50 protein-coding genes (2 of these 50 only partly in view) are annotated in these 56,938 nt (G+C 71.8%); 26 read left to right on the top strand and 24 right to left on the bottom strand.

Annotation, left to right across the window (positions count from 1 at the left end; all coding sequences use genetic code 11):
- The 4 genes in view from metH to ACLLJJ_RS15480 are tightly spaced (at most 9 nt apart) and all read left to right on the top strand, a layout consistent with a single transcriptional unit that may run on beyond the window.
- A protein-coding gene (gene metH / locus ACLLJJ_RS15495; protein WP_434591296.1) for a methionine synthase crosses the window boundary here: on the top strand, positions 1-2,516 show its 3' portion. The gene continues 976 nt to the left of window position 1, outside the view; the window shows 2,516 of its 3,492 coding nt (coding positions 977-3,492); its start codon lies beyond the left edge, outside the window; the stop codon is at positions 2,514-2,516.
- Positions 2,513-3,385, top strand: coding sequence for a methylenetetrahydrofolate reductase [NAD(P)H] (gene metF, locus ACLLJJ_RS15490; protein WP_434591293.1), 873 nt, complete (start codon positions 2,513-2,515; stop codon positions 3,383-3,385). The genes metH and metF overlap by 4 nt, the downstream gene beginning before the upstream one ends.
- Positions 3,375-4,793, top strand: a complete 1,419-nt coding sequence (gene ahcY, locus ACLLJJ_RS15485) for an adenosylhomocysteinase (protein WP_434591291.1) — start codon at positions 3,375-3,377, stop codon at positions 4,791-4,793. Before metF ends, ahcY begins: the two co-directional genes overlap by 11 nt.
- Positions 4,794-4,802: 9 nt before the next feature.
- Positions 4,803-5,459, top strand: a complete 657-nt coding sequence (locus tag ACLLJJ_RS15480) for a maleylpyruvate isomerase family mycothiol-dependent enzyme (protein ID WP_434591288.1) — start codon at positions 4,803-4,805, stop codon at positions 5,457-5,459.
- Between the two features lie 174 nt (positions 5,460-5,633).
- Here the strand turns inward: ACLLJJ_RS15480 and ACLLJJ_RS15475 are convergent, their stop codons facing one another.
- Complete coding sequence (locus tag ACLLJJ_RS15475; protein ID WP_434591286.1) at positions 5,634-6,398, bottom strand: PIG-L deacetylase family protein; 765 nt, start codon at positions 6,396-6,398, stop codon at positions 5,634-5,636.
- 146 nt (positions 6,399-6,544) lie between these two features.
- On the opposite strand from ACLLJJ_RS15475, the gene asnB reads away from it, so the two are divergent.
- The 6 genes from asnB to ACLLJJ_RS15445 all read left to right on the top strand — a co-directional run bounded on the left by asnB (position 6,545) and on the right by ACLLJJ_RS15445 (position 13,891).
- Complete coding sequence (asnB, locus tag ACLLJJ_RS15470) at positions 6,545-8,347, top strand: asparagine synthase (glutamine-hydrolyzing) (protein WP_434591284.1); 1,803 nt, start codon at positions 6,545-6,547, stop codon at positions 8,345-8,347.
- Positions 8,344-9,420: a PrpF domain-containing protein gene (locus tag ACLLJJ_RS15465; protein WP_434591282.1), complete on the top strand. Its 1,077-nt coding sequence runs from the start codon at positions 8,344-8,346 to the stop codon at positions 9,418-9,420. The genes asnB and ACLLJJ_RS15465 overlap by 4 nt, the downstream gene beginning before the upstream one ends.
- 130 nt (positions 9,421-9,550) lie before the next feature.
- Complete coding sequence (locus ACLLJJ_RS15460) at positions 9,551-10,297, top strand: SDR family oxidoreductase (RefSeq protein WP_434591279.1); 747 nt, start codon at positions 9,551-9,553, stop codon at positions 10,295-10,297.
- A gap of 36 nt (positions 10,298-10,333) precedes the next feature.
- Positions 10,334-11,923, top strand: a complete 1,590-nt coding sequence (locus ACLLJJ_RS15455; RefSeq protein ID WP_434591276.1) for a class I tRNA ligase family protein — start codon at positions 10,334-10,336, stop codon at positions 11,921-11,923.
- 148 nt (positions 11,924-12,071) lie between these two features.
- Positions 12,072-13,481 (top strand): D-inositol-3-phosphate glycosyltransferase, encoded by a 1,410-nt coding sequence (gene mshA, locus ACLLJJ_RS15450; protein WP_434591274.1) that lies wholly within the window; start codon positions 12,072-12,074, stop codon positions 13,479-13,481.
- Positions 13,482-13,693: 212 nt separating this feature from the next.
- A complete protein-coding gene (locus ACLLJJ_RS15445; protein ID WP_434591271.1) occupies positions 13,694-13,891 on the top strand; it encodes a hypothetical protein in 198 nt (65 codons plus the stop codon).
- A gap of 87 nt (positions 13,892-13,978) precedes the next feature.
- Here ACLLJJ_RS15445 and ACLLJJ_RS15440 read toward each other — a convergent pair whose 3' ends face one another.
- The 6 genes from ACLLJJ_RS15440 to ACLLJJ_RS15415 form a co-directional block, all read right to left on the bottom strand.
- Complete coding sequence (locus ACLLJJ_RS15440) at positions 13,979-14,449, bottom strand: Fur family transcriptional regulator (RefSeq protein WP_434591268.1); 471 nt, start codon at positions 14,447-14,449, stop codon at positions 13,979-13,981.
- Positions 14,450-14,553: 104 nt separating this feature from the next.
- Positions 14,554-15,609: a LuxR C-terminal-related transcriptional regulator gene (locus ACLLJJ_RS15435; protein WP_434591265.1), complete on the bottom strand. Its 1,056-nt coding sequence runs from the start codon at positions 15,607-15,609 to the stop codon at positions 14,554-14,556.
- Positions 15,610-15,758: 149 nt separating this feature from the next.
- Entirely contained in the window at positions 15,759-16,601 is an 843-nt protein-coding gene (locus ACLLJJ_RS15430; protein ID WP_434591263.1) for a methyltransferase domain-containing protein, read from the bottom strand.
- A 304-nt stretch (positions 16,602-16,905) separates the two neighbouring features.
- Positions 16,906-17,400, bottom strand: coding sequence for a GNAT family N-acetyltransferase (locus ACLLJJ_RS15425; RefSeq protein ID WP_434591260.1), 495 nt, complete (start codon positions 17,398-17,400; stop codon positions 16,906-16,908).
- Positions 17,401-17,544: 144 nt separating this feature from the next.
- The gene (locus ACLLJJ_RS15420; RefSeq protein ID WP_434591257.1) at positions 17,545-18,480 is read right to left on the bottom strand and encodes a M56 family metallopeptidase; all 936 of its coding nucleotides are present in this window, start codon (positions 18,478-18,480) and stop codon (positions 17,545-17,547) included.
- Complete coding sequence (locus ACLLJJ_RS15415) at positions 18,477-18,854, bottom strand: BlaI/MecI/CopY family transcriptional regulator (RefSeq protein ID WP_283520717.1); 378 nt, start codon at positions 18,852-18,854, stop codon at positions 18,477-18,479. The genes ACLLJJ_RS15420 and ACLLJJ_RS15415 overlap by 4 nt, the downstream gene beginning before the upstream one ends.
- 97 nt (positions 18,855-18,951) lie before the next feature.
- On the opposite strand from ACLLJJ_RS15415, the gene ACLLJJ_RS15410 reads away from it, so the two are divergent.
- On the top strand, positions 18,952-19,131 hold the full coding sequence (locus ACLLJJ_RS15410; RefSeq protein ID WP_283520716.1) for a hypothetical protein: 180 nt from the start codon (positions 18,952-18,954) through the stop codon (positions 19,129-19,131).
- A gap of 31 nt (positions 19,132-19,162) precedes the next feature.
- On the opposite strand, the gene ACLLJJ_RS15405 is transcribed toward ACLLJJ_RS15410, so the two are convergent.
- Entirely contained in the window at positions 19,163-19,444 is a 282-nt protein-coding gene (locus ACLLJJ_RS15405) for a metal-sensitive transcriptional regulator (RefSeq protein WP_434591253.1), read from the bottom strand.
- A gap of 59 nt (positions 19,445-19,503) precedes the next feature.
- Positions 19,504-21,774 carry a heavy metal translocating P-type ATPase gene (locus ACLLJJ_RS15400; protein WP_434591250.1) on the bottom strand — a complete coding sequence of 757 codons (2,271 nt, stop codon included), beginning with the start codon at positions 21,772-21,774 and terminating at the stop codon, positions 19,504-19,506.
- Between the two features lie 261 nt (positions 21,775-22,035).
- On the opposite strand from ACLLJJ_RS15400, the gene ACLLJJ_RS15395 reads away from it, so the two are divergent.
- Together ACLLJJ_RS15395 and ACLLJJ_RS15390 are read left to right on the top strand one after the other, a co-directional pair.
- Positions 22,036-23,034 carry a hypothetical protein gene (locus ACLLJJ_RS15395; RefSeq protein ID WP_434591247.1) on the top strand — a complete coding sequence of 333 codons (999 nt, stop codon included), beginning with the start codon at positions 22,036-22,038 and terminating at the stop codon, positions 23,032-23,034.
- A 105-nt stretch (positions 23,035-23,139) separates the two neighbouring features.
- A complete protein-coding gene (locus ACLLJJ_RS15390; protein ID WP_434591244.1) occupies positions 23,140-23,835 on the top strand; it encodes a copper homeostasis protein CutC in 696 nt (231 codons plus the stop codon).
- A 344-nt stretch (positions 23,836-24,179) separates the two neighbouring features.
- On the opposite strand, the gene ACLLJJ_RS15385 is transcribed toward ACLLJJ_RS15390, so the two are convergent.
- Together ACLLJJ_RS15385 and ACLLJJ_RS15380 are read right to left on the bottom strand one after the other, a co-directional pair.
- Positions 24,180-24,797 (bottom strand): hypothetical protein, encoded by a 618-nt coding sequence (locus ACLLJJ_RS15385; protein ID WP_434591241.1) that lies wholly within the window; start codon positions 24,795-24,797, stop codon positions 24,180-24,182.
- A gap of 164 nt (positions 24,798-24,961) precedes the next feature.
- Positions 24,962-27,046 carry a HelD family protein gene (locus tag ACLLJJ_RS15380; RefSeq protein ID WP_434591238.1) on the bottom strand — a complete coding sequence of 695 codons (2,085 nt, stop codon included), beginning with the start codon at positions 27,044-27,046 and terminating at the stop codon, positions 24,962-24,964.
- 312 nt (positions 27,047-27,358) lie between these two features.
- On the opposite strand from ACLLJJ_RS15380, the gene ACLLJJ_RS15375 reads away from it, so the two are divergent.
- Both ACLLJJ_RS15375 and ACLLJJ_RS15370 read left to right on the top strand, forming a co-directional pair.
- On the top strand, positions 27,359-27,559 hold the full coding sequence (locus ACLLJJ_RS15375; RefSeq protein ID WP_434591235.1) for a hypothetical protein: 201 nt from the start codon (positions 27,359-27,361) through the stop codon (positions 27,557-27,559).
- A gap of 371 nt (positions 27,560-27,930) precedes the next feature.
- Positions 27,931-29,139: a glycosyltransferase 87 family protein gene (locus ACLLJJ_RS15370; RefSeq protein ID WP_434600431.1), complete on the top strand. Its 1,209-nt coding sequence runs from the start codon at positions 27,931-27,933 to the stop codon at positions 29,137-29,139.
- Between the two features lie 40 nt (positions 29,140-29,179).
- Here ACLLJJ_RS15370 and ACLLJJ_RS15365 read toward each other — a convergent pair whose 3' ends face one another.
- Complete coding sequence (locus ACLLJJ_RS15365) at positions 29,180-30,832, bottom strand: DNA repair helicase XPB (RefSeq protein ID WP_434591232.1); 1,653 nt, start codon at positions 30,830-30,832, stop codon at positions 29,180-29,182.
- Between the two features lie 148 nt (positions 30,833-30,980).
- On the opposite strand from ACLLJJ_RS15365, the gene ACLLJJ_RS15360 reads away from it, so the two are divergent.
- Entirely contained in the window at positions 30,981-31,658 is a 678-nt protein-coding gene (locus tag ACLLJJ_RS15360; protein WP_434591229.1) for a VanZ family protein, read from the top strand.
- A gap of 55 nt (positions 31,659-31,713) precedes the next feature.
- Here ACLLJJ_RS15360 and ACLLJJ_RS15355 read toward each other — a convergent pair whose 3' ends face one another.
- Positions 31,714-34,392 (bottom strand): helicase-associated domain-containing protein, encoded by a 2,679-nt coding sequence (locus tag ACLLJJ_RS15355; RefSeq protein WP_434591226.1) that lies wholly within the window; start codon positions 34,390-34,392, stop codon positions 31,714-31,716.
- A gap of 203 nt (positions 34,393-34,595) precedes the next feature.
- Between ACLLJJ_RS15355 and ACLLJJ_RS15350 the strand changes: the two genes are divergently transcribed.
- Positions 34,596-35,612 carry a hypothetical protein gene (locus ACLLJJ_RS15350; RefSeq protein ID WP_434591224.1) on the top strand — a complete coding sequence of 339 codons (1,017 nt, stop codon included), beginning with the start codon at positions 34,596-34,598 and terminating at the stop codon, positions 35,610-35,612.
- 311 nt (positions 35,613-35,923) lie between these two features.
- Positions 35,924-36,550 (top strand): HAD family hydrolase, encoded by a 627-nt coding sequence (locus ACLLJJ_RS15345; protein ID WP_434591221.1) that lies wholly within the window; start codon positions 35,924-35,926, stop codon positions 36,548-36,550.
- Positions 36,551-36,570: 20 nt separating this feature from the next.
- Here the strand turns inward: ACLLJJ_RS15345 and ACLLJJ_RS15340 are convergent, their stop codons facing one another.
- Positions 36,571-36,819 (bottom strand): hypothetical protein, encoded by a 249-nt coding sequence (locus ACLLJJ_RS15340; protein ID WP_434591218.1) that lies wholly within the window; start codon positions 36,817-36,819, stop codon positions 36,571-36,573.
- Between the two features lie 174 nt (positions 36,820-36,993).
- Between ACLLJJ_RS15340 and ACLLJJ_RS15335 the strand changes: the two genes are divergently transcribed.
- Positions 36,994-37,377 (top strand): cold-shock protein, encoded by a 384-nt coding sequence (locus ACLLJJ_RS15335; RefSeq protein WP_434591216.1) that lies wholly within the window; start codon positions 36,994-36,996, stop codon positions 37,375-37,377.
- A 40-nt stretch (positions 37,378-37,417) separates the two neighbouring features.
- Here the strand turns inward: ACLLJJ_RS15335 and ACLLJJ_RS15330 are convergent, their stop codons facing one another.
- From ACLLJJ_RS15330 to ACLLJJ_RS15320, 3 genes are all read right to left on the bottom strand, one after another.
- A complete protein-coding gene (locus ACLLJJ_RS15330) occupies positions 37,418-38,536 on the bottom strand; it encodes a methyltransferase domain-containing protein (RefSeq protein ID WP_434591213.1) in 1,119 nt (372 codons plus the stop codon).
- Positions 38,537-38,688: 152 nt separating this feature from the next.
- Positions 38,689-39,135 (bottom strand): ATP-binding protein, encoded by a 447-nt coding sequence (locus tag ACLLJJ_RS15325; protein WP_434591210.1) that lies wholly within the window; start codon positions 39,133-39,135, stop codon positions 38,689-38,691.
- A gap of 141 nt (positions 39,136-39,276) precedes the next feature.
- Entirely contained in the window at positions 39,277-40,008 is a 732-nt protein-coding gene (locus tag ACLLJJ_RS15320; RefSeq protein ID WP_434591207.1) for a GntR family transcriptional regulator, read from the bottom strand.
- A gap of 99 nt (positions 40,009-40,107) precedes the next feature.
- Between ACLLJJ_RS15320 and ACLLJJ_RS15315 the strand changes: the two genes are divergently transcribed.
- Entirely contained in the window at positions 40,108-40,617 is a 510-nt protein-coding gene (locus ACLLJJ_RS15315; RefSeq protein WP_434600430.1) for a GNAT family N-acetyltransferase, read from the top strand.
- Positions 40,618-40,656: 39 nt separating this feature from the next.
- On the opposite strand, the gene ACLLJJ_RS15310 is transcribed toward ACLLJJ_RS15315, so the two are convergent.
- The 4 genes from ACLLJJ_RS15310 to ACLLJJ_RS15295 form a co-directional block, all read right to left on the bottom strand.
- Positions 40,657-41,502: a 1,4-dihydroxy-6-naphthoate synthase gene (locus ACLLJJ_RS15310; RefSeq protein ID WP_434591205.1), complete on the bottom strand. Its 846-nt coding sequence runs from the start codon at positions 41,500-41,502 to the stop codon at positions 40,657-40,659.
- A complete protein-coding gene (locus ACLLJJ_RS15305; RefSeq protein ID WP_434591202.1) occupies positions 41,495-42,208 on the bottom strand; it encodes a futalosine hydrolase in 714 nt (237 codons plus the stop codon). The genes ACLLJJ_RS15310 and ACLLJJ_RS15305 overlap by 8 nt, the downstream gene beginning before the upstream one ends.
- A gap of 16 nt (positions 42,209-42,224) precedes the next feature.
- Positions 42,225-42,728 (bottom strand): DUF2771 domain-containing protein, encoded by a 504-nt coding sequence (locus tag ACLLJJ_RS15300; RefSeq protein WP_434591200.1) that lies wholly within the window; start codon positions 42,726-42,728, stop codon positions 42,225-42,227.
- A 110-nt stretch (positions 42,729-42,838) separates the two neighbouring features.
- Positions 42,839-44,221 carry an MFS transporter gene (locus ACLLJJ_RS15295; RefSeq protein ID WP_434591198.1) on the bottom strand — a complete coding sequence of 461 codons (1,383 nt, stop codon included), beginning with the start codon at positions 44,219-44,221 and terminating at the stop codon, positions 42,839-42,841.
- A gap of 497 nt (positions 44,222-44,718) precedes the next feature.
- Here ACLLJJ_RS15295 and ACLLJJ_RS15290 point away from each other — a divergent pair, with 497 nt between their 5' ends.
- From ACLLJJ_RS15290 to ACLLJJ_RS15280, 3 genes are all read left to right on the top strand, one after another.
- On the top strand, positions 44,719-45,642 hold the full coding sequence (locus tag ACLLJJ_RS15290) for a DUF3027 domain-containing protein (protein ID WP_434591195.1): 924 nt from the start codon (positions 44,719-44,721) through the stop codon (positions 45,640-45,642).
- 269 nt (positions 45,643-45,911) lie between these two features.
- A complete protein-coding gene (locus ACLLJJ_RS15285; protein ID WP_434591192.1) occupies positions 45,912-49,058 on the top strand; it encodes a sacsin N-terminal ATP-binding-like domain-containing protein in 3,147 nt (1,048 codons plus the stop codon).
- 144 nt (positions 49,059-49,202) lie between these two features.
- Entirely contained in the window at positions 49,203-50,012 is an 810-nt protein-coding gene (locus ACLLJJ_RS15280; RefSeq protein WP_434591189.1) for a calcium-binding protein, read from the top strand.
- 28 nt (positions 50,013-50,040) lie between these two features.
- On the opposite strand, the gene ACLLJJ_RS15275 is transcribed toward ACLLJJ_RS15280, so the two are convergent.
- Complete coding sequence (locus ACLLJJ_RS15275; protein ID WP_434591186.1) at positions 50,041-52,515, bottom strand: HAD-IC family P-type ATPase; 2,475 nt, start codon at positions 52,513-52,515, stop codon at positions 50,041-50,043.
- Positions 52,516-52,709: 194 nt separating this feature from the next.
- Entirely contained in the window at positions 52,710-52,988 is a 279-nt protein-coding gene (locus tag ACLLJJ_RS15270) for a DUF2530 domain-containing protein (protein ID WP_434591185.1), read from the bottom strand.
- Between the two features lie 215 nt (positions 52,989-53,203).
- Between ACLLJJ_RS15270 and ACLLJJ_RS15265 the strand changes: the two genes are divergently transcribed.
- Positions 53,204-54,655, top strand: a complete 1,452-nt coding sequence (locus tag ACLLJJ_RS15265; RefSeq protein WP_434591183.1) for an NCS2 family permease — start codon at positions 53,204-53,206, stop codon at positions 54,653-54,655.
- A gap of 92 nt (positions 54,656-54,747) precedes the next feature.
- Here the strand turns inward: ACLLJJ_RS15265 and ACLLJJ_RS15260 are convergent, their stop codons facing one another.
- Positions 54,748-54,930, bottom strand: a complete 183-nt coding sequence (locus tag ACLLJJ_RS15260) for a ribbon-helix-helix protein, CopG family (protein ID WP_283521775.1) — start codon at positions 54,928-54,930, stop codon at positions 54,748-54,750.
- 132 nt (positions 54,931-55,062) lie between these two features.
- On the opposite strand from ACLLJJ_RS15260, the gene ACLLJJ_RS15255 reads away from it, so the two are divergent.
- Together ACLLJJ_RS15255 and ACLLJJ_RS15250 are read left to right on the top strand one after the other, a co-directional pair.
- Complete coding sequence (locus ACLLJJ_RS15255) at positions 55,063-55,500, top strand: MarR family winged helix-turn-helix transcriptional regulator (RefSeq protein WP_434591180.1); 438 nt, start codon at positions 55,063-55,065, stop codon at positions 55,498-55,500.
- 55 nt (positions 55,501-55,555) lie between these two features.
- Positions 55,556-56,938, top strand: the 5' portion of a protein-coding gene (locus tag ACLLJJ_RS15250; RefSeq protein ID WP_434591178.1) for an MFS transporter. The gene runs 15 nt beyond the window's last position; 1,383 of the gene's 1,398 nt are visible here — the first part of the coding sequence; its start codon is at positions 55,556-55,558; its stop codon lies off the right edge, out of view.

The raw sequence follows: 56,938 nt of genomic DNA, 5'->3' as shown, positions 1-56,938 counted from the left end.
CTTCGCTGTACCAGGCCGTTCCCTTCCGGCAGGACACTTCGTTCCTGGCGATCGGGGAGCGTACGAACGCCAATGGGTCGAAGAAGTTCCGTGAGGCGATGCTGGAGGCCCGCTGGGACGACTGTGTGGAGATGGTCCGTGACCAGATCCGTGAGGGCGCGCACATGCTCGACCTGTGTGTGGACTACGTCGGCCGTGACGGGGTCGCGGACATGCGGGAGCTGGCCGGCCGGTTCGCCACCGCCTCCACCCTGCCCATCGTGCTCGACTCCACCGAAGTCGACGTACTGCGGGCCGGGTTGGAGAAGCTCGGTGGGCGGGCCGTCATCAACTCGGTCAACTACGAGGACGGCGACGGCCCCGAATCGCGCTTCGCGAAGGTCACCGCACTCGCGACGGAACACGGCGCCGCGCTGATCGCACTGACCATCGACGAGGCCGGGCAGGCCCGTACCGTCGAAACGAAAGTGGGGATCGCCGAACGGCTGATCACGGACCTGACGGACAACTGGGGGGTCCATGAATCGGACATCCTCATCGACGCCCTCACCTTCACCATCTGCACCGGGCAGGAGGAGTCCCGCAAGGACGGCATCGCGACGATCGAGGCGATTCGGGAGCTGAAGCGCCGCCGCCCCGATGTGCAGACCACACTGGGCCTGTCCAACATCTCCTTCGGCCTGAACCCGGCGGCGCGCGTTGTCCTCAACTCGGTGTTCCTGGACGAGTGTGTGAAGGCGGGACTGGACTCGGCGATCGTGCACGCGTCGAAGATCCTGCCGCTCGCCCGGCTGGGCGAGGAGCAGGTCTCCGTCGCCCTGGATCTGATTTACGACCGCCGCAGCGAGGGGTACGACCCGCTGTCCCGTTTCCTCGAACTCTTCGACGGTGTCGACACGAAGTCGATGAAGGAGGGCAAGGCCGAGGAGCTGCTCGCGCTGCCGTTGGGTGAGCGTCTGCAGCGGCGGATCATCGACGGGGAGAAGAAGGGCCTGGAGGCGGATCTCGACGAGGCGCTGGAGAGCCGTCCGGCGTTGGAGATCGTCAACGAGACGCTGCTTGAGGGCATGAAGACGGTCGGTGAGCTGTTCGGCTCCGGTCAGATGCAGCTGCCGTTCGTGCTCCAGTCCGCCGAGGTGATGAAGACCGCGGTGGCGCATCTGGAGCCGCACATGGAGAAGACCGACGACGACGGCAAGGGCACCATCGTGCTGGCCACCGTGCGCGGTGACGTCCATGACATCGGCAAGAACCTGGTCGACATCATTTTGTCGAACAACGGCTACAACGTCGTCAACCTCGGGATCAAGCAGCCCGTCTCCGCGATCCTGGAGGCCGCCGAGGAACACCGCGCCGATGTCATCGGCATGTCGGGGCTGCTGGTCAAGTCCACAGTGATCATGAAGGAGAACCTCCAGGAGCTCAACCAGCGCAAGATGGCAGCCGATTTCCCGGTGATCCTCGGCGGCGCCGCACTCACCCGGGCCTATGTCGAGCAGGACCTGCACGAGATCTACGAGGGCGAAGTCCGCTACGCACGCGACGCCTTCGAAGGCCTGCGCCTGATGGACGCGCTCATCGCGGTCAAACGCGGCGTCCCCGGCGCGACCCTTCCCCCACTCAAGCAGCGCAGAGTCGTTGCCCGCCCCGCCGCCGCGACCCCTGCCCCGGCCGAGGGGCCCGCACGTTCCGACGTCGCCACCGACACCGCCGTCCCGACACCGCCGTTCTGGGGCACCCGGGTCGTCAAGGGCATCCAGCTCGCCGACTACGCGACCTGGCTCGACGAACGGGCCACCTTCATGGGGCAGTGGGGCCTCAAGTCGGGCCGCGGGAGCGGCCCTTCGTACGAAGAGCTGGTCGAGACCGAGGGCCGGCCCCGGCTGCGGCAGTGGATGGACCGCCTCCAGACCGACGGGCTCCTCGAAGCGGCGGTCGTGCACGGCTACTTCCCCTGCGTGTCCAAGGGCGACGACCTGATCATCCTGGACGAGCGGGGCAGCGAGCGCACCCGCTTCACCTTCCCGCGCCAGCAGCGCGACCGGCACCTGTGCCTGGCCGACTTCTTCCGGCCGGAGGAGTCGGGGGAGACGGACGTGGTGGGGCTGCAGATCGTCACCGTGGGAAACAGGATCGGGGAGGCGACCGCCGAACTGTTCGCCGCCGACTCCTACCGCGACTACCTCGAACTGCACGGCCTGTCCGTGCAGTTGGCCGAGGCCCTCGCCGAGTACTGGCACGGGCGCGTACGGGCCGAACTCGGCATCGCGGGCCGCGAGCCCGACTCCCTCGACGGGATGCTGCGCACCGAGTACCAGGGCTGCCGCTACTCCCTCGGCTACCCGGCCTGCCCCGACCTGGAGGACCGCGCCAAGATCGCCGACCTGCTGAAGCCCGAGCGGATCGGCGTACACCTCTCCGAGGAGTTCCAGCTGCACCCCGAGCAGTCCACCGACGCGATCGTCGTGCACCACCCGGAAGCGAGCTACTTCAAGGCCGGCGGGGGGCCAGGATGAGCTTCTCCTTCGAGTTCTTCCCACCGAAGACGCGGGCGGGCGAGCGCGCCCTGTGGGAGGCGATCCGCCGTGTCGAGCCCCTCGCGCCCGACTTCGTCTCCGTGACGTACGGCGCGGGCGGCTCGTCCAGGGACCGCACGGTCGCCGTCACCCGGCGGATCGCCGCCGAGACGACACTGCGGCCCGTCGCCCACCTCACCGCCGTCGGCCACTCGGTGGCCGAGCTGCGCGCGATCATCGGGCAGTACGCGGACGCCGGGATCCGGGACGTCCTCGTCCTGCGCGGGGACCCGCCGGGCGACCCGCGCGGGCCCTGGACCCCGCATCCGCGGGGCTTCACGTACGCCTTCGAGCTCGTCGAACTCGTCCGCAGCCTGGGCGACTTCAGCGTCGGCGTCGCCGCCTTCCCGGAAGGGCACACACGCTCGCTCTCCCCGGAGAGCGACCTCGCGCACTTCATCGCCAAGTGCCGGGCCGGTGCGGACTACGCCATCACCCAGATGTTCTTCGACGCGGACGACTACCTCCGCCTCCGGGACCGGCTGGTGGCGGCCGGCTGCGACACCCCCGTCGTCCCGGAGATCATGCCGGCCACCGACGTACGCCAGATCCGCCGCTTCGCGGAGCTCAGCGACGCGGCGTTCCCCGAGGACCTGGCGCACCGGCTGGAGGCGGCCCGGGACGACCCCTCGGCCTCGTACCGCATCGGCGTCGAGCACGCGACCGCGATGGGCCGCCGCCTCCTCGACGAAGGGGCGCCAGGACTGCACTACATCACCCTCAACCGGTCCACGGCCGCCCTCGAAATCCACCGCGACATCCAGCACACCCACCCCTCCAGAGACGCTAGGAGCGCTCATGCCGTCTGAGTTCACGGACTTCAAGGTCGCGGACCTCTCCCTCGCCGCCTTCGGGCGCAAGGAGATCACCCTCGCCGAGCACGAGATGCCCGGCCTGATGTCGATCCGCCGCGAATACGCCGCCGCCAGGCCGCTCGCCGGGGCCCGCGTCACCGGCTCGCTGCACATGACGGTGCAGACGGCCGTGCTGATCGAGACGCTGGTGGCGCTCGGCGCGGAGGTCCGCTGGGCCTCCTGCAACATCTTCTCCACCCAGGACCACGCGGCGGCGGCGATCGCGGTCGCGGGCATCCCGGTCTTCGCCTGGAAGGGCGAGACGTACGACGAGTACTGGTGGTGCACGGAACAGGCACTGACCTGGGAGAACCACCCGGGCCCCAACATGATCCTGGACGACGGCGGCGACGCCACCCTGCTCATCCACCGGGGTGTGGAGTACGAGAAGACGGGGGCGGTGCCCGACCCGTCCACGGCCGAGTCCACCGAGTTCCGCGTGGTGCTCGAACTGCTGGGCCGCACGCTGCGGGAGACGCCGCGCCGCTGGACCGAAATGGCCGCCGAGGTGCGGGGCGTGACCGAGGAGACCACGACGGGCGTGCACCGGCTGGTCGCCATGCACCGTGACGGCGCGCTGCTGTTCCCGGCGATCAATGTGAACGACGCGGTGACGAAGTCGAAGTTCGACAACAAGTACGGCTGCCGGCACTCGTTGATCGACGGCATCAACCGGGCCACCGATGTTCTGATCGGTGGCAAGGTCGCGGTCGTCTGTGGTTACGGCGATGTGGGCAAGGGGTGCGCGGAGTCGCTGCGCGGCCAGGGCGCCCGCGTGATCATCACCGAGATCGACCCGATCTGCGCACTCCAGGCCGCGATGGACGGCTACCAGGTGACCACCCTCGACGAGGTCGTCACCACGGCGGACATCTTCATCACCACCACCGGCAACAAGGACATCATCCTCGCCGCCGACATCGCCAGGATGAAGCACCAGGCGATCGTCGGGAACATCGGTCACTTCGACAACGAGATCGACATGGCCGGTCTCGCGGCCATCCCCGGCGTCGTCAAGGACGAGGTCAAGCCCCAGGTCCACACCTGGACCTTCCCGGACGGCCGGACGGTCATCGTCCTGTCCGAGGGCCGACTGCTGAACCTGGGCAACGCGACCGGCCACCCGTCGTTCGTGATGTCCAACTCCTTCGCGAACCAGACCATCGCGCAGATCGAGCTGTACACGAAGCCGCAGGACTACCCGACGGATGTCTACGTGCTGCCCAAGCACCTCGACGAGAAGGTCGCCCGGCTCCATCTCGGGGCGCTGGGGGTGCGGTTGACGAAGCTGCGTCCCGAGCAGGCCGCGTACATCGGTGTCCCCGAGGAGGGCCCGTACAAGCCCGAGCACTACCGGTACTGAGGGCGAGCCATGTCCGACATCCGTGACCCGGAGCTGCCCGGCCGGCTCCTGCGCACCGAGCGCGACGCCCTGCTGCCCCTGTTGCGGGCGCTGCCGCCCGAGTGCTTCGAACTCCGCACGGCCTGCCCCGGCTGGACCGTGCGCCAGGTCCTCGCCCACTGCGGGGCGGCGCTGGTCCGTATCGTCGATGGCCGCCTCGAAGAGGGCGTCTTTCTGCCGGAGGCCAATGCCGCCGATGTCGCGCAACGCGAACACTGGCCGCTGTCGCGGATCCTGGACGAGCTGGAGCGCGGCTTCACCGAGGCGGGCCCGGTGATCGCGGCGGGCGACGGCGAGCTGGACACGGTCGCGCTCGGGGAGTGGGTACACGCGGGCGATGTGCGCGAGGCGTGCGGCCGGCCCGGTGCGTACGCCGGTGACGGCACGACGTACGCCCTGCCGCTCCTCGCCAGGGCAAGCCGCAGACGCGATACGCCGCTGCTGCACGCCACGCTCACGGGCCGCCCGGAGCCGCTGATCCTGGGCAACGCCGCCGACGGCCGCCCGGCCGCCCGCTTCCACGGCGACGCGGCGACCTTGATCCGCATCTATGCCGGCCGCCCGCTCGTCGCCACCCGTTACCGGTTGAGCGGGGCGACGGAGCAGGAGCTGCTCATCTATCGGTGAGCAGGGGCGAGCCCCCGGACTCCGGGACACCCTTCGGGGGACCGGGGTTCGGGGGCGGATCCCCGGTGCGGGAAGGGGCAGGCAGCGGAACAGCGCCGCAGCAACCCACGCCCATGCGACCACCACCCGCGCGGCCACCACCCATGCGGCCACCACCCACGTGACCCGCCGCCCCTACCCGCCGTCCACGATCTGGAACGCCTCTGCCAACCGCCCGGCGGGCAACCCCGCCGCCCTCCCGTGCTCCGCCAGCCACTTCCGCAACAGGCCTGCCAGGTCGTCGAAGTGGGCCGTCTGGGACGTGTGCAGGCGCAGTGCTTCGACCTTGCGGGCGAAGACCGCCGTGACGTCCACGTACTGGTTCGGCGTCGGGCCAGTCATCAGCCACAGCTCCGGCACGATCCACGGCTCCAGGCCCTCCTGCTTGAGGAGTTCGGGGTGCGCGAAGGGGTTGCGGGCCTCCGGGTAGACCGCCCGGAGCGCCGCGTCGCCGACCGCGCGGTGGTCCGGGTGGAGGTCCGCGAGGCGCCCCCAGTTGATCTCCGGGCTGGGGATGATCGCCCGCTGCGGTCGTACCTGCCGGATCACCCGGCACAGGTCGCGCCGCAGCTCCACGCTCGGCTCGACGAAGCTGTCGGGGTGGCCGAGGAAGCGCACGTCCCGCACCCCGCTGAGCTTCGCGGAGTGCGTCTGCTCGGCGCGGCGCAGATCCGCCATGGCCTGCCGGGGCAGTTTCTCGTCGTATCCGCCCGCACCGCCGTCCGTGACGATGCAGTACGTCACTGACGTGCCGCGCGCGATCCAGTTCATCACCGTGCCGCTGACGCAGAACTCGATGTCGTCCGGGTGCGCGGCCACCACCAGCAGGCTTTCCGGCGCGCTGCGGTCTGCTCGGCCGGTCCCTGGGGCGGTCGCCGGTGCGGTCGCGAAGTCGGTCATGGGGACAGCCTGTTGGGCTCGGGAGCCCGTCGGCAAGACGGTGGCGGTGGCGTGATCTGGACATGGCACTTACGCGCCAGCAAAATAATTGGTAGCTTCAAATTATTGGGCCCGTCCAGTAATGGTAGGAATCGGAGGCTTCCGTCATGTGCAGAATCTTCGGCTCCTTCGCCACCCGGGTGACCCGCCCCGAACTGGCGGAGGTCTCGGCGCGACAGCGGCACGGCGGGCCCGACGAGCACGGCACGCTGGTCGGCCCCGGCTGGTCGCTGGGGTGCGACCGGCTCGCCGTCACCGACCCGGCGCACGGCCGCCAGCCCTACCGGCTCGCCTCGGTGCCCGGAGTCCTCGTCGTACTCAACGGCGAGATCTACAACCACCACGAGCTGCGCCGCCGCATGGCCGCGCGCGGGCACCGCATACCGGGCGCCTGCGACGGCCAGGTGCTGCCCGCGCTGTACGCCGAGTACGGCGCCGACTTCGCCGCGCAGCTGGACGGCATGTTCGCCGTCGCCGTCGTCGATGTGCGCCCCGGAGGGCCGCCCCAACTGGTCCTGGCCGTCGACGACATGGGGATGAAGGGCATCTACTACCACTCCGGAAGCGGCGGAAGTGGAAGCGGTGGCGGAGTGCGGTTCGCCTCCGAGCTGCCCGCGCTGCTCGCCTTCCGTGACGTGCCCGCCGACCCGCGCGAAGAGGCCCTCGACAGCGTCCTGGCGACCAGGACCCCGCTCGGCGAGGCCACCGCCCTGCGCGGCGTGCGGACGCTGCCGCCCGGTGTCACGGCGGTGGCCACCGGGGCGTACGGGCTGAGGGTCCACCGGCGTACGCCCAGGGCGCCCGCCCCGCGCGGTGACGCCCGCACCGTCCTACGGCGCGAAGTGCGGCGGCTCGCCCGCGCCGATGTGCCGCTGTGCGCCATCACCAGCGGAGGCCTGGACTCCGGGCTGGTCACCGCGCTGGCCGCCGAGCACGCACGGGCCGTCGGCGCGCCCCCGCCGCACAGCTTCCACCTCACCTACCGGGGGCGCTGGCCGGGAGCCGAGCACGGGTACGCCCGCGCCGTGGCCCGGCGGGCCGGCACCGTCCATCACCAGGTCGAGCTGGATCCGGCCGAGTTCGCGGAGCTGCTACCGCGCGCCGTCCAGCACCTCGGCCAGCCCAACGCCGACCCGATCACCCTCTCTACGTACGCCCTCTTCCGCGCCGTCCGCGAGGCCGGCTTCACGGTGGCGCTGACGGGGGACGGCGCGGACGAGCTGTTCGGCGGATACGACCGGGTGCGCGCCGCGCTGGCCGCACCGCCCGGCGCGGACTGGGTGAGCCCGTACGTCGAGGCACTCGCCGCCGTGCCGCGCCCGCTGCGGGAGTGGCTCTACACCCCGGCGTACCGGGCGCTCATCGCCGACCGCGGCTCCGACAGCGAGCGGATCGCGGCGGACCTCCGGGCCGCGCCGACCGCCCGGATCGACACGGTCACCGGCTTCGAGACCCGCCACCGGTTGCCCGCGTACCACCTGCGGCGCGTCGACCACCTGAGCATGGCGTGGGCGGTCGAGGCCCGGATGCCGTTCTGCCAGCCCGCGATGGCCGCACTCGCCGGGCGGCTGCCGGCCGCGGCGAGGACCGGCAAGCGCGCGCTGTACGCGGCGGGCCGCGGCCTGGTACCCGAAGCGGTACTGCGCCGCCCCAAGCAGCCGTTCACCCTGCCGCTCGGCGCGATGCTCACCGCGGGCAGCCCGCTGATGGAGCTGGCCCGCGACACCCTGTCCCCGGGCCGCGTCCACCACGACGGCCGGTTGCGGGCGGACCGCGTCCAGGCGCTGCTGGCGCGACAGGCCGCCCGGCCCACGGACACCACTGCGCTCGCCGTGTGGGCGCTGCTGGTCCATGAGCTGTGGAGAGGGCAGCCGGCCGCCGGATCCGTGCCGGTGCGCGTCGCCGCGTGATCGCCGATGCGGCGCGGGCGGACGCGGTGCGGGCCGGTGCGGTGCGGGCCCGTGTGGGACGGCAGGGCCCTGTGCGGGCCGGTGTCGCACGGGCGGGTCTCGTGCGGGCCGACGTCGTACGGGCCGAGGGTGCGCCCGGACCCACCCTCGTCATCAACCGCGACCACCTCCCCGCCGGGGCACTCGCCCTGCGCGCCGAGCTGACCGCCGTGCGCCAGTGGCTGGAGAGCAGCGGACGCGGCGCGATCCGGAAGATCGCCCTGTACGGGACTTCCGCCGACCCCGCCCACGACCTCGACTACCGCTTCGTGCAGTGCCTGCCCGACGGCGGCTTCGACTTCCGCAGCGGCTGCGGGCACTCGGTGCTCGCCTGCGTCGTCGGCGCGCGGCGCGGCGTCGGGGCGACCCGGGTGCGGGTGGCGAACACGGGCAACGGCGGGGACACCGTCGTGTGCGAACCCGCCGCAGACGGTTCGTACACCGTCCACTTCGACCGGTCGCCCGCGCTGCCGCTCGCCGGCCTGCTGCCGACCGGCACCCCGGTCCAGCGGATCGGCGCGGACCCGGCGTCGGTGTCAGTGGTGAGCCTGGGCAACCCCTATGTCTTCGTCGACGCGGCGGAGTTGGGACTGCGGAGCCGCGACGAGCTGTTCGACGCCGGGACCGAGGACTTCGTGCGGCTGCTGCGGCTGCGCGCCGCCGCCGCCCGGCTGCTCGGGCATCCGCCGCGCGGCGCCCTGCCGAAGATCGCGGCCGTCGGGGCGTACCGGGACGGACGGCTGGCGGTGCGCGCGCCGACCGTCCCCGGCTGGCACCCCGCACTGGCCCTCACCGGCGCCGTATGTCTCGCGGCGGCGACCACCGTGCCCGGGACCCTACCCAACAGGCTCGCGCGGACAGCTGGTTGTGCGACCGGAGCGCTGCACATCGAAACGCCCGGCGGCGCCGTCGTCGCCGCAGCCACGCCCACCGCCGACGGCGCCGCGCTGCGCCGCGTCAGTGTGTACGGCAAGCGCGCCCACGTCGTCGAACGGGCCGTCGCGCTGCCGTGGCGTATCCACGTCACGGCGTGAATGCGCACCTCGATTCCGGGGCTCCGCCGTTCTTCCTCTGCCACTCTGGTGGGGAGCCTTCCGCCGGTAATTCCCTTGGGCGCGGCTGGAATTCACTCGCTTTCGGATCCTGACCGGGGAGTAGAAGAGGATGAAATTCGAGAACCTACGGGTCGTGATGACCGGGGCGTCCCGTGATTTCGGCCGGGCACTCGCCATCGGATTCGCCCACCTGGGGGCCGAGGTATATGTCTCGGCCCGTACCGTGGAAGCGGCGGAACGGACCCGCACCGAAGTGCTGGGGGCCGCCCGGGACCGTATCCACGCCTTCGGCTGCGACCTGAGCGACCCGGCCGAGATACGGGCCTTCGCCCGGCAGGTCGGCGAGCACACCGACCGGGTGGACCTGCTGGTCAACAATGGTGCGCGCTGGCTGGACGGGATGGAGCTGGAGGAGGCGTCGGACGCCCAGATCGTCGAGACGATCGAGTCGACGGCCGGCGGGACCGTGCTGATGGTCAAGCACTTCCTGCCTCTGCTGCGGCTCTCCTCGCGGCCCGACATCGTCAATATGGTCGCGGTCCAGGGAATGGGCGGCGGTGGCGCGCCCGCCGTGCACGAGGCCTTCTACGCGGCCAAGAGCGCCCAGGCCGGATTCGCCGACATTCTCTCCCGCCGGCTGCGCCCCTCCGGCGTCCGGGTCTTCTCGCTCTTCCCGCCGGACTTCGCCACGTCCGATCCGCGCTCCGCGGAATGGGAGGGCATAGGCAGGGACACCGGGGAAATACCGTGCCCCGACGAGAAACTCACGACCCAGGCGCTCTTCGAATGCATCGCCTACGCCGTCGAACAGCCGCGTGACTGCTACATCCGCTCCTTCCACTTCGAGCCCCGCTGATTGAGCCCCGCACAACAGCGTCAAGGAGGTCCGTCCATGAGTACACCTCTCTGGATCACCGCGACCCCGCCCGCCACCCACGGTGAGCTCCACGTCGGTCATCTGGCAGGCCCCTACGTCGCCGCCGACGTGCTCAGCCGTTTCCTGCGCGCCGACGGGCAGCCCGTCCTGTTCACCGCGGGCACCGCCGACCACGCCACCTCGGTCGAACTCCGGGCCCTGCGCGCCGGGCGCAAGCCCGAAGAGGTCGCCGAGGGCTACTACGCGGCGATCGCCGCCGACTGGCTGCGCTCCGGCGTGGAGTTCGACCACATCGTGAGGCCCCGGCGCGACCGCGGGTACAGCCGCTGGATGCAGGACCTCTTCGGCCGCCTGTACGCCGACGGGGTCATCGCCGCCCGGACCCGTCTGCTGCCCCACTGCGAGCCCTGCGACCGCTGGCTGCACGGCGCGCACGTCACCGGCGGCTGCCCGCACTGCGGCGCCGTCAGCGACGGCGGGATGTGCCGCGAGTGCGCCCGGCCCAACGACTGTGGCGACCTCATCGCGCCCACCTGCGCGCTGTGCGGGACCGTGCCGAGGCTGCGCCGCTGCCGGCGGCTCTACCTGCCTCTTGAGCCCTTCAGGGAGCGGCTGGCCGACCACTGGGCGGCGGCCGAACTGCCGCCGAGACTCGCCGCGTTGTGCGAGAGCCTCGTCGAGGACGGGCTGCCCGACGTGGCGGTGGGCCACCCGGGCGACTGGGGCGTCCCGGTGCCCGACGTGTCCGGCAACGGATTCCCCGGCCACCGCATCGACGCCTGCTTCGAGGCCGCCGCCATGCACCTCTTCGGGTACGGCTTCGACAAGAAGCCGCTGCCCGAGCAGACCATGCACTTCTGCGGCTTCGGACACGCCTTCTGTCACGCGGTGCTGCTGCCCGCGATCCTCCTCGCGCGGGGCGTGAAGCTGCCGCAGGACTTCTGTGTCAACGAGTCCTACCGGATCGGCGGTGAGAGCGTCACCAACGGCAAGCGGCACGCCGTGTGGGCGCTGGACCTGCTCACCGAGTACGGCTCCGACACCGTGCGCCGGCACGTCATCGGGGCGCGCCCGCAGGGCCGCAGCACCGACTTCGACCGCGACCGGCTCGCCGTCGCCCGCCATGTCCTGGACGACACCTGGAACAGCTGGCTGTCGGGGCTGTTCGCCGCCGTGCGCGAGGAGTGCGCCGGTCTGGTCCCGGCGGCCCTGCCCGGGGGCGCCGGCTGGGAGGTGCAGCGGCGCAGGCTGGCGCGGGCCGTGCAGGAACTGCGCGAGGCGTACGGGCCCGAGTCCTTCGACCCGCGCCGGGCCGTGGCGGTACTCGACGAAGTCGTGCGCTCAACGGCAGACTTCGGCCACGTCAACAGTCACGAGGGGCGCCGTCCGGGCGGCAGCGGGCGCCATCTGCCGCCGCTGGTCGCGCAGTTGACCGTAGCTTGCGCCCTGGCTGCCTGGGCCGGTCCGGTGATGCCCGAGGGCGCGGACCGGCTGGCGGACGCGCTGGGCGTCGCGCGAGGCCGGGCGGTCGACCTGGACGCGCTCGGGGCGCCCGCACCCGGCACCCGGCTGGCGCCCCCCACCGGCCCGGTCTTCGGCTTCTGACCCGCCCACCCGGGGGGTCCACCCGCTCCCTCGCCCGAACCGCACTCCCCATATACCCGCACCACCCCATCGGCCCGCACCACCCGTCCGACCCGCACCACCCATCCGTACGAACCCGCCGCGTGGTCGGGCGTCGGTACCCGCGGCAGTGGATACCCGCGCGGCGGGGCACGTGGCCCACCCACCCGGGAGAGCCCACGTGCCTTCGCCCCTGCGCGTCGCCCTGCTCAGCGTCCACACCTCGCCGCTCCATCAGCCCGGTACGGGCGATGCGGGCGGCATGAACGTCTACTTGGTCCAACTCTCCCGCGCCCTGGCCGAACTGGGCGCCGAGGTCGACCTGTTCACCCGCTGCCGGGGCGAGGGACACCCGCCCCAGGTACCGCTCGCCCCCGGAGTCCGGGTACGGCACCTGCGGGCGGGCCCGCGCCGGGCGTTGCCCAAGGAGGAAATGCCGGGCCGGCTGGTGGAGTTCGCCCTCGCCCTGCTGCGCGCCGAGTCCGGCCGCGCGGGCCGCCCGTACGACCTGCTGCACTCGCACTACTGGCTCTCCGGGCAGGTCGGCCTGCTGGCCGCCGCGCACTGGCGGATCCCGCTCGTCCACACCATGCACACCCTCGCGCGGGTGAAGAACGCGGCGCTCGCCGCCGGGGACGTCCCCGAGCCGGAGCTGCGGATACGCGGTGAGGAACAAGTGGTGGGCGGAGCCGACCGGTTGATCGCCAACACCGCCGACGAGGCGAACGCGCTCCGTGGCCTGTACGGCGCGACCCCGGTCCGTACCGACGTGGTGCGTCCCGGCGTGGACACCCTGACCTTCTGCCCCGCCGACGGCAGGCAGGCGGCGCGGGCCCGCCTGGGCCTTCCCCGGGACGCCTTCGTGCCGCTCTTCGTCGGCCGGATCCAGCCACTGAAGGCCCCCGACGTGCTGGTGCGGGCGGTCGCCGAGCTGCTGCGGATGGCACCCGGGCTGCGCCGCCGGCTGGTGGTGCCGGTGGTCGGTGGTCTCAGCGGGCCCGGGGCCGACCGGCCGGGGAGCCTGCCGGCGCTCTGCTCCGAGCTGGGCGTGCTGGACGCCGTACGCTTCGAACCCGCCAAGCCTCAGACGGAGTTGGCGGACTGGTACCGGGCGGCCGATGTGCTGGTGGTGCCCTCCCGCAGCGAGTCGTTCGGCCTGGTCGCCCTGGAGGCGCAGGCCTGCGGCACACCCGTGCTCGCGGCCGCGGTCGGCGGCCTGCCGACGGCGGTGCGGGACGGGGTCACGGGCCTGCTGGTCGACGGCCACGACCCTGCGGCGTACGCGCGCCGGCTGCTGTGGTTCGCCCAGCGGCCCGCTGCCGGTGCGCAGCTGGGTCTGGCGGGTGTACGTCATGCGCGCGGCCTGAGTTGGCAGTCCGCGGCGGCCGAGACGCTCGCCGTCTACGAGCGCGCGGCTCGGGCCCCTCGGGCGGGAAGGAAGGGTGGGGCAGGCACGGCGGCACGTCCCTGCCCCGTCGGCCGCCCCGTCCTGGAGGAGCAGGAGAGCCGAGGCGCCAGCCTAGCACGTCTTTTGGTTTGACCAAAAGAGCGGGGTTCCCCAATACGTAGTGGCGGGAATGTAATTCCGTTTCTCCCGGGCGCAGATGACGCACTTACGTCATGGCAAGTCCACGCCTCGCGTAACGCTGGTGTCCGTCACCCGGGCGGGGGAGTATTCAACTGTCTTCACCGCAGCACCCGGCGGCACGGGTCAGGGGAAGACGGAATATCCATTCTCTTCCTGGAGGAATCATGTCTGCTTTCACACCCACCACCGGCATACGCACCGTCGTTCGTCAGCTGGCGGTCGCGGCGACCCTCTGTGCGGCCGTCGCGGCTCCCGCGGCCTTCGCGGCGGACAGCTCATCGGTCGCATCCGCGACGGTGTCCTCCGCCGAGGACAACGTCTGGCCGGCCCCGTCGCCGAAGCCGGTCCTCCCGCTCAACTGACCTGATCAGACGGGCAATCACACGCCGAAGGGCCCCGGGCCCCACCCGGACAGGGGTGGGGCCCGGGGCCCTTCGGCGCGGTAGGTGTCAGGCGGTGCGGCACTCGGGGCAGCGGCCCCTGAACACGATGTCCGCACTCGTCATCCGCCAGTCCGTCAGGCCTTTCTTCGGCGGACTCGGGGCCTTGGCCTCGACATTCTCGACCCGCCCGCAGTCGACACACAGGGCGTGCTGATGCGGCTCGCCCATGACTTCGAATACGGCGGGCCATCCGGGTCGCTCGAATTTCGTGACCAGGCCCGTTTCCAGGAAATGCCGGAGCATTTCGTAGACGGCCTGGCTGGTGAGTGTGCCCAGCCTTTCGCGGGCCGCGGCGGTAATCGCCTCGACATCCAGGTGTCCGCCTGCGGCGAGCACCTGGAGCACCTCCATGCGGGGGCCCGTGACGCGCAGTCCTACGTCACGGAGTCGCTGGATCACCGCTTCGCGGTCGGTCAGCAATTCGTCGAGTGCCATGACTCCCGCCACCATCTGGTCAGCCCAAAACTTTGCGGGCATCGTACCTCTTGTCGGACCAGAAGGGACTTGGCGCAGCAGAAGGGACTCGGCGGAAGGCTTCGGCCGGGGCGAAGGAGAGGGCCGACGGGCCGGGCGGAACGGGCTCAGTCCAGCCAGCCGAGCCGGGTCGCCCTGACGCCCGCCTCGAAGCGGCTGGAGGCGCCGAGCTCCTGCATGACCTCGGAAAGCAGCCGGCTCACGGTGCGCAGGGAGACGCCGAGACTGCGGGCGATCTTCTCGTCCTTCATCCCGGTGGCGAGCATGCGCAGGGCGGCCTGCTGTTGTTCGGTCAGGCCGTCACCGCCCTGCTCGGTGGACGCGGAATCCCCATAGGGGGTGGCGGTGTGCCAGCAGTATTCATACAGCGCGATATAGGAACGCACGAGAGCGGGACCGCGGGCGACAATGGCACCGACCGAGGGATTCTCCGGATCCAGCGGGATCAGCGCGATGTCCTGGTCCGCGATAATCATGTTCATCGGGACCACGGGGGAGAGGCGCAACTCGACGCCGGACTCCGCCTTCAGGCGAAAGAACTCGGCCATTTCGGGGACCGCCGTGAACCGCTGATTGTGGATGCACCGCACCCGTACGCCCTTGTTCACCTGGCTGCGGTCGCGATCCAGGGCGCGCTCCGGAATCTCCCGCTGCAGCGAGCCCGGGACCATGGAGAGCGAATCGTGGCGCATGGTGTCCGACATGTCTGCCAGCACCTGCTGGATGCGGCGGTAGTCGGTGACCACTTCGACCTCGACCTCGGACTGGGTCAGGGCGCCGCCGTGCAGAAAGCGGTCGGCCAGGGTGTCGAGCACACCGTAGGTGCGGTCGGCCTCCGCCAAGTGGTCCTTCAGGCGGCGCTGTTCGCGGCGCAGCAGCCGCAGCAGAGCGGTTTCGGGGGCGACGACGGTGACCGTGTCGGATTCCGACTCGGGGCGTTCGCCGCTCTTGAGCGCCAGGCTGCTGTCGTGGTTCGAACCGGTGGCGACCATGAGCCCCAGCGACGTCAGTTCGTCACGACATCGCTCACGCTCGGCCGGGGCCAGATCCAGTTCACCGGCCACCTCGTCGAAGCTGGAGGCGCCACGGAGGCGCAGTTCCTGATAGAGGAAGAGGGTGGGATCGTCCGCGCGTGAATGTGTCCTGGCATCGTTTCTGCCCACAGCGCAGCAACCCCCCTCATCAACAGTCGCACCCCCGCCTGACCCTGCCACAGCTTCGTCCGGCCTTCGCCTGGCTTGATCCGCGTGTGACGCGCATCACGTACGACGTGTGCGCGGCCCACCGACGACTCTCGCACGCCGCACCCGCCTCACGCGCGGCAGATCAGCAGCACGCTCTGGGTCCGCTCGTCGATCCGCTGCTGGTGGCGGTCGCTGATGTGCAGGCCCGCCGCGCCCAACTCCGAGGCCAGCGCCGCCGGGTCGACGATCCACTTGTCGGTGTGCAGCACCACCCGGTGTGTCGAGGACTTGCCGGTCCTCGACGAGTGGTACGTGATGCGCTCGCTCATGGCGCACAGGTCAAAGCTCTGCCGGGCGATCACCCACTCCTCCACCCCGTCGAACCGGGGCACCTGGAACGCCCAGCTCCGCTGCGGGTGTTCGGCCAGGGCGGCGGGCTCGTGCGCGGTGTAGTCGAGGGCCAGCGCGCCGCCCGCGCCCAGATGCGCGGCGATCTCCCGCAGCATCGCGGGGCGGCTGTGCGGCGGTACGGCCGCGACCATGGCCCCGGCCAGCAGCGCGAGTTGATACTCGTCCCGCAGTCGCAGTCGCAGCAGGTCGGCGCGGGTCGTCCGGATCAACCCGTGTACCCGGGGCCCGATGCGCCCCGCCCAGGCGCGCAGCGCGGTCAGCGACGGCTGGTCGCGGTCCACGGCCTCCACCGCGAAGCCGTGCCGGGCGAAGGGCACCGAGAGCCGCCCGGAGCCGGACCCCAGGTCGAGCACCGGGCCGCCGGTGGCCCTGGCCAGGCTCAGATACGGGACGATGTCGGCGCTGTGCGGGCCGAGGAGGCAGTCGTGCAGCCAGCCGGAGCCGGCGTCGTGCGGGGCCACGGACTCCAGTCCGGGCAGGTGGGGCGCGGTGCCCGGGACGGGGAGGCCCCGGGACGGCAGGGTGGACGTGAGCCCGGCGGGCACGGTTGGCGCGGACATGCTGGCCTGTGTGTGCATCGCTCCTCCAGGTGGCTCGGTCTTCCCTGCCGTCCGGGCGGGCACCCGTGCCGCCGGGGCCGCGCCGCTGGACAAAGCGTGTCCTGCCGGACGGCCGCCGGGCCAGCTCCGGGCGCTGCGTGTCCACGCGTTGGCGTGGATCTGCCAGGGGAGGGCGGGCAGCGGGGCGGCGCACGGGCGGCGTCGTGGCGGAGCGCGTCGTAGGAGGGCGTACGGATCGGGGCGTACGGATCAGGGCGCGCGGATCGGGGCGGCGGGGGAGGGCGCGCGGATCAGGGGGTGCGGATCAGGGGGTGCGGGGCGGTCGCAGCGTGCGGGCCAGCCTGGTCCCGTCGCCGGTGAAGCCGTGCCGCTCGTAGAACGGCAGCGCGGGGTCCTTCGTGGTGGGCAGTGAGATCGACTGCCGCTCGGCCTGGTGGGCGCGCATCCGGTCGGTCGCCGCGGCCAGCAGCGTGGATCCGATGCCCTCGTGGCGACGGGACGGCAGCATGCACAGTGCGTACAACTCGCCGTGCCCTGCCAGGGGTACGCCGCCCGCCGCCGTGCCGAGCACCGTGCCGTCCGCGTCGACGGCGACCAGCCAGCCGAGCCAGCCGGGCGCACCGCCGCGAATTCCGATTTCCGCATTGATGCGGGTGAGCGGGCAATGGCGGCTCACCAGTCGCTCCACATCCGTACTTCCGAGAAGTCCGGTATAGCTGTCGCGTATCGCGGTGGCGAGCAGCCGGGAAATTGCGGACGCCTCGGCCGAAACCGCGGGCCGCACCTCCACGGAGTGCATAGATTCCGTACCTTCCCGGCGGGCAGGATCGCCCCAACCGCCCCAACACTAGCGGTCAATTCGAGGCACCGAGGCCCCGAATGCAATCTGCCGCAATCTACGAATTTACTTAGTAATTCAGTAGTGGGGGGTGAGTGGTGGGGATTATCCGGGAATGGAGCAGCAGGCCATGACCAGGGGGGCGATCGCGCCCACCGCGCCGGACACGGTGAGCAGTCCGCGCAGCACGGGATGGCCCGCGCGGTTCGGTAACAGGATGCGCCGCATGCGGACCACCGCGGAGGGGCCGCCCGCCGCGAACGCCGCGCGCGGCACCTGTCCGGCCGCCATCGCGTACAGCGCCGTCGCCAGTGCGTCGCGTGAACAGCGGCGCAGCGCGCGGTCGTCGGCGGCCATCTCCAGGAGCAGGGGCAGCTCGCTGCCCACCCGCCGGGCCAGCGGCAGCCCGCGGAACACGGTGGAGAACGCCTCGGCCGCGGCCACCAAGAGGTGGTGCCGGCCCGTGATGTGCGCGCGCTCGTGTGCCAGCGCCGCCGCCAACTGCGCGTCGGTCAGGGTGTGCAGGGCGCCCGAGCTGACCACGACCTGCGAGCAGCGGCCCGGCAGGCAGTAGACGACGGGCGTCTCGTGCGCCAGGACCGTGGCCCGCAGCCGGGGTTCCGGGCTGCCGACCAGCCGCAGCAGCTCGGCGTGGCGTGAGCGCGACCTGTGTGAGCGCAGCAACTCCCGGGCGAGCGCGGAGACGGGCAGCAGCGGGACGGCCGCGGCGGCCAGCGCGGCGGCGGTCTCCACCGTACTGAGGTTCAACAGGCCCGCACGGGTGCGGAGATGGAAAGCGACCCCGTTCCAGGGGACGGCCGACTCCACCAGGTCGAGCAGCTGGTGGCTGGACTCCTTGGGCAGGATCAGCTGGGCCATCAGCAGGGCCACCCCGCCGGTGAACGTCACCGCGAGCGCGCCCCACACCCCGACCGCGAGCCGCGGCGCCTGATGCGTCCAGTGGGCGCGCCCCAGCAGGTGGGGCAGCAGGATCCCGGCGAGCAGGACGACGCCGAGCGGCGGGAGGACGTGGTGGTTCATGAGGGGCCGCCGGTGCCCGGACGGGCCACGGAGCGCAGTGCCGCGTCGAGTGCGGCCACGTCCTCGTGGGACATGTGCTCGACGAAGCGCAGCAGGGCGGCCTGCCGGTCCTGGCTGTTGCCCAGGGCGTCCTGCATCATGCCCGCGGTGTACTCCTCGCGGCTGCGCACCGGTTCGTACACCCAGGCCCTGGAGACCTTCTCGCGGTTCAGCCAGCCCTTGCGGTGCAGGATGTCCGCGACCGTCATCACCGTGGTGTAGGCGACGGGCCTGCTGAGATTGATGTCGTCGACGACCTCGCGGACCGTGGCGGGCCGCCGCCATCGCCACAGCCGGTCCATTATTTCGGCTTCGAGTTCGCCCAGCCGTCGCACGGTCTCTCCCTCGTCGGGCCTTGCCGGTTCGGAACGGCCACATCGTACGGCCGGTCAGGCCCGAGTGACAGGTACCCCCGGAGGGTATCTTGGTGTGATGTTCTCTTTCACGAAGGAAATCGCGGCCCACGGAGCCGGGTACGGACAGGGCCGCCCCTGCGCGAAGGTCTGCGGAGTGGGAGCGGCCGAGGTGGTGCTGCTCCGCCAGGTGCTCGGGCTGTGTCTGCGCCTGAGCGTCCGGCTGTCCGGTGACTGTCCTTCGTACAAGGGCGGCTGATCCTGCCCGTCCGCGTCCGCTGTCGTGCGGGCTATGTCCGCAGCAGCCGGGCGATGGCCTTGGAGGCCTCGCCGACCTTGGTCCTCGCCTGGTCCCCGCCCTGCACGATGGCCTCCGACACACAGCAGTTGAGGTGCTCGTCGAGCAGGACCACGGCGCAGGACTGGAGTGCTGCATTGGTCGCGGACACCTGGGTGAGTACGTCGATGCAGTACGTGTCCTGCTCGACCATCCGCTGAAGCCCCCGCACCTGGCCCTCGATGCGGCGCAGGCGTCTGACGATGTCGTCCTTCTTCGGTTCGTAGCCGGCCACTGTGGGTCTCCGTCTCCTCCGTCGTCCACCCGGTCCGTCGTCCGCCCGGTCGGGGCGGTTCAGCTCTTGGCGGCCTTGAAGCCGCGCAGCCGCAGGGAGTTGCCGACGACGAAGACCGAGGAGAAGGCCATGGCCGCTCCGGCGATCATCGGGTTGAGCAGGCCGGCCGCCGCGAGCGGCAGAGCGCCCACGTTGTAGGCGAAGGCCCAGAAGAGGTTCGACCTGATGGTGCCGAGCGTCTTGCGGGACAGCCGGATGGCGTCCGCGGCGGCGAGCAGATCACCTCGTACGAGCGTGAGGTCGCCCGCCTCGATCGCGGCGTCCGTGCCGGTGCCCATGGCCAGCCCCAGGTCGGCCTGGGCGAGCGCGGCGGCGTCGTTGACGCCGTCCCCGACCATCGCCACGCTGCGGCCCTGCGCCTGGAGCTTCTTGACCACGTCGACCTTGTCCTCCGGCATGACCTCCGCGAAGACCTGGTCGATGCCGACCTCCTTGGCGACCGACTCCGCGACGGCCTTGTTGTCGCCGGTCAGCAGGATCGGGGTCAGGCCCAGGGCGCGCAGCCTGCGGATCGCCTCGGCGCTGGTCTCCTTGACCGCGTCCGCGACCTCCAGGACCGCCCTGGCCTCGCCGTCCCAGGCCACCGCGATCGCGGTACGCCCCTGGGCCTCGGCCGCCGCCTTGGCCCGCTCCAGCTCCACGGGCAGGCTCATCGCCCACTCCGTGAGCAGCCGGTCCCGGCCGACCAGGACGGCGTGGCCCTCCACGATGCCCTGGACGCCCAGGCCGGGGATGTTCGCGAAGTCCTCGGGGGTGGGCAGTGTGCCGAGCCGGTCGGCGGCGCCCGCCGCGACGGCCTGTGCGATCGGGTGCTCGGACGCGTGCTCCAACGCCCCTGCCAGGCGCAGCACTTCGGACTCGTCGGTGGTGTCGGCGGTGTGCACGGCGAGCAGCGTCATCCGACCGGTGGTGACGGTGCCGGTCTTGTCGAGGACGATCGTGTCGACCTTGCGGGTGGTCTCCAGGACTTCCGGGCCCTTGATGAGGATGCCGAGCTGGGCGCCGCGGCCCGTACCGACCATGAGTGCGGTCGGCGTGGCCAGGCCCAGCGCGCAGGGGCAGGCGATGATCAGGACGGCGACGGCCGCGGTGAACGCGGCGGTCAGGCCCGAGCCGTTGCCGAGCCAGAAGCCGAGGGTGCCGAGCGCGAGCGCGATGACGACGGGTACGAAGACGGCGGAGATCTTGTCGGCGAGCCGCTGGGCCGCGGCCTTGCCGTTCTGCGCGTCCTCGACGAGCTTGGCCATCCTGGCGAGCTGGGTGTCCGCGCCGACCCGGGTGGCCTCGACGACGAGCCGGCCGCCGGCGTTCAGGGTCGCGCCGGTGACGGAGTCGCCGGGCCCGACCTCGACCGGGACGGACTCGCCGGTGAGCATGGCGGCGTCGACGGCGGAGGTGCCCTCGACGACCGAGCCGTCGGTGGCGATCTTCTCGCCGGGGCGTACGACGAAGTGGTCGCCGACGGCCAGGTCGGCCGTGGGCACGGTCTCCTCGCGGCCGTCGCGCAGCACGGTGACGCTCTTGGCGCCGAGTTCCAGCAGGGCCTTGAGCGCGGCGCCCGCCTTCCTCTTGGAGCGGGCCTCGAAGTAGCGCCCGGCGAGGATGAACGCGGTGACGCCCGCGGCCGCCTCCAGGTAGATGTTCCCGGCGCCGTCGCTGCGCGAGATCGTCAGCTCGAAGGGGTGCGTCATGCCGGGCGTGCCGGCGGTGCCGAAGAACAGCGCCCACAGCGACCACAGGAACGCCGCCGAGGTGCCGACCGAGATCAGGGTGTCCATCGTCGCCGCGCCGTGCTTGGCGTTGGTCCAGGCGGCGCGGTGGAAGGGCCAGGCGGCGTACGTGACGACCGGGGCGGTCAGTGTCAGGGACAGCCACTGCCAGAAGTTGATCTGGAGGGCCGGGACCATCGCCATCGCGATGACGGGGACGGCGAGGACGGTGGCGGTGATCAGCCGCTGCCGCAGCGGGCGCAGCTCGTCGGCCTCCGCGGCGTCACCCTCGGCCTCCGTCGGGGTGCTGCCCGCCGTACGCGGCGGGGCGGGCTCCTTCGCGCTGTACCCGGTGGCCTCGACGGTGGCGATCAGGTCCGCCACGGAGATGTCCTCGCCCCGGTAGCTGACCTTGGCCTTCTCGGTGGAGTAGTTGACGGTGGCCTCGACGCCGTCCATGCGGTTGAGCTTCTTCTCGATCCTGGCGGCGCAGGAGGCGCAGGTCATGCCGCCGATGGCGAGTTCGACCTCGGCTCCTGCGCCGGTCGTCGTGGTGGTCACGTCTGCTCCTCGTGGTGGGCGGGGCGGTGGCTGGGGCGTCGGGCCTGTCATGCCATTTTATACCCCCTGGGGGTATCGTGTTCGCTGGGTCCATGTATACCCCCCGCCCCTATCCGACGCAAGTGTCGGAACGGACTTGACGGGATACCCCTGGGGGGTATTGTCGAAGTGCACGGACAGCCTGTCGCACCGCACACCGCTTCACCCCGTCCCGCTTCACCGTCACCGCCGATGAGGCGTCGCCCACCCGAGGAGACCGTCATGAACACCGGAGTGAAGATCGCTGCCTTCGCCACCGCGCTCGCCGCCACGTTCGGCACCGCGTACGGGGTGGGGCAGGGGGTCGGCCCCGTGGTCGCGGAGGAGCGGCCCGCGGCGGAGCACGGCGAGCACGAGGGCGCGAAGCCGGAGAAGGGGGAGAAGCGGTCGGCGGAGAAGGCGGACGCCGCCGCACCCGAGACCCCGGGCGGCCTCCAGGTCTCCACGGGCGGTTACGCCCTCGCGCTCGAAACCCCGCGCGTCAAGGCCGGTGACCGCACCGAACTGCGCTTCTCCGTCAAGGACGACGCCGGGCGCAACGTCACGGCGTACCGGCGCGAGCACGGCAAGGAGCTCCACTTCATCGTCGCCTCCCGCGATCTGACCGTCTACCGCCACCTGCACCCGACACGCGCCGCCGACGGCACCTGGAGCACGCCCGCCGAGCTGCCCGCCGCCGGCGGCTACCGCGTCTTCGCCGACTTCAAGCCCTCGAAGCAGGGCGCCGATGGGGTGACTCTCGGCGCCGACCTGGCCGTGGGGGGCGACTTCGAGCCCGCCGCGCTGCCGCCGGTGAAGGCCACCGCCGAGGTGGACGGGTACGAGGTCACTCTCGCGGGCGGGCTGCGGTCCGGCGCCGCGCGGGAGCTCAAGCTGTCCGTGGCCAAGGACGGCAAGGCCGTCACCGACCTCCAGCCCTACCTGGGTGCGTACGGCCACCTGGTCGCCCTGCGCTCCGGTGACCTCGCGTACCTGCACGTCCACCCGAACGGCGAGCCGGGCGACGGTGTCACCGAGCCGGGCCCGGAGGTGTCCTTCACCGCGACGGCGCCGAGCTCTGGTGCGTACCGGCTCTTCCTCGACTTCCGGCACGAGGGCAAGGTGCGGAACGTGGCCTTCACGGTGCACGCGAGTGGCGCGGACGGCGCGGCCGAGCCGGACAAGGCTCCGGACAAGGCGGAGAAGGGTGGGAAGGGTGAGAGTGGCGACCACGCTCACTGAGACGCCGCCCCGCCTGTGCTCTGATGCGCAGGTGGGGGCCTGCCCCGTAGGCTGCCTATTGGACTAGACCTGTAGTGGTCTTCTTGGCGAATGGAATGGGGTCACATGAGCAACCGTGCAGTCCTGGAGGTTATCGCTCTCGACGCGGAGGACGCGGTCGCGGCCCAGTCCGGAGGGGCTGATCGCCTGGAGCTGATCACCGACATGGCGGCGGACGGCCTGACCCCGTCCCGCGAGACCTTCGGGCGGATCCGGGCGGCCGTGGACATCCGGCTGCGGGTGATGCTGCGCCTCGCCGACGGATTCGCCGCGGGGGACATCGACGCACTGGTCGAGGCCGCGCGCGGGATGCGGGCCGAGGGGGCGGACGAGTTCGTCCTCGGCTTCCTGGACCCGGACGGCAGCCCCGACCTGGTCGCCGTCGAGCGGGTTGTCGCGGAGATCGAGGGATGCCCGTGGACGTTCCACCGGGCGATCGACCGGGCGGCCGACCGCGACGCGGCCCGCAAGCAACTCGCGGAGCTGCCCGGCCTCGACACCTACCTGACCGCGGGCTCCGCGGACGGCGTCGACGCGGGCCTGCCGACGCTGCTGGCCGAGGCGGCGGCATCGGAGCGGAGCGAGCCGGGCTACGGAGCGCGGCTCCTGGTCGGCGGCGGGCTGCGGCTCGAACATGTGCCGGAGCTGCGGGCGGCGGGGATCACCGGCTTCCACATCGGCGGCGCGGCCCGGCCGGGCGGCTGGTCGAAGCCGGTGGAGGCGGCGGCGGTACGGGAGTGGCGGGGGTTGCTGGACGCGTAACGCCTCCGGCGGGGGTACGGGTGAGGTCCTGGCCCCGGGTGCGGGCGGCGGGAGCGCCGGGTCGCGGTGCGTGCAGCCGGAGGCGGGGGCGGGTGTGCGCGGCCCCGGAGGCGGGTGTGTGCGGCGGGGTGCTGGTGCGGGTTGCCTGCGCCGCCGCCCCCTGCCCGCCCCTTACCGGAGGCGGGGCCGGGCCCCCAGGGGCCCGGGGCGCCTTGCGGGCGGGTCCTCAACCGCCGGGCGGGCTGAAAGTCGGCCGTTCGCTCACGGCACCCAGACACCCAGACACCCAGCGCACGCACGAGTGCGTCCACTTCCTCCGCCGCGCGCAGGACGTGCTCGATGTCCTAGGACGCGGTCCAGACAACGACGTCCGCCCCGCGCTCCTCGTCCCGCCACGCGTACCGGACGCAGGCCAGCGTGTGGGGCGAGTCCTCCTGAGGGATGTAGCGAAAGGTGGACATGCCCGTGCCCAGGGTTTGCGACTGGACGGACTTGACGACGGGGGGGCTCGACTGCGTTCGGGTCCTCCGCCTCGGTGAGGGCGCGGAGGGTCGCCTCGTGCTCACCCGTGGCGGGGCCGACCGCCACCAGGACCGGAAGCGGAGTTTCAGCGGGGTGGTCGACGCGGCGTCGGCCACGTGCTCGCGGCGCACGGCCAGGGCGCCGTCGATCTCGCCCGAGCTCAGGTCCGCCCCCTCCACCCCGTCCCTGGACAACAGTTGGACCGCCACACCGGTCGGTTCTACGGCGCCCTGCGGCCGGCCGGGGCGCCGGGGCACGACGGACTCGGAGACGAGGATCGAGGCCCCGACGCTGACGCCGTCCATGGGCTTCACCGGCAGGTAGAGGTCCAACGCCTTGCTCTGCCGGGCCTCGGCGACGGCCGCGCGGAAGCGGCGCTCCAGCTCGCGTTTGTACGGACCGACACTGTTCGGCGGCACGTTGGCGGGTATACGGGCCATTGCGGATCGACCTTCAGGTCCGAGTTGGACATGCTCCCCCGTTCCGTTGCTGCTCTCCCGCAGTCCGGCCGCGCGTGAATGCGGGAGAGCAGCACGATACCTGGAGAGAGAAAAGGGAGTGCGTGCCGGTGGCGAAGGTGAGCGGCGTTCGCGGACCCTCGGGGCTACACCCCCAGCGCCCCCGGCAGCGGCTCCGCGTGCAGGATCGTCAGGCCTGATACCGCTCGGGTCAGTGATACGTACAGCCGGCGCAGGCCCGTGCGCTCGTCCGGCTCTGCCGAGACCACTGCCGCCGGCTCGTCCAGGACCACGTAGTCGTACTCCAGGCCCTTGGCCAGCGATGCCGGGACCAGGGTCAGGCGGGCGTCCGCCGTGGTTTCCTCCCCGGGGGCGAGGTATGCGTGGCCCGCCGCCGTCAGGGCCGCGGCCAGCGTCGGGATGCGGGCGTCGGCCGCGATCAGGCCGGTTGAGCCCTCGTGGCGCAGCGAGTCCTCGCAGGCCGCCACCACCGCCGACGGCAGTTTCTCCGCGGCCTCGACCGGGACGACCGCCAGTGAGCCGGGGCTCTCCCGCACCGACGAGACCGGGGCCAGGCCCGGCGAGATCACGGGGAGGAGCAGCGACGCGTACGCGATGACGTCGCGCGGCACGCGGAAGCCGGCCGTCAGCTCCTCGATCACGGCGTCCGCCTTGCCCAGGTGCCGCAGCGCCTCGGGCCAATTCGCCGTGGCCCACGGCGTCGTGCCCTGCGCCAGGTCGCCGAGGACCGTCGCCGAGCCCGTCGTGCAGCGCCGCCCCACCGCCCGGTACTGCATGGGCGAGAGGTCCTGCGCCTCGTCGAGCACCACATGGCCCAGCGAGTGTGTACGGGAGACCAGGTCCGACGCCTCGTCGATGAGCACCGTGTCCGCCGCCGACCACTTCGCCGACTTCACGCTCCGGGCCGGCTTCGCCCAGCGGATCGTCTCCTGCTCCCGCGCCGAGAGGATGTCCCGCGCCTGCTCGGCCAGGAAGTCCGCGTCGGAGAGCAGCCGCAGGACGAGCTTCGCCGGGTCCACGGCCGGCCAGATCGCCTTGACGGCCGCCTTCACCGCCGGATTGCGGGCCACCGCGTCCTGCACCCGGTCGTCCGGCGCCTCGCCCGACTCCTCCATGCGTACCAGCACCGCGTGCGCGATGCGCTGCGGCAGCGCGTCGTGCGCCGCGCCGTAGCGGATGTCCCGGGCCAGCAACTCCCGTACGGTCTCTTCGAGTTCGTACGCCGGAATCCGCCAGCGGCGTGACCCGCGCATCACCATGACCGGCTCGGTGGGCATCGTGACGTGCGAACGGATCGCCCGCCGCAGTACCTCCGCCATCCGTGCGTCGCCCTTGATGATCGCCGCGTCGGCCTCGTCGGTGCCGCGCACCTCCACCTGCGCGACGCGCGCCACCAGGTCGTCGACGGTCGCCTGCTTGACCTCCAACTCGCCGAGCGCGGGCAGCACCTGCTCGATGTAGTGGAGGAAGGACTTGTTCGGCCCGATGACGAGCGTGCCGGTCCTGGCGAGCCGCTCGCGGTGCGCGTAGAGGAGGTACGCGACCCGGTGCAGGCCCACCGCCGTCTTGCCGGTGCCGGGGCCGCCCTGTACACAGACCGTGCCGCCGAGCCCGGACCGTACGATCTCGTCCTGCTCCGGCTGGATCGTCGCGACGATGTCCCGCATCGGGCCGACGCGCGGCCGTTCGATCTCCGCCTGGAGCAGCTTGCTGGTGCGCGCGGCCTCGGTGGGGTCGGACAGGTGCTCGTCCTCGTACGCGGTGAGTTCGCCGCCGGTGTAACCGAAGCGGCGGCGCAGCCCGACGTCGAGCGGGTCCTTCTTCGACGCCCGGTAGAAGGGCTGCGAGACGGGCGCGCGCCAGTCGACGACCATCGGATCGCCTTCGGTGTCGTGGACGTGCCGGCGGCCGATGTAGAAGCGCTCGCCCTCCGCGCCCTCGGCCCGGTCCGAGCCGACCCTGTGCAGATAGTCGAGGCGGCCGAAGAACAGCGGGGTGTGCGCGAGGTCGGCGAGGGCCCGGATGCGTTCCTCGATCTGGGCGCCGAGAACGGCGGCGTTCACCCAGTTCGCGGTGACGTCACGGATGTCGAGGGACTTGACGTCCTCCCGCATGGCCCGCAGCGCGGTGCGCGAGGATGCGAGGTGGGCGCCCTCCCGGGCCAGGGGGTCGTCGAGGGCGGAGCTGGGGTCGGATGCGTGCGCGGGCACGGTGTTGCCTCCGGTGGTACGCAGGCCTGCGGGCCGCGACCCGAGTGGTGCGTGGGGCGCGGTGGTCCGGTCGGCGGTGGGTCACGGCATGGCTGCCGTCCGGTTTCCGTCCGGGCGGCGGCGCTCCACGGAGGGAGGCGGCAGACCGAGGAGTGTAGCCGCGGGGTTCGGCGCGGGCGAACGATTAACGCCGGGGGAGCGCCCCTGAGACGGGTCTCAGGGGCGGCGTACGACCCCAGGGGGAGCAGGGGGGCGTGGGAGTTCCGTCTGCGGAGCGATGTGCCGGGCGGGCCCGAAAACCATGATGGAGACATGAGTACAGCGACGTTCACCCCAGGTCCCTCGGTCCGCCGCAGCCGGCCCCTCGCGGGCGCGACCGCACTCGGCGTCACCGGCCACCGCCCGCACCCGGTCGGCGCCGCCCTGCGCGCCGTCAAGGTCTTCGCGAGCGCCGCGTTCAGCGTGGCCGTGCTCGGGGAGTACGCGGAGGAGGCGGGCGTGAAGCGCCGCTGAGCCCGTGTGCGGCAGGTGCGTGAGCCCATGTCCGGCGGGACGCCTCGCGCGGCCGGCAGGTGCGTGAGCCCCGTTCGACAGACCGTGCCCCGCGCGTGCGGCAGGTGCGTGAGCCCCGTCCGGCGGGACGCCCCGCGCGTCCCACAAGTGCGTGAGCCCCGTCCGGCGGGTACGCCCCGCGCGTTCGGCAGGCGCGTGAGCGCAGGTCAGCCAGGGCACGCACCGCGCGTCCGGCAGGGCATGCCCCCGCGAGTCCGGCAGGCACGTGCCCCCGTCCGACAGGCACGCGGAATCGGGCCGTCCGACCCGCTGGTTTGCAGGGACCCCCTCGCTGATCCACTAGGGTCGCGGCCGTGGAAGACCGCAGCGTGATGACCCCCCGTTCGACGGCCGTCGCGGGCATTCTGCTCGCCGTGTCGCTGGTCGCGCTGACCGCGCTCTGCCTGTTCCAGCACATCCCGATGGCCGACACGCTCGTGTACCGGGCGGAAGGCGCAGCCGTCGCGAACGGCACCGATCTGTACGGCTTCACGGTCACCGAGTGGCAACTGCCCGCCACCTACCCGCCGTTCGCCGCGATCCTCTTCGTACCGACGACCTGGCTGCCACTGGACGTCCTCAAGGTCGTCTTCGCCGTGGGCAACGCCGCGCTCCTCGCGCTGCTGGTTCACCTCTCCTGCCGGTTCGCCCGGCTGCCGGTCCGGCCCGCGCTCGTTCTCGCGGGCACCGCCGTGGGGCTGTGGCTCGAACCCGTCTTCCAGACCATCCTTTTCGGGCAGATCAACCTCGTCCTCGTCTGCCTCGTCCTGTGGGACCTCTCCCGTACGGACGACGCCATCGGCAAGGGCTTCGGCCTCGGCATCGCGGCGGGCGTCAAGCTCACCCCCGCGATCTTCATCGTCTATCTGCTGCTCACCGGGCGGGTACGGGCCGGGCTCACCGCTCTCGCCTCGTTCATCGGCACGGTGCTGCTCGGGGCGCTCGTCCTGCCGACGGCCAGCATCGACTTCTGGACCCGGCGGATCTTCGAGACCGGGCGGGTCGGCAAGGCGTGGATCGTCGACAACCAGTCGCTCCAGGGCCTGTTCGCGCGCGTGCTGCACACCGAGGAGCCCGGCGCCGTATGGGCGGTCGCCGCGGTGCTCACCGGCGTCGCGGGGCTGTGGACCGCGCGCCGCGCGGCGGTCGGGGCGGGCCGCGAGACCTGGGGCGTGCTGGCCACCGCGGCGACGGCGCTGCTCGTCTCGCCGATCAGCTGGTCGCACCACTGGGTGTGGTGCGTGCCGCTGCTCGCCGTGCTGGTCGCGGAGGGCCGGGGCCGGATCGCCGTGGCGGTGGGTGCGGTGTTCCTCGGGCGCAGCCTGTGGCTGGTGCCGCACCAGGGGGAGCTCGATCTGCGGCTGGCGTGGTGGCAGCAGCCGGCGGCCTCGCCGTACGCGATGGTGGCGTGCGCGCTGCTGGTGTGCGTGGCCTGGCGGCTGCGGACCCGTCGGGCGGCAGCGGCCGCCGGCCTGCCGTCCCCGCGCACCGCGCCGAAGGCGGCCCCGCTGAGCCGTACGCCCGGGGCGGGCAAGGACTGACCGGCCCGCCGGGCTCCGGCGGAGGCGGGCCGCAGGGGGGTTACTTGCCGCCGTCCGCCATCAGTTCGTCCGCGTCCACGATGCGGTACGCGTAGCCCTGCTCGGCCAGGAAGCGCTGGCGGTGGGCCGCGAAGTCCTGGTCGATCGTGTCGCGCGCGACCACCGAGTAGAAGCGGGCCTCGTGCCCGTCCGCCTTCGGGCGCAGCACCCGGCCGAGGCGCTGTGCCTCCTCCTGGCGGGAGCCGAAGGTGCCCGACACCTGGATGGCGACCGTCGCCTCGGGCAGGTCGATCGAGAAGTTCGCGACCTTCGACACCACGAGCACACTGATCTCGCCCTGCCGGAACGACTCGAAGAGCTTCTCGCGCTGCGCGTTGGACGTCTCGCCCTTGATGACCGGGGCGTCCAGGTGCTCACCCAGCTCGTCGAGCTGGTCGATGTACTGGCCGATGACCAAGGTCTGCTCACCCGCGTGCTTGGCGACCAGCGCTTCCGTCACCTTCCGCTTCGTCGCGGTCGTCGCGCAGAAGCGGTACTTCTCCTCGGGCTCGGCCGTCGCGTACGCGAGCCGTTCGCTCTCCGTCAGATTGACGCGGACCTCGACACAGTCGGCGGGCGCGATGTACCCCTGTGCCTCGATCTCCTTCCACGGCGCGTCGAACCGCTTCGGACCGATGAGGGAGAAGACGTCCGACTCGCGGCCGTCCTCACGCACCAGCGTCGCGGTCAGACCGAGCCGTCGGCGCGCCTGCAGGTCCGCGGTGAACTTGAAGACGGGCGCGGGCAGCAGGTGGACCTCGTCGTAGATGATCAGGCCCCAGTCGCGCGAGTCGAAGAGCTCCAGGTGCGCGTAGACGCCCTTCCGCTTCGTGGTGAGGACCTGGTACGTCGCGATGGTCACCGGGCGGATCTCCTTGCGCGTACCGCTGTACTCGCCGATCTCCTCCTCGGTCAGCGATGTCCGCTTGACCAGCTCGTGCTTCCACTGGCGGGCCGAGACGGTGTTGGTGACGAGGATCAGGGTGGTGGCCTTGGCGACCGCCATGGCGCCAGCGCCCACCAGCGTCTTGCCCGCGCCGCAGGGCAGCACGACCACTCCGGAGCCACCGTGCCAGAAGCCCTCGACGGCCTGCTGCTGGTACGGGCGCAGGGCCCAGCCGTTCTCGGCCAGCGCGATGTCGTGGGCCTCACCGTCGACGTAACCCGCGAGGTCCTCGGCGGGCCAGCCCAGCTTCAGCAGCGTCTGCTTGATCTGGCCGCGCTCGGAGGGGTGGACGGCGACCGTGTCCCCGTCGATCCGGTTGCCGACGAGCGGCTGGACCTTCTTCGAGCGGAGGATCTCCTCCAGTACGGGGCGGTCGGTGGAGGTCAGGACCAGGCCGTGCGTGGGGTGCTTGGAGAGGGTGAGGCGGCCGTAGCGGGACATCGTCTCGGCGATGTCGACGAGGAGCGCGTGCGGGACGGGGTAGCGGGAGTACTCGACGAGCGCGTCGACGACCTGCTCCGCGTCGTGGCCCGCGGCGCGTGCGTTCCACAGGCCGAGCGGGGTCAGCCGGTAGGTGTGGATGTGCTCGGGCGCGCGCTCCAGCTCGGCGAAGGGCGCGATGGCCCGGCGGCAGGCGCCGGACTGCTCGTGCTCGACTTCCAGCAGGAGGGTCTTGTCGCTCTGGACGATGAGGGGTCCTGAATTCACGCGCGCCTCGGCCCTTTCTGCGGTGGTTCGGCCTGAGCGGCCAAACGTCCAGTGTGCCGTACCGCGTGCGATGTGGGTCGCGTGTGCGTGCCGCATACGGCTCGGGCCGACCCGAGTGACCCGGCCGGGCCGGGGTACGTGGAACGCCATGACATCCGAAGTCGGTACTCGTGCCACCTGGGGTCAGGCCATGCTGCGGGCGCTCGCCGTGGCGTTGGCTTTCCTTGGACTGGTTCTTTTCTCGGCGGCTCTGGCGCGGCTCACGCTCGCCCCGTCGCACGCCTCCGAAAGCCTTGTCACCACCAACTTGCGCCCTGGTGCGTCGTTGCGGCAGTACGCGGAGGACTACACGTTCCTCGCGGCCTGCAAGCAGATCGGCGGCAACCTGGTGCTCGGCATGCCCTTCGGCATGCTGCTGCCGGTCCTGGTGCCGCGCTCGCTGCGGCTGATCCGGGTGGTCGTTTTCACCGTGGTGGTGATGATCCTCGTGGAGCTGGCACAGGGCGCGATCGTGGCGGGCCGTGCCTTCGACATCGACGACGTGATCCTGAACACGACGGGCGCGTTGATCGGTTATGTGCTGCTCGGGCGGCGGCTGGGGCGGATCGCCCGGACGCGCCGGGGCGGGACGAAGCCGGTGGCCGGGACGGAGCCGGACGAGCGGAAGCCGGGCGAGAAGAAGCCGGGGGAGAAGCCGAGGACGGGGAAGCCCGGCACGAAGATGCCGTGGGCGAGGAAGCCCTGGGGGAAGAAGCCCTGGGCGAGGAAGCCCGGCGCGAAGGTGGGCGCGAAGGTGGGCGCGAAGGTTCGGGCGGACAAGGCTTAGCCGCTGCGCGGGGCTGTTCCCCGCCCCGCCGGGGGCGCCCCCGCCCCGGTCCGGTCTACGGCACGTCCGCCAGCTCCGCCACACCCGTGATCCGGTGCAGCGGATACGTGCGGACCTCGTCCGCGGTGTGGTCGTACGCCGTCACGAACCCGCCCTCGACCCGCACCGGAGCGATGACCCGCTGACTCGCAGCCCCGTCCGCGTTGACGTAGCCGATCCACACCGCGGACCCGGTGAGCGCCGCCGCCTGGACGGTGGCCAGGGTCTCGGCGGACGTGGTGCGGGGCAGGACTCCGCCGCCCGTGGCGGCGCCGATGTCGGGGCTGCCCGTGCCCGCTTCGGCCGCCACCGCCGGGCTGACCTTGCGTACCGCGGTCGACGCCATGTCCCCGGCCCGGATCGCCCGCAGCGCGGCGCCCAGCAGCGTGTCGTCGGGGGTCGGCGGGCCCTCGGGGACGGGCACCGGCGCCGTGCGCGGCGGGGTGCGGTACGCGTCGGCGCGGGTGATCATCACGTCGCCGGACACGGACTCCGCGGCGGGCGCGAAGCCCATCGCGCGCAGACCGTCGAGGAGCGTCACCGGGTCGGTCTGCGCGGCCAGCACGGTGGGGGCGAGCCGGCGCAGCCCCAGCGGCTGCGACCGCTTGTCGGCGAGGATCTCGCCCAGCATCGCGTCGTCGTCGCAGCGCACATACGCGCAGGCCGAACCGACCCGCAGATGCCCATGCTTCCTCGCCACGTCGTCGATGAGGTAGCTGAGCGGCTGCGGCACCGGCGTACGGCTGTGGTCGGTCAGGAAGGTGTGCAGGTCGGACGCGGTCAGCCCGGCGTCGAGCGCACGGCGTACGGACGCGGGCGTGAACCGGTAGACGGTCGCCCCGCCCTTCGACTCGACGTCCGCGAGCACCCCGAGCGTCTCGGCCAGCGGCCGTTGGAGGGGGCCGGGCGCGACGGCGGTGAGGTCGGCCTGCAGGAGTACGTGGTCCAGCGGCATGGGGATGAGCGGCGCGAGGAGATCGGCGGCGCGTACGGCCGCCGCGGCGGTCTCGGCCGCGGAGTTCTGCGCGGGTGTTCGCGCGGCGGCGCCCGCCTGCCCGAGTGCCTGCCCGACGGACTGAGCCGGGGGGCGGCCGGTGGACTGGGCGGGGGCGCGACCGGCGGCCCGCACCGCACCCCGCGCCGCGGCACCCGGCGCGGCGCCCTCGGCCGTGGTGGCATGTCCGAGCAGCGCACGGCCGTGGCCGGACAGCGCGCCGCGGCCCGTGAAGCCGATGAGCTCGGCCTCGTTGAGGGTCCACAGCGCCATCCGGGAGCGCAGGTCGCCGCTGGTGTTCGCGGACACGCCGCCCTGGGCCGACTGCGCGTTCGCGGCCCGCAGCGGACGCTCCCAGCGCAGCCGGGCCAGCACCGTCTCGGGCGCGGGCGCGGCGGCCTCGGGGAGCGAGGCGAGCAGGTCGAGCACACGGCGGCGCACCTCGGGGGCCGCCGAACGGTCCAGCTCGGGGCCGAGCGCGGCGAGCGCGCGGCCCTTCGCGTCCTGGCCGCCGATCAGACCCGCGGTGCGGGTCGCGTACAGCCAGGCCGATGCGATGCGCGTCCAGCGGTCCTGCGGAGGGAGGCCGAGCCACTCGTCGTACGCGGGGGTCGCGGCGTACCGTTCGTCGGCCTCGCCGTCGGGGGCCAACAAGCCCGCCGCGTAGGCGAGTTCGACCCAGAAGGCGGCCATCGGCTCCGGCATGGACAGCGCTGCGGCGGTCCGCTTGAGGTCGCGGACGCTCAGGCCGCCGGAGCGCATGACGGCGGGGCCGCCCTCGTTCCAGTCCTTGAGCAGGTCCTCGACGGTCGACAGCGCGGCGTACGCCTGACCGGCGGCCGTGCCGTCCACAACCTGTGGACGGTATGCGGCGGCGGCCACCACGGCGGGCGGCGCGGGCTCGGCCGAGCGGTGCGCGCGCCCGCCCCGCATGTGCAGCGCGGCCTCGCGCGGCAGAACGACCGTGCGCGGGCTGGTGGGCAGCAGCAGACCCCGGTCGCGCAGCCACCGTACGGGCGGCGTCGGGTCGGAGGTGACCTCGCCGTACGGCGGGCCCCAGACCAGCCGCTCCAGCACCATCAGGGCCTCGGGCGGCGCCGTGTCGAGCAGCGCCGACATCCGGTCCCGGTCGGTGAACAGCGAGGTCAGGGCGCTGATCGCGGACACCGGGTCATGCGTGGTGGGCAGCCCGGCGGCGGCCATGATCTCCTGCAGCCGGGTCGGCGACATGCCCGTCCCCGCGGTCGCCTCGGCGACGGTCGGGCCCAGACCGGTGGGGGACGGGTGCGTCGGCGACGGCGCGAGGAGTTCGCGGGCGGTACGCACCAGCCGCAGCCGGTCGTTCGCCCCCCACAACAGTGCCTGCTCACGCAGCGTGGCCACCGCGACCGGCACCGCGTCGGCGATCCGGGGATCGCCCTCGTCGCCGGTCATCAAGTCGCGGAGGGTCTCGTACGGGGCCGGGTCAGGGGACACGGCGAGCGCCTCGGCGGTCTGCAGCGTGAACCGGTCGAGCCGCTCCAGGGCACGCACCACGGAGGCGCGGGTGGCGGCCCGGGTGGCGAGCTGGCTCAGGTCGTTCGGTACCGGCGACAGCAGGTCCGGGCGGGCCCGCAGCAGCGCGGCGAGGGAAGCGTCGGAGCGGGGGCGCAGGGCTTCCGCGAGAGTGCGGGGTGCCGAGACGGGTGCGGAAGTGGGCATGGGCGTGGCAGTACCTTGCGTAGTGCTGGTCGCGCCGGCGCCGGACTTCGGGGCCTCCGCGCGGCTGCGTGGTGGCGTAGTGCCTGTTCCTTCGGACACGTGCGCCTCCCGGTTGCGCTCGCTGGTCCCCATCCGCCCCACGTTAGCCGGTGTGGCGCTACGGTCGGTGCAGGGCAGATGGAGGGTGAGGGGACGGACCGCCGGTGGGGATCGAGAGCGATCAGCTCGTCTACGACTTTCTGAGCCGGGTCGGCGACCTGGCGCAGCAACATCAGCTGCCCTCGGGGACACGGATGCGGTTGGTGGCGACCCTGCGTGACCAGATCGACCACCAGCGCTCGAAGCATGGCACGGACAACCCCGCCACGGTGCGGCGGATCATCGGCAGAATGGGATCCCCCGGCGAGCTCGTGCAGGCCGCGTCGTCCGGGACCCTGCCCGGACCTGCGACGAAGCCGGTCGCGCTGCCGGAGCAGCGGGACAAGCAGTCGGGCCGGGCGGGGCGTGTTGGACGGCCACGCCGGATTCCCCGGCCGCGGGGGACGGCGGACACGGACCGGCCCGTGGAGTCGGCGCCGTCGACCGCCGCTTCGCCGCCGCACCTCGCAGGCACCGACGAGCTCGGCCCGCAGGGCAGCGAGCCCGACTGGTGGCGGGTCGAACCGGGTCCGTTCGGAGCGGGCATCTCGGTGCCCGGATTCGTTGGCGGCGTGGAGATCCCCGAAATACTCAAGCCGCCGCCCGAAGAGGACGACGAGGGCGATGAGGACGCGGACGGCGACCCCGAGGACGAGGACGACGCAGCGGACGCGGACGACGTCCCGCGCCGCCGTCCGAGGTTCCGGCGCCGCAGGGCCGTGGTCGTCACCGACGCCGAGGTGCTGCGCCCGCGCGCGAACGTCCTGCTCCTGACGGCCGCCGCCCTGCTCGTCGTCGGCGCCGCCATCGGCAACCCGATCGTGCTCGGCGGCGGCTGGCTGCTCGCCTACGCCTCGCGCAGGATCAGCCGCGCCGAGGCGAAGTGGATCGTGCTCGGCCTGCCGGGCCTGGTCGCCGCGGGCGGTGTGCTCTGGCTGTGGGGCCGGTTCGACGGGCGGTGGGGCGAGCCGATCGCCAAGGACGCGATGGGCGCGGCGCTTTCGGAGACGTGGCCGGTGGTCCTGCGGGCCGCGGCGGTCGCCTCCGCGCTGTACCTGGTGTGGCGGGCGCGGAGGCGGTAGCGGGGAGCGGGTCGCCTGCGGCGCTGTCCCCTGCCCGCCCCTTCCTGAAGCTGGGGCTCCGCCCCAGACCCCCGGTCCTCCGCCCCAGACCCCGACTTCGGTCGGCGGGATGGTCCGCGCCCCGACGGTGAGGCTCAGCAGGACCGAGAGCAGCAGGGCCACCACGGCCACGGCGGTCCAGCCGGTGCGACGGGTCACCAGAGTGCGTCGGGGGTGGGTGGCGGCTTGCATCTGACCCAACCCGAAGGGTGGTGGGCTTGGCTAAGTCTACGGGCGGGGGGCCGGTCGCCAGGGTCGGCACAATAACTCTCATGGTTCCCAGGACAACGCTTCCCGCGACGGTCGGATTCGACCTCGACATGACACTGATCGACTCCCGGCCCGGCATCAGGGCCGCCTACCTGGCACTCTCCGAGGAGACCGGGGTGCACATCGACGCGGATCTCGCGGTCACCCGGCTCGGGCCGCCGCTGGAGCAGGAGATGGCGCACTGGTTCCCCAACGAGCGGATCCCGGAGATGGTCGAGCGCTACCGCGAGATCTACCCGGCGTACGCGATCGCGCCGACCCCCGCGATGGCGGGCGCGCGGGAGGCGGTGGCGGCGGTGCGGGCCTCGGGCGGGCGGGCGATCGTCGTCACGGCGAAGCACGAGCCGAACGCCAAGCTCCACCTGGAGCACCTGGGCATCGAGCCGGACGCGGTCGTCGGCTGGCTGTGGGCGGAGGCCAAGGCGGAGGCGCTGCGCGAGCACGGCGCTTCCGTGTACGTCGGCGACCACACGGGGGACGTGCGCGGGGCGCACACGGCGGACGCGCTGGCGGTGGCGGTACCGACCGGGCCCTGCACGGCGGACGAACTGCGCGCGGCGGGCGCGGACGTGGTCCTGCCGGACCTCGTGGCGTTCCCGGCCTGGCTGCGCGGCCACGGCGCGGCTTAACGCACGTCCTGCTCCGCGTCCTACTGCACGGCGCGGGCCTGACGCCGCTGCACGGAGATCGACCGCAGCACCCCGGCCGCGGCGATGACGAAGCCGAGACCCATCAGCATGCACACGGCGTACGCGACGGGCGGGAACGGGTCCGTGCCCAGGAACAGCGGGGCCACTGTGACCAGTGTGGCCAGTGCGCCGATGAAGAAAACGATCGCGCCGACCCGGACCAGCCGGTCGCCTGAGTCGGCCTTGGCCGACGGGGTTTCATTACTCACCCGGCCAGGGTAGTTCCCTGCCCGGAGGAACAATCCGGCGACGTCTTGTCACCGGCCTCCGGACCATTAGCCTTGGTGGGAGCGGGTCTTGCGACCCGCTGTACTGCTATCCAGAGCCGTTTTCCCGTTTCCCGGTTCGGCCGGGACCCGACGAGTACGAGGACGAGGACAGACGTGCCTAGCGGCAAGGTCAAGTGGTTCAACAGCGAGAAGGGCTTCGGCTTCCTCTCCCGCGACGACGGCGGCGACGTCTTCGTCCACTCGTCGGTGCTCCCTGCCGGAGTCGACGCCCTGAAGCCCGGCCAGCGCGTCGAATTCGGCGTCGTGGCGGGCCAGCGCGGTGACCAGGCGCTATCGGTCTCGATCCTCGACCCGACCCCTTCGGTCGCCGCGGCCCAGCGCCGCAAGCCGGACGAGCTGGCGTCGATCGTGCAGGACCTGACGACGCTCTTGGAGAACATCACGCCGATGCTGGAGCGCGGCCGATACCCGGACAAGGCGGCGGGCAAGCAGATCGCGGGCCTGCTGAGAGCGGTGGCGGACCAGCTGGACGTGTGACGCCGGGTCCTCCCGCGCCGGCCCGGCGCGGCGCGGGAAATCAGCGGTGGATGCCGTCCCCCATGGGGGACACGATCGCCTCCGGCCGGTGCGTCCAGGTGTGCTGACCCCGGGGTGTGACGGTGAGGCCGAAACTTCCGGCGTCGGGGCTGCCGATGGCGACGTACTCGCGATGTACGACCTCGATCTCCGTCCACAGGTCGCGCGGACCGTACTGCCAGACGTTTTCGCCCGTCGCGGTGGACGTCGCGGACCCGTCCTGGCCGCGTGCCCACACGTGAACGGTGCCGTCGGTCCGGGTGTGCCGCATCCAGACACCCGGCAGGCGGGCCCCGGCGTACAGGGCGAAACCCAGAGACAGCAGTTCCTCGGGGTCCAGGCCGGCGCTACGGGAGCGCGCTGTGGAGGAGTCGACCTCTACGGCTGCCGCCGTCCGCTGAGAGCGCATCGGCATGTACGAGGCCCCGCCCTGGAAGCGCCCCCGTGCCCGTCCGTCCGCCTGGACGGTGAGCTGGACCAGGGCGCCGCTCCAGAAGTCGCGGTACAGCGGGGCCACGATGGTGCCGCCGGGCCGGACCTGCTCCACGAACGCGTACGGCACATGCCGGAGTGAGCAGGTGGAGATGAGCCGGTCGAAGGGTGCCTTCTGCGGCCAGCCCTCCTCTCCGTCACCGAGCCGGAGGTTCGGCGCGTACCCGATCGCGCGCAGGTGCTCGGCCGCCATGGCAGCCATGAACGGGTCGATCTCGACGCTGTGGACGTTGTGATCCCCGAGGCGCTCGGCCAGCAGAGCCGCCACGTGCCCTGATGCCGTGCCGATCTCCAGAACCCGGTCATCGTGCTCGACCTGGAGAAGGTCGAGCATTTTGGCGACCATGGACGGCATCGAGTTGGACGAGGTGGCCACGCCCGGCCCGTCCTCCTTCCCGTCGTCCACCTGAATGACCACCGGCTCGTCACTACTGACGAGGTCACACCAGTCGTCGTACGTCTCGACGGGCTCGCACCGTTCCGGGCCCTGCCGCCAGATCTCGCGCGGCACGAAGCGGTGACGCGGCAGCTTCTCCCACACCTGCCGCCAGGGCGGGGGCAGGAGGCCGCGCTCGTCCAGTGACCGGACGAGGGAGGCGTGACCTTCCTGTGCTCGCGGAGGGATCACTTCTTGGGCCCCGACCCGTCAGGACTCGGCTCGGATGGGCTCGGTGGAGTCCACGGCTTGTCGGAGGGCGGACCACTGTGCTTTCCGCTGTCGGTCATGGGAAGTCTCCTTCGCTGGTGCGGTTATGGGTTACCCCTCGCGAGGGACGGGAGTCAGGGCGGGCCGTCGCACTTCAACTCGCCCCAGACCTGCTTGCCCCAGCGGTGCAGGTCCGTCCCCCACCGCTCGGTCAGGGCGTCGACCATCAGAAGCCCCCGGCCCCGGAGTTGGTAGCCGTCGGAGTCCGTCCGCATGTGCGGGATGGCGCGGGAACGATCCATGACACCGATGTGGATGTACTCGTCGGAAGGCCGCGAGACGATGACCCTGATCGAGCCGAAACCGGCGTGGTCGACCGCGTTGGAAACCAGCTCGGTGATGATCAGCACGGCGTCCTCGACGAGCCCGTCCTGGCCCCAGGCAGCCAGTGCGTTACGCGCCAACCGACGGGCCACTCCCGCACTCTCGGGCTCACGAGGCAGCGTCTGGGAGTAACCGGGGTGGCCTGTGGGGCGTGGCGTAGCAGTAAGGGCATCGCGCTGACTGACCTCTTTGGGCATGGTGTCCCCTGGGGCTACTGTCGGCGTTCCCCACGGAACGCTCCGTAGCGGAATGGTCCACCGGTGGACCAGTCAGGTCAAGAGGTATACACGAAAGAGCCCCCGCCAACGGTGGGGGCTCATGCGGGAGTTGACGGACGTTCAGCTGGTCATCGAATATTCTTCCGTCCGCGACCAGCGGCCTGACGGGGTGATGCCGACCTCGTACGTCAGTGCACGGCCCTCGGCGTCGTAGGCCACGTGACGAGCCTCGGCGACGGCAGCCGGCCCGTCCAGCCGCAACAACCCCAGCTCCTCGTCCGTGGCCAGTCGGGAAGTCCACCAGTCGCGGCCGGTGTGCGGACGCCGCTGGGTCTGCAATTCCACGTAACGTGTGGTGCCCTCACGAATCCGCTCACGCCGGAGCAGCCGGGGAGCCGCTTCCGCGACATCGGCGGCGAACCACGAGAATGAGGTGGCGGTGGGCGTCTCGCCCTCGAAGGTGACGCGGTGGCGCCGGACGACGTTCTCGCCCACCTCGATGCCGAGCCCCGTGGCCACTTCCTGCGGAGCAGCGACCATCTCGGCGGACACGATCTCCGCGTACTCGCCAGCCGTGTAGATGTTGCCGGTGGCGATCGAGGTCGCGTACCGCTCGCCTGCCGTACGGGCCAGCGGAGTCCGCTCCTTGACGATGGAGCCCGTACCTTGCCGGGTCTCCACGAGCCCTTCCTGGCGGAGGACGTCCAGCGCCTTGACGACGGTGCTGCGCGAGACGTTCCAGCGCTCCGTCAGCTCCCGCTCGGAAGGCAAGCTCTGTCCCGCCGCGAGTTCGCCGCGCACCATCCTGCCGCGCAAGTCACCTGCGATCTGGTCGTACTTGGGCAGTGCCATTGCTTCTTCCCCTGACTAGTGGACTGGTCCAGTAGTCATGCTGGGGGCGGCGCCGCCAGAGGTCAACCCGAAACGCGAAAGAGTGCTCGCGTCTGTGTCCTGCCAAAATGCTGGGAGGTTCTGACCGCCAATCACGCCGGTGCTTATGCGGACGCGATGGATGACGAGTTCAACCAGCGCTTCCCCTGGTTCGTCGACCACTGGGGTGGGAGCCCGGACTTCGCCTGTGTGATCGCCTACGACGGTGACGAAGCCGTGGGCTTCGCGTACGGAGCCCCGGCGACTCCCCAGCGCGAGTGGTGGCGCGAGCACCTCGCCGCCGCGCCGGACAACAGCCGGACGTTCGCCTACTCCGAGCTGGCGGTCTGTACGAAGTGGCGGAAGACCGGAACGGCCGAGCGGCTCACCCGAGCGCTGCTCGACCGCCGGGCCGAGGACCTCGCCGTCCTCCTGGTCGACACGGAGCACCCCAGGGTGCGGGCCCTGTATGAGTCGTGGGGGTTCCACAAGGTGGGCGGGCGTCAGCCCTTCCCGGACTCTCCGGTGTTCGCCGTGATGCTGGCCGAACTGCCACTGCGCCGAGCTGGAGAGACCATGAGGGACGGGTAAGTGCTGGTGCACGCGCCCCCGGTCCTGAAAACGACCCGCCTAGACGAAGGCCAGCGCGGCAGGACCCAGCGCCGGGACCAGGCCTTCGGCCGCCGCCCGTGTCAGCAGTCCGCGCACCGCCGCGTAGCCGTCCTCGCCGAGATCCGCCGTGAACTCGTTGACGTACAGCCCGATGTGCTGGTCGGCCACGGCCGGGTCCATCTCCTGGGCGTGCCCCAGGACGTACGGGCGTGACGCCTCCGGGTTCTCCCAGGCCATTCGCACCGAGGTACGTACGGATTCGGCCAAAGTCCGCAGGCGTTCCGTGCCCAGGGACCGCTTGGCGATGATCGCGCCGAGCGGGATCGGCAGGCCGGTGGTGGCCTCCCAGTGCTCACCCATGTCGGCGAGCGAGTGCAGCCCGTACTCCTGGTAGGTGAAGCGCGCCTCGTGGATGACCAGGCCCGCGTCGATCCTGCCGTCGCGGACCGCGGGCATGATCTCGTGGAAGGGCATGACGACGATCTCGCCGACGCCGCCGGGCACCGCCTCCGCCGCCCACAGCCGGAACAGCAGATACGCCGTCGAGCGTTCGCTCGGCACGGCGACCCGCTTGTCCGTCAGGTCGACGCCGGGCTCGCGGGTCAGGACCAGCGGCCCGCAGCCGCGCCCGAGCGCCCCGCCGCAGGGCAGCAGCGCGTACTCCTCAAGGACCCACGGCAGCACCGCGTACGACACCTTCAGCACGTCGAACTCGCCGCGTTCCGCCATGCCGTTGGTGATGTCGATGTCCGCGAAGGTCACATCCAGCGCGGGCGCGCCCGGCACCCGGCCGTGCGCCAGGGCGTCGAAGGCGAAGGTGTCGTTGGGGCAGGGGGAGTAGGCGATCTGCAACGCGTCAGTCATGGTCTTCCCAACGTTCGAGTACGGGCACGAGCTTCCCGAACGCCGCGCCGAGCGCGGCCAGGGCCGGCCCGATGCGCCAGGCCGCCCGGTCGCGCGGCCCCACGGCGTTGGACACCGCGCGGATCTCCAGGACGGGCACCCCGTGCAGTGCGGCGGCCTCGGCGACCCCGAAGCCCTCCATCGCCTCGACGGCGGCGCGCGGGTGCCTGGCGCGCAGTTCGGCGGTGCGGGCGGCGGAGCCGGTCACGGTGGAGACGGTCAGTACCGTGCCGGTGATCGCGCCGGTGACATCGGCCACCGCCCGTACCAGCGCGGCCGGTGGCAGGTGCTCCACGGTCCCGAAGCCGAGCCCGGTCACCGGGACGTAGCCCTCGGGGGTCTCGGCGCCCAGATCGGCCGCCACGATCGCGTCCGCGACCACGACGGAGCCGAGCGGCGCCACGGCCGGGAACCCGCCGCCGATACCGGCGGAGATCACCAGCGCGTACGCGTGCCTGGTCAGCGCGGTCGCGGCTCCGGCGGCAGCCGCCGCGGGCCCGACACCCGCGGCGATCACATCGAGCAGGACGTCACCGGCCACGACGGGCGTGGGCGCGTCGGGCGCGGTGGCATCGATCGGGGTGGCATCCGGCGCCGCATCGGGGCGCCACGCGCGCGTGACCGCGTCCCGCTCGGCGGGGACCGCGGTCACGACAAGTACACGCATCAGGGGGTGCTCCCGGTCAGGAGGACTTCTCCAGCTTGAAGTGCCAGATGCCGGTGAGCTTCTTGCCCGACGTCTCGACGACGCTGACCTGGGCGTCCTTGGGCGCCGGCGGCATCGGGGCACCCGGCTGGGCCTGCTGCTGCGGGGTGAAGAAGGCGCTGCCCGGGATGGTCCGGTAGCTGTTCTTGTACGGCTCCTGCTCGGCGGGCTGGCCGTTGATGAAGAGCGTCCAGCCGTGGTCGGCGATGTCCGGGTCGACGCCGAAGCGGACCTTGTCGTCCATGCCGACCTTGATGGTCTTCTCGGCCTTCTTGGTCAAGCAGCCCTGGAGCAGGGACTCCTTGACCGCGTCGCCGTCGTTGTAGCAGTTCGCCTCGGTATTCACCGAGTTGGAGCCGACCGTCACGGTCGCGATCGGCGTCGGCTTGTCGCAGGCGGACAGGACAAGGAGTCCGGCGGAAACGGCACCGAGGACGGCGGCGGTGCGGCGGCCCTTACCGGAAAGAAGCGCAACGGTCATGGGCCGAAGGCTATCGGGCGGCCGTGCTCTCGCGACGCGGGGGTGCGGCGTGCCGCGCCGCGCTGTACGAATCCGCCCCACCCGCGCGCTCCGGAGCGCCGCCCGCCGTCTCACGCGACGCGGGGCCGCGCCTGACCGCGGCTGGCGGCGGACAGCAGCCCACGTACGGACAGCGCCGCCCCTGTCGCGATCAGCCCCGCCGCGACCGACATGCCCAGGACGCCGTTGAGCGGCAGCGCGATGCCGATGGCACCGCCCACCACCCAGGCCATCTGGAGCAGCGTCTCCGACCTGGCGAACGCGGACGTACGCACCTCCTCGGGCACGTCGCGCTGGATCAGCGCGTCCAGCGAGAGCTTCGCCAGCGCCTGGCACAGGCCCGCCGTCGCGCCGAGCACCGCCACCATCAGCCCACCGAAGAGCAGCGCCGCGCAGATGGCCACGCCCAGCGTCACCGCCAGCACGGTCGCGATGATCAGCTCGGGGCCACGGGACTTGAGCCCGGCACCTATGGCCGTGCCGCAGGCGTTGCCCACGCCCGCCGAGACGCCGACGACCGCCAGGGACACGGCGGCGCTCTGCCCGGACAGCGGATGCTGGCGCAGCAGGAACGCCAGGAAGAAGATCAGGAACCCGGAGAGGCCGCGCAGCGCCGCGTTCGCCTGCAGCCCGTGCAGTACGGAGGGCCCCACGGTGCGCAGGCCGGGCCGGCGCGGCGCGTGCCCGTGCTCCAGGAGCATCGCCTTGCGCTCGCCCTTCGACGAGTCGACCTTGTGCGGCATGGTGAACGCCAGGAACGTACCCACTATGAACAGGGCGAACGCCCCGTACAGCGGCCACGCGGGCCCGAGCTGCTGGAGCCCGATGCCGACGGGCGCCGCCGCGCCCGTCGCCAGCAGCCCGGCGAGGGTCACCCGGGAATTCGCCTTCACCAGGGAGAACCGTGGTGGCAGGAGGCGCGGTACGACGGCGCTGCGCACCACGCCGTACGCCTTCGACGACACCAGGACGCCCAGCGCCGCCGGATAGAGCTCCAGGCCGCCCGTCGCCACCGCGCCCGACATCGTCAGCGCGAGCAGCGCGCGCGCCAGCATCGCCCCGGCCATCGCCGCCCTGCGGCCGTGCGGGATGCGGTCCAGGAGGGGGCCGATCACCGGGGCGAGCAGAGCGAAGGGCGCCATGGTGACGGCGAGGTAGAGCGCGACGCGGCCGCGTGCCTCGTCCGTGGGTACGGAGAAGAAGACGGTGGACGCCAGGGCGATGGTGATCATGACGTCGCCCGCGCCGTTCACGGCGTGCAGCTCGATCAGTTTTCCGAGACCCGACTCGCCCGCGCCGTGCGCGTGCGTCGCCCGGCGCAGCCCCTTCGCCGTACCGGTGAAGGGCAGGTGCAGGACACGACCCACCGACCGGCCCGCTCGGCGCAGTGGACCGGATCCGTCGGACCGATTTGCGGCAACCACTCCGTCATAGTGCCCCAAGCTCCCCGGCATGAACGGCAATACGGCGCACCGGATGCGGCGAGCCGGACGCACTGCCCCGAATGCGCGACCGCTGGGCCGGGCCGCGGAAGTCGCCCAAGCGGCGCAATGGCGCAAAATCGTCTGTTCCGGGCCCGGCGGTCGGGCGTCTTTCGGTTTTTCGTCGTGCTGTCGGCGAGGTGTTCGGACGGGGGTTTCGTCCGGGCATTCCGGGCACTCGCGGGCTTTCCTGGGCCCGATGTCCGGTAATGGCGGCGTGCGTGTGGGCGGCGGGCGGCGGAGGGGGTAGCGTGCGTAGCGCGCCACCGGCGGTTGTCCTCGGCCGCGCGCCTCTCCGTCATCCCGCAGAATGGGTGACAGAAAGTGCGCCCGAGACCGAGACAGGTCGGGCGCGGACGTCGACGCGGCCCTCCGGTCCGCTCCGCCCGCGGCCCGCACCTCGTATCTCGTACCTCGTACGGGCATCCGTTGGCGCACCCGTGAGACGGCGTAGGAGAGAAGCGAGACCTGTGAGTGCTGCGACGACGCGAAGCCGAACCCCTGACCGCCTGTGCGCCGAGGCGGTAGACCTCGCCCGTGAGGCCGCCGAGGAGGCTGCCTTCCCCGGTGTGGTGGGCGAGCACCTCTCCTTCCTCGCGGAGGGTGACCGGGTCGTCACCCACCTCTTCGAGGCAAAGGAACCGGGATACCGGGGCTGGCACTGGGCGGTGACCGTGGCCCGCGCGTCCCGCGCGAAGCTCGTCACCGTCAATGAGTCCGTCCTGCTGCCCGGCACCGACTCCCTCCTCGCCCCCGAGTGGGTGCCGTGGAGCGAGCGGCTGCGGCCCGGCGACATGGGCCCCGGCGATCTGCTGCCCACCGAGGCGGAGGATCTGCGCCTGGAGCCCGGTTACACGGGCGACGACGCCCCGCCGCCGGACTCGCCCGTCTCCGAGGAGATGGCCGAGCTCGTCGAGGCGGAGGACGCCGAGGTCGAGGGCGGTTCACCCGCCACCCTGCCGCTGGTGCCGACCCGTGGCTCCATCGCGGCGGTCGCCGAAGAGCTGGGGATGCGGCGCGCCCGCGTCCTGTCGCGCTACGGGCTGCACATCGCGGCCGACCGCTGGGAAGAGGCGTACGGCGCGAAGACGCCGATGGCGCAGGCCGCGCCCGCGACGTGTGTGTCGTGTGCGTTCCTGGTGCCGCTGGCCGGGTCGTTGCGGCAGGCGTTCGGGGTGTGCGCGAACGAGTTCTCGCCGGCGGACGGGCGAGTGGTGTCCCTGGCGTACGGCTGCGGGGGGCACTCGGAGGCCGCGGTCATGCCGACGCCGCTGCGGCCGGTGCATGTGCTGGACTCGATGGGGGCGGACGCGTTCACGCTCCGCCCGGACCCGGAGGGCGGTTCGGTGTCCGAGACCCCGGACGCGCCTTCGGAGGAGCTGGGCCACTCCTGAGGGTGTAGGTGGGGCGAGGCTGTTCCCCTGCCCGCCCCTCTTCGAAGTCCTCGAACGCCGGACGGGCTGATGTATTCAGCCCGTCCGGCGTTGAGGACGCGCCCGCAGGGCGTCCCGGCGCTCGCCCTCAGTTTCGGGACGGGGCGAGGTGGGGAGCAGCGCCGCAGGCAACCCGCACCCGCCCGCGTGTCCGCACCCCAGCCCCACCCCCACCCCGCGCGATACGTTCGGGCGCACATCGTGAACCGGCAGCAGAAGCGGAGACAAACGTGAGCGTCAGGGCGACCGACGAAGCCGACCCCTTCGGGACGGCACGGCTGCGACGCGGGGTACTCGACGCGTGGAGCGCCAGCCCCGCCCGTTTCCGCGAGGACGCCAACGCCGAGGAGGACCTCGCCCTCGGCGGCTACCGCGACCGCCTCGTGGTCGAGTTGGCCCAGAACGCCGCCGACGCCGCGGCCCGCGCCGGCGTCACCGGCCGCCTCCGGCTCACCCTGCGCCCCGCCACCGCCGACGACCCGGCGATCCTCGCCGCGGCCAACACCGGCGCCCCCCTCGACGCGATCGGCGTGGAGTCCCTCAGCACCCTGCGCGCGTCCGCGAAGCGCGAGGACACCAGCGGCGCGTCGGTCGGCCGTTTCGGCGTCGGGTTCGCCGCGGTGCTGGCCGTCAGCGACGAGCCCGCCGTCCTCGGGCGGCACGGCGGAGTCCGCTGGTCCCTCGCGGAGGCCCGCGAGTTGGCCCAGGAAGCGGCCCTCGCCGCGGGCAACGGCCTCGCCGACGAGCTGCGGCGCCGCGACGGTCACGTACCCCTGCTGCGGCTGCCGCTGCCCGCCGAGGGCACCGCTCCCGACGGGTACGACACCGTCGTGGTCCTGCCGCTGCGCGACGGCGCCGCCGTCGACCTCGCCGAGCGGCTGCTCGCCGGCATCGACGACGCACTGCTCCTGACCCTGCCCGGCCTCGCCGACGTGGTGGTCGAAACGCCCGAGGGCACCCGGACGTTGGCCCGGTCCACCCCGGACGCGTACGTCCACATCGAGGACTCCGGCGGCACGGAAACGGCCCGCATCACGCGCTGGCGCACCGTCACCCGCACCGGGCCCCTGGAGGCCGCCCTGCTGGCCGACCGGCCCGTCGAGGAGCGCCTGCGCCCCCACTGGTCGGTCACCTGGGCCGTCCCGGTGGACGGCGAAGGCTCACCGGAGCGCCCCCGTACCGCGCCCGTCGTGCACGCACCGACGCCCACCGACGAACCCCTGGGCGTACCGGCCCTGTTGATCGCCTCCCTGCCGCTGGACACCGCCCGCCGGCATCCCGCGCCGGGCCCGCTGACCGACTTCCTCGTGCAGCGCGCGGCCGACGCGTACGCCGAACTGCTCGCCGCCTGGCAGCCCGTGTCCGTCGCCACCGTCGACCTCGTCCCAGGGCCGCTCGGCAAGGGCGAGCTGGACGGCGCACTGCGGGCCGCCGTCATCGACCGGCTGCCGCGCGTCGCGTTCCTCGCCCCGGCCGCCCCCTCCGACGAACTCCTCGCGCTGCGCCCCTTCGAGGCGGAGGTCCTGGTGGGCGCGGGCGCCGACACCGTGCGCGTGCTGGCCGAGGTCCTGCCGACCCTGCTGCCCGCCGGCCTTGAGCGCCGCGCCGAGCTGCGCACCCTCGGCGTCGGCCGGCTGCCGCTGGGTGACGCCATCGAGCGCATCGCGGGCGCCGAGCGCGAACCGTCCTGGTGGCGCCGGCTGTACGAGTCCCTGGCCGGCGTCGACCCGGACCACCTGTCCGGGCTGCCGGTACCGCTCGCCGGCGGCCGTACGGTGATGGGCCCCCGCCAGGTCCTGCTCCCGCTGCCCGGCTCCGGCGCGGACGAGGGCCGCACAGCGGGCGCCGAGCAGCTCGGCCGCCTCGGCCTGAAGGTGGCCCACCCCGACGCCGTCCACCCGCTCCTGGAGAAGCTCGGCGCGCTGCCCGCGACCCCGCGCGCCGTCCTGACGACCCCGCAGGTGCGGGCCGCCGTGGCCGCCTCGCTGGACGACGACCACGCGGTGTGGGACGAGGACGCCCCGGACGCGGAGGAGCTGGCCGAGACCGTGCTCGCGCTCGTACGGGACGCCGGCCTCGCCCCCGGCGACGAGCCGTGGCTGGGCGCGCTGGCCCTCCCCGACGAGGACGGCGAGCTGTCACCCGCCGGTGAACTCGTGCTCCCGGGAAGCCCGTTCGCCGACATCATGCGCCAGGGCGAGCTGGCCCTGTGCGACACCGGGCTCGCCGACCGCTGGGGCGAGCAGCCGCTGACCGCCTGTGGTGTCCTGGCGACCTTCGCGCTCGTACGCACCACGGACGTCGTCCTCGACCCCGACGAGTTCGAGCCGCGCGACGGCGACTTCGCCGAGCCCGACGACGCGGGTCTGCTGGACGCCGTCGACGTGTGGTGCGAGGACGTCGTCGACCAGCTGCCCGAGACGCCCGTGCCGCCGGTCGTCACCGAGCTCGTCGCCGTGCGGGACCTGGACATGGTCGACGACGAGGCCTGGCCGCAGGCCCTGGCGCTGCTCGCCGAGCCGCCGCTGCGGGACGCGCTGACCCAGCCCGTGCGCGTCCTGCTGCCGGACGGCACGACGCGGACCGTACGCCCGTACACCGCCTGGTGGCTGCGCGACCACCCGGTGCTCGGCGGGCGTCGTCCCGCGGGGCTGCGCGCGGCGGGCAGCGACCCGCTGCTCGACGGGCTCTACACCGCCGCGGACGCGACCGGTTTCGACGACGAGCAGGTCCTGCGGGCCCTCGGCGTACGGACCACCGTCGCCGCACTCCTCGACGAGCCGGGCGGCGCGGCCGAGCTCCTGGGCCGCCTCGCCGACCCGGACCGCACGGTCACCCCGCGCCAACTGCACGCCCTGTACGGCGCCCTGGCCGACCTCGACCCCGACCAGGTGACGCTCCCGGACGAGCTGCGTGCCGTGGTGGACGGCGAGCTGCGGGTGGTCGACGCGGCGGACGCGGTCGTCGCCGACGCCCCCGACCTGCTGCCGCTGACCATGGGCCTGGCGCTGCTCCCGGTGGCCCCGGCCCGCGCGGCCGACCTGGCCGAGCTCTTCCAGGTGCGCAGGCTGAGCGAGTCGGCGGACGCGGCGGTGACCTCGCAGGGCACGGTGCGCGAGGTCCCCGAAGCGGTGCTGACACTGCTCGGCGCCGGCACCCCGGCCACGTACCTCGAACACGAGGAACTGCTCGCCGGCGGCGTCGAGTTGGACTGGCGCCGCACTCCGGACGGTGTGGTCCACGCGGCCACGCTCGAAGGTGTGGCCGCGGGCCTCGCTTGGTCGGCCGGGCAGTGGCCGCGCCGCTTCGAGGTGGCGGCGCTCCTTGAGGACTCGTCGCGCACGGCCGAGATGGAACAGGACCGCTGGTTCGACTGAGGTTCCGCCCGAAGAACTCGGTTTACTGTCTCTCCACATCTTCCATACACTTTGGTCAACATTCCAAGATCCCGCCGGGGGGAACGCGGTGGGATCGCTTCCATGTGGGGAAATACATTGCGCATACGCGCCACTGTGGCCGCCGTGACCGGCGCCCTGGCTCTGACCGCTCTTGCCGTACCGGCCGCGCAGGCGGACGAGGCACCGAAGGCCGAGGTGTCGGCTTTCACCGCTCAGGCCCCGGCTGACGAGGACGAGTCGTCCGGCGACACCCGGATCACGAAGGTGGTCGTCAACGGAGGCAAGAGCCTTTCGCTCGGCACCACCGCGAAGAAGACGATCACGGCGGAGGTGACGGCCACCGACCCCGAGGGGATGTACGAGACCGACTCGTTCCTCTGGAACGGTCCGGGCGCCGACGCCGCGAACAACGCCATCGGCTTCGCCGGGCCGACGAGCCCGACCGGTAGCTGCACCGAGGTGAACGCCACCACGACGACCTGCAAGTACAGCATCGTGATCGACCCCGCAGTCGTCTACAACAACACAGCCGGCACCTGGAAGCTGTGGGTCTCGGCCGTCGGCGCCGACGGTGACTTCGTCACCAAGAACGTCGCGGGCACCACCAAGATCCTGCGTGCCTCCACGCTGACGGCCAACGCCGCCCCGGAGCCCGTCAAGAAGGGCAAGCCGATCACGGTCACGGGCAAGCTGGCCCGTGCCAACTGGGACACGCTCCAGTACGCCGGTTACAGCGCGCAGCCGGTGCAGCTCCAGTTCCGCGCCGCGGGTACGAGCACGTACTCCACCGTCAAGACGGTGAAGACGAACGCCTCGGGCAACCTGTCGACCACCGTCACGTCCGTCAAGGACGGCTACTGGCGCTGGAACTTCACGGGCTCGTCCACGTCGACTCCGGTTGCCGCCGCGGGCGACTTCCTCGACGTCCGCTAGTCGAGAAGCCACCACCGAACCACCCCCGCTACGCGGGAAAGCGGCGGCCGACCCAGCGCCACACCAGCTCCAGGCCGGCCGCCGCCACCGCCGCGATGGCCACTGCCGCCCACGGCATCGTCGTGCCCACCAGCTTCAGCGCGAAGAAGTCCTGCAGCCACGGCACGACCAGCACGATCAGGAAGCCCAGGCTCATCGCGGCGACCATGCCGACGCGCCACCACGTGTACGGGCGGGCGATGATCGCCAGGACCCAGATGGAGACCAGGAAGAGCGTGAGGGTCGCCGCGCTCGTCTCCGCGGCCAGGGCGTCCTGGCCCGAGTAGTGCGAGCGGGCCAGCAGGTACGTACAGAACGTCGCCGTCGCCGCGATGGCGCCGCTGGGGATCGCGTACCGCATCACCCTGCGCACGAAGTGCGGCTGTGCGCGTTCCGTGTTGGGGGCCAGCGCGAGGAAGAACGCCGGGACGCCGATCGTCAGCGTCGACAGCAGCGTCAGGTGCCGGGGCAGGAACGGGTACTCCACTTGGGAGCAGACCACCAGGATCGCGAGCAGCACCGAGTAGACCGTCTTCGTCAGGAAGAGGGTGGCGACCCGGGTGATGTTGCCGATGACCCGGCGCCCCTCGGCGACCACCGAAGGCAGCGTCGCGAAGCTGTTGTTGAGCAGCACGATCTGCGCCACGGCCCGTGTCGCCTCCGAGCCCGCGCCCATCGCGACCCCGATGTCCGCGTCCTTGAGCGCCAGTACGTCGTTGACTCCGTCGCCCGTCATCGCGACCGTGTGGCCCTTGGACTGGAGGGCGGCGACCATGTCGCGCTTCTGCTGCGGGGTGACCCGGCCGAACACCGAGTTGCCCTCCAGCACCTCCGCCATCTCGGCCCGGTCGGCGGGCAGCGTACGGGCATCGACGGTGTTCTCGGCGCCCGGCAGGTCGAGCTTGGCGGCGACCGCGCCCACCGACACCGCGTTGTCGCCCGAGATGACCTTGGTGATGACGTTCTGGTCGGCGAAGTACCGCAGGGTGTCGGCGGCATCGGGGCGCAACCGCTGCTCCAGGACGACCAGGGCGGTGGCACGCGTCCCGTCCGTCAGGCGCGGGTCGTCCAGTTCCTTCGTGGCGCGGGCGAGGAGCAGGACACGCAGGCCCTGCCGGTTGAGCTGCTCGATCTCGTCGAGCGCAGGGCCGCCCTCGGGCAGCAGTACGTCGGGTGCGCCGAGCAGCCAGGTGCTGGTGGGGCCTTCGGGTTCTTCGAAGCTCGCACCGCTGTACTTGCGGGCGGAGGAGAAGGGCAGCGAATCGGCGCAGCGCCACTTCGCCTCGTCCGGGTACGCGTTCTTGATCGCCTGGAGGCTGGCGTTCGGCCGCGGATCGGACGTGCCGAGGGCCCCGAGCACGGTGTGCACGTACGCCTCCCGCACCCCGGAATCCGCCACTATCCGCGTCTCGGTGACGTCCATGCCGCCCTCGGTGAGGGTGCCCGTCTTGTCGAGGCATACGACGTCCACGCGCGCGAGGCCCTCGATGGCGGGCAGCTCCTGCACGAGGCACTGCTTGCGGCCGAGCCGGATCACGCCGACGGCGAAGGCGACCGAGGTGAGCAGCACGAGCCCCTCGGGGATCATCGGCACGATGCCGCCCACGGTCCGTGCGATCGAGTTCTTGAAGTCGTTGTCCTTCACGACGAGCTGGCTGATGATCAAGCCGATCGAGGTCGGGATCATCAGCCACATGACGTACTTGAGGATGGTGTTGATGCCGCTGCGCAGCTCGGAGTGGACGAGCGTGAAGCGGGAAGCCTCCTCGGCGAGCTGCGTGGCGTAGGCCTCGCGACCGACCCTGGTGGCGGTGAACGCGCCGCCGCCCGCGACGATGAAGCTGCCGGACATCATCTGGTCGCCGGGCCGCTTGAGCACCGGGTCGGCCTCGCCGGTGAGCAGCGACTCGTCGACCTCCAGGCCGTCGACCTCGATGACCTCGCCGTCCACGACGACCTTGTCGCCGGGGCCCAGCTCGATGAGGTCGCCCAGGACGATCTCGGAGGTGGAGATCCGGGCGGTCGCGCCGTCGCGGCGGACGGTCGGTTTGGCCTCGCCCAGCACCGCGAGCCCGTCGAGGGTCTTCTTCGCGCGCAGCTCCTGGACGATGCCGATGCCGGTGTTGGCGACGATCACGAAGCCGAAGAGGCTGTCCTGGATCGGTGCGACGAAGAGCATGATCACCCAGAGCACGCCGATGATCGCGTTGAAGCGGGTGAAGACATTGGCCCGGACGATCTCGGTGAAGTTGCGCGAGCTGCGCACCGGCACGTCGTTGACCTCGCCCCGGGCGACCCGCTCGGCGACCTCGGCGGTGGTCAGCCCGCCCGGCGCGGCCGGTGGGCGGTGGTGGGCGGAGGGGGGCAGGGGCGCGGGGTGCACGGGGTCGAGTTCGGCGCCCGCGTCGATCAGGGGGCCGCTCGCCCCGCTGCTGTCCGTGTCGGTCTTCGCCCGCTGGTCCATGGGTTCGACGGTACGGCGGGATGTACGGATCTACCCGTTGAGCGGGGTGGATTGGGGGGCCGCGGGGCGGAAGATCGGCCCGAGGCAGGAGGGGGTCGTCCGGCGGTTGTGCGACGTCCGCGGAGCCGTGGGCGCCCGTCCCACGCGCCCGGAGCCTACGGTGCCCGGCCGGCCCGGGGCCGGGGCTGCCCGCCCTACGCGTCCGGCAGCCCCTCGGCCTCGGCCTTCGCTTCGGCGGCCCTCCGCAGCGCGGCCTCACGCCCCCGTACGTACCAGATCCCGTACAACCCGAGCCCGGCCCCGGCCAGGCAGCACCACACCCACCAGGTCCACCCACGGTCGTCGAACCAGCCATAGAACGGCAGCTGGACCAGGAAGAGGACGAACCAGAGGATCGTTCCGCCGACGACGGTGCTGACAACGGGCCCCTCAAGGGCCTCGGGTGCCTCGTGCTTGGGGGTCCACTTCGCCATGGGGACAGTGTAGGCGGCGCCTCCGCGCGGCCCCTCGGGTCAGGTGGCCCATGGGTCTACGCGCGGAGATAGCGATCTTTGCCTTATGTATTCATACTGAAACGGTTTGCATCTGACTGAATTTGTTCGTCAGAACATCCAAGGAAATGCATCCAGGACGGCTCCGTATCCCCCGTATTCCCCTGTGTTTCCCTTCTCCCCGCATGAGGTCACGCATGTCCCCCTCGGCCACGGCTCCGGCCGACGCCAAGCAGCCGCCGTCTCCTCCGGAGCCGTCCGGCGGTCTCGACCGCTACTTCAAGATCACCGAGCGGGGCTCCACCGTCCCGCGTGAGATCCGCGGCGGTCTGGCGACCTTCTTCGCGATGGCGTACATCATCGTGCTGAACCCGATCATCCTGGGCAGCGCGAAGGACATGTACGGCCATCAGCTCGACGGTGGCCAGCTGGTCACCGCCACCGTGCTGACCGCGGCCTTCTCCACGCTGCTGATGGGCGTCATCGGCAATGTGCCGATCGCCCTCGCCGCCGGCCTCGGCGTCAACACCGTCGTCGCGCTCCAGCTCGCACCCCGGATGAGCTGGCCCGACGCGATGGGCATGGTCGTCCTGGCCGGCTTCGTCGTGATGCTGCTCGTCGCGACCGGACTGCGTGAGCGCGTGATGAGCGCGGTGCCGCTCGGCCTGCGCAAGGGCATCGCGATCGGCATCGGCCTGTTCATCATGCTGATCGGCCTGGTCGACTCGGGCTTCGTCTCGCGCATCCCGGACGTCGCGCACACCACCGTCCCGCTGCAGCTCGGCGGCGACGGTCACCTCAACGGCTGGCCGGTCCTCGTCTTCGTCCTCGGCACGCTGCTCACGCTCGCCCTGCTGGTGCGCAAGGTGCCCGGCGCGATCCTCATCTCCATCGTGGCGATGACCGTGCTCGCGCTGATCGTCAACGCGGTCGCGGACGTCGAGTCCTGGGGGCTGACCACCCCGGAGTGGCCCGGCAACCCGGTTGCCAGCCCGGACTTCGGCCTCGTCGGCGAGCTCAGCCTGTTCGGCGGCTTCGAGAAGGTCGGCCTGCTGACCGGCATCCTCTTCGTCTTCACCGTGCTGCTGTCCAGCTTCTTCGACGCGATGGGCACCATCCTCGGCGTCAGTGACGAGGCGAAGCTGCTGGACGAGAAGGGCAACCTGCCGGGCGTCAGCAGGGTGCTGTTCGTCGACGGCATCGCCGTCGCCGCGGGCGGCGCGACCTCCAGCTCCGCGACCACCTGCTTCGTGGAGTCCACCGCCGGTGTCGGCGAGGGCGCGCGCACCGGCCTCGCGAACGTCGTCACCGGCGGCCTGTTCGCCGTAGGCCTCTTCCTGACACCCCTGGTCACCATGGTCCCGTCACAGGCGGCCACCCCGGCGCTGGTCGCGGTGGGCTTCCTGATCATGTCCGGCTCGATCCGGGCGATCGACTGGGACGATCACACGGTCGCGATCCCGGCGTTCCTGACCATGGTGATGATGCCGTTCACGTACTCGATCACGAACGGCATCGGTATCGGCTTCGTCGCCTTCTGCGTGCTGCGGGTGGTGGCCGGGCGCGGGCGCGAGGTGCCGGTAGCGATGTACGCCGTATCGGCGGTGTTCGCGTTCTACTACCTGCTGCCGGCGCTGGGCCTGACGTAGCAGCCGCCTGATACCGGGCACCGGGCCTGACCCCCGGCAGCCGCCCGAGGCCGGCACGGGGCCTGACGCAACAGTCGGCCGATACGGACACCTCAGGCGGCCCCGTAGAACTTCTCCGTCTCGTCGACCGCTGTTTTGAAGCGTTCGTCGAAGTCGTCGCGAATGAGTGTTCGGACCACATAGTCCTGGACGCTCATTCCGCGTTTGGCGGCATGGTCCCGGAGGCGGCCGAGCAACTCGCCGTCTATCCGCAGGCTGAGCACTGTCGATCCCATGCAGAACAGGGTCGCGGGAGGGGCCCCGGCGGGGCGTCACTTTTCGGAGCGAACTCACTCGTACGGGTGATGATTCATGCCTCACTGTAAACGGGTAGTATTTAGCATGGGTAATGAGTTAGGCTAACGAACATGCCTGACCTGCCCCACGACGGCAATGCTGCCGCTGTGAACTCCCTGCGCTCCGCCGTCATGCGGCTGGGCCGACGCCTGAAGCATCAGCGCGTCGACGAATCGCTGAGCCCGACCGAGATGTCGGTCCTCGGCACCCTGGCCCGCTGCGGCTCGGCCACCCCCGGTGAGCTGGCTCGCAAGGAGCACGTACAGCCGCCGTCGATGACCCGGATCGTGGCACTGCTCGAAGCCAAGGGGCTGGTCAGACTGGAGCCGCACCCCGACGACCGCCGGCAGAAGGTGGTCAGCCAGACCGAGACCGCCGAGGCGATGCTCGAAGAGAGCCGCCGCAAGCGGAACGCCTGGCTGGCCGGACTCACCAGCGGTCTGGACGAGGACGAATGGGCGAAGCTGCGCGCTGCGGCCCCCGTCCTGGAGAAGCTCGCGCATCTCTGACAGCACCCCGCTGACCGCATACGACCCCGCGCGCCGCCAAGGAGGCGAACCCACTTTGAGTACGGGATCCGGAGCAGACTCCGCCCCCGCACCGAACAACCACCACGACACGGATTCCACCCCGTCCGAGCATGCGTCCAAGCCCAAAGGGACCAAGCCCAAAGGGACCGGGACCTTCTCGTCCCTGAAGATCCGCAACTATCGGCTGTTCGCCACCGGCGCCGTCGTGTCCAACACCGGTACGTGGATGTCCCGCATCACCCAGGACTGGCTGGTCCTCGACCTCACCGGGTCGGCGGCGGCCGTCGGCATCACGACGGCCCTGCAGTTCCTGCCCATGCTGCTCTTCGGCCTGTACGGCGGAGTCATCGCCGACCGCTGCCCCAAGCGCCTGCTGCTGCTCTTCAGCCAGGCCGCTCTCGGCCTGTGCGGTGTCGCCCTCGCGACCCTCACGCTCACCGGGCACGTCCAGGTCTGGCACGTCTACCTGATCGCGTTCCTGCTCGGCATGGTCACCGTGATCGACAATCCGGCGCGGCAGTCCTTCGTGTCCGAGATGGTCGGCCCCGACCAGCTGCGCAACGCCGTCAGCCTCAATTCGGCCAACTTCCAGTCCGCCCGGCTGATCGGCCCCGCCGTCGCCGGTGTGCTCATCACGACCGTCGGCAGCGGCTGGTCCTTCATGCTCAACGGGCTGTCGTTCCTGGCCCCGATCGTCGGCCTGCTGCTGATGCGTACGAGCGAGCTGCACAAGGTCGAACGGGTGCAGCGCGGCAAGGGCCAGCTCAGGGAGGGCCTGCACTACGTCGCGGGCCGCCCCGACCTGCTCTGGCCGATCGCCCTGGTCGGCTTCGTCGGCACCTTCGGCTTCAACTTCCCGATCTGGCTCAGCGCCTTCGCCGACGGGGTCTTCCACGGCGGCGCCGGGCTGTACTCGTTCTTCAACATTCTGATGGCGGCCGGTTCGCTGGCCGGCGCACTGCTCTCCGCCCGCCGTCGCTCCTCGCGGCTGCGGATGCTGGTGGCGGCCGCGATGGCCTTCGGCCTGCTGGAGATCGCCGCTTCGCTCTCGACGTCGCTGTGGCTGTTCTCGCTGCTGCTCGTGCCGATCGGCATGATCGGCCTGACGGTCAACATCACCGCCAACACGAGCGTCCAGATGGCGACCGACGCGGCCATGCGCGGCCGGGTGATGAGCCTCTACATGATGGTCTTCGTCGGCGGTACGCCGGTGGGCGCCCCGCTGCTCGGCTGGGTCACCGACACGTACGGCGCCCGGATCGGCTTCGCCACCGGCGGCCTGATCTCGCTGACGGCGGGCCTGGTCATCGCGATCGTGCTGGCCCGGCTCGGCGGTCTGCGCCTGAAGATCGACCTGCGGCGCGGTCACCAGCACGTGAACGTGGTGCGGCGCGAGGGCGTACGCCGCAAGGAACTC

The sequence above is a fragment of the Streptomyces sp. A5-4 genome, from assembly GCF_051131715.1.
GTDB lineage: Bacteria > Actinomycetota > Actinomycetes > Streptomycetales > Streptomycetaceae > Streptomyces.
The sequence above is the reverse complement of the archived record's forward strand: the minus strand, read 5'-3'. Positions and strand labels throughout refer to the sequence as shown.

Bases quoted from the DNA above. Each gene is read 5' to 3' on its own strand.
- metF (WP_434591293.1), top strand. From the start codon at position 2,513: ATGAGCTTCTCCTTCGAGTTCTTCCCACCGAAGACGCGGGCGGGCGAG.
- ahcY (WP_434591291.1), top strand. From the start codon at position 3,375: ATGCCGTCTGAGTTCACGGACTTCAAGGTCGCGGACCTCTCCCTCGCC.
- ACLLJJ_RS15480 (WP_434591288.1), top strand. From the start codon at position 4,803: ATGTCCGACATCCGTGACCCGGAGCTGCCCGGCCGGCTCCTGCGCACC.
- ACLLJJ_RS15475 (WP_434591286.1), bottom strand. From the start codon at position 6,398: ATGACCGACTTCGCGACCGCACCGGCGACCGCCCCAGGGACCGGCCGA.
- asnB (WP_434591284.1), top strand. From the start codon at position 6,545: ATGTGCAGAATCTTCGGCTCCTTCGCCACCCGGGTGACCCGCCCCGAA.
- ACLLJJ_RS15460 (WP_434591279.1), top strand. From the start codon at position 9,551: ATGAAATTCGAGAACCTACGGGTCGTGATGACCGGGGCGTCCCGTGAT.
- ACLLJJ_RS15455 (WP_434591276.1), top strand. From the start codon at position 10,334: ATGAGTACACCTCTCTGGATCACCGCGACCCCGCCCGCCACCCACGGT.
- ACLLJJ_RS15445 (WP_434591271.1), top strand. From the start codon at position 13,694: ATGTCTGCTTTCACACCCACCACCGGCATACGCACCGTCGTTCGTCAG.
- ACLLJJ_RS15440 (WP_434591268.1), bottom strand. From the start codon at position 14,449: ATGCCCGCAAAGTTTTGGGCTGACCAGATGGTGGCGGGAGTCATGGCA.
- ACLLJJ_RS15430 (WP_434591263.1), bottom strand. From the start codon at position 16,601: ATGTCCGCGCCAACCGTGCCCGCCGGGCTCACGTCCACCCTGCCGTCC.
- ACLLJJ_RS15425 (WP_434591260.1), bottom strand. From the start codon at position 17,400: ATGCACTCCGTGGAGGTGCGGCCCGCGGTTTCGGCCGAGGCGTCCGCA.
- ACLLJJ_RS15420 (WP_434591257.1), bottom strand. From the start codon at position 18,480: ATGAACCACCACGTCCTCCCGCCGCTCGGCGTCGTCCTGCTCGCCGGG.
- ACLLJJ_RS15410 (WP_283520716.1), top strand. From the start codon at position 18,952: ATGTTCTCTTTCACGAAGGAAATCGCGGCCCACGGAGCCGGGTACGGA.
- ACLLJJ_RS15395 (WP_434591247.1), top strand. From the start codon at position 22,036: ATGAACACCGGAGTGAAGATCGCTGCCTTCGCCACCGCGCTCGCCGCC.
- ACLLJJ_RS15390 (WP_434591244.1), top strand. From the start codon at position 23,140: ATGAGCAACCGTGCAGTCCTGGAGGTTATCGCTCTCGACGCGGAGGAC.
- ACLLJJ_RS15385 (WP_434591241.1), bottom strand. From the start codon at position 24,797: ATGGCCCGTATACCCGCCAACGTGCCGCCGAACAGTGTCGGTCCGTAC.
- ACLLJJ_RS15375 (WP_434591235.1), top strand. From the start codon at position 27,359: ATGAGTACAGCGACGTTCACCCCAGGTCCCTCGGTCCGCCGCAGCCGG.
- ACLLJJ_RS15370 (WP_434600431.1), top strand. From the start codon at position 27,931: ATGACCCCCCGTTCGACGGCCGTCGCGGGCATTCTGCTCGCCGTGTCG.
- ACLLJJ_RS15360 (WP_434591229.1), top strand. From the start codon at position 30,981: ATGACATCCGAAGTCGGTACTCGTGCCACCTGGGGTCAGGCCATGCTG.
- ACLLJJ_RS15355 (WP_434591226.1), bottom strand. From the start codon at position 34,392: ATGCCCACTTCCGCACCCGTCTCGGCACCCCGCACTCTCGCGGAAGCC.
- ACLLJJ_RS15345 (WP_434591221.1), top strand. From the start codon at position 35,924: ATGGTTCCCAGGACAACGCTTCCCGCGACGGTCGGATTCGACCTCGAC.
- ACLLJJ_RS15325 (WP_434591210.1), bottom strand. From the start codon at position 39,135: ATGCCCAAAGAGGTCAGTCAGCGCGATGCCCTTACTGCTACGCCACGC.
- ACLLJJ_RS15320 (WP_434591207.1), bottom strand. From the start codon at position 40,008: ATGGCACTGCCCAAGTACGACCAGATCGCAGGTGACTTGCGCGGCAGG.
- ACLLJJ_RS15310 (WP_434591205.1), bottom strand. From the start codon at position 41,502: ATGACTGACGCGTTGCAGATCGCCTACTCCCCCTGCCCCAACGACACC.
- ACLLJJ_RS15305 (WP_434591202.1), bottom strand. From the start codon at position 42,208: ATGCGTGTACTTGTCGTGACCGCGGTCCCCGCCGAGCGGGACGCGGTC.
- ACLLJJ_RS15300 (WP_434591200.1), bottom strand. From the start codon at position 42,728: ATGACCGTTGCGCTTCTTTCCGGTAAGGGCCGCCGCACCGCCGCCGTC.
- ACLLJJ_RS15295 (WP_434591198.1), bottom strand. From the start codon at position 44,221: ATGCCGGGGAGCTTGGGGCACTATGACGGAGTGGTTGCCGCAAATCGG.
- ACLLJJ_RS15275 (WP_434591186.1), bottom strand. From the start codon at position 52,515: ATGGACCAGCGGGCGAAGACCGACACGGACAGCAGCGGGGCGAGCGGC.
- ACLLJJ_RS15270 (WP_434591185.1), bottom strand. From the start codon at position 52,988: ATGGCGAAGTGGACCCCCAAGCACGAGGCACCCGAGGCCCTTGAGGGG.
- ACLLJJ_RS15265 (WP_434591183.1), top strand. From the start codon at position 53,204: ATGTCCCCCTCGGCCACGGCTCCGGCCGACGCCAAGCAGCCGCCGTCT.
- ACLLJJ_RS15260 (WP_283521775.1), bottom strand. From the start codon at position 54,930: ATGGGATCGACAGTGCTCAGCCTGCGGATAGACGGCGAGTTGCTCGGC.
- ACLLJJ_RS15255 (WP_434591180.1), top strand. From the start codon at position 55,063: ATGCCTGACCTGCCCCACGACGGCAATGCTGCCGCTGTGAACTCCCTG.